This is a genomic window from Janthinobacterium svalbardense, assembly GCF_002327145.1.
Lineage (GTDB): Bacteria > Pseudomonadota > Gammaproteobacteria > Burkholderiales > Burkholderiaceae_D > Janthinobacterium > Janthinobacterium tructae.
Map to the genome: position 1 here is coordinate 4009975 of NZ_CP023422.1, position 57671 is coordinate 4067645.

43 protein-coding genes and 1 riboswitch (2 of these 44 only partly in view) are annotated in these 57671 nt (G+C 63.8%); of the genes, 19 read left to right on the top strand and 24 right to left on the bottom strand.

The window, feature by feature from the left end; translation table 11 throughout:
* A protein-coding gene (locus tag CNX70_RS17770) for an SdrD B-like domain-containing protein (protein ID WP_096235800.1) crosses the window boundary here: on the bottom strand, positions 1-696 show its 5' portion. 2817 nt of this gene lie to the left of the window's left edge; 696 of the gene's 3513 nt are visible here — the first part of the coding sequence; its start codon is at positions 694-696; its stop codon lies beyond the left edge, outside the window.
* A 386-nt stretch (positions 697-1082) separates the two neighbouring features.
* On the opposite strand from CNX70_RS17770, the gene CNX70_RS17775 reads away from it, so the two are divergent.
* The 7 genes from CNX70_RS17775 to CNX70_RS17805 all read left to right on the top strand — a co-directional run bounded on the left by CNX70_RS17775 (position 1083) and on the right by CNX70_RS17805 (position 9186).
* Entirely contained in the window at positions 1083-2135 is a 1053-nt protein-coding gene (locus tag CNX70_RS17775; protein ID WP_244198844.1) for a hypothetical protein, read from the top strand.
* A complete protein-coding gene (gene recJ, locus CNX70_RS17780; protein ID WP_096235802.1) occupies positions 2132-3832 on the top strand; it encodes a single-stranded-DNA-specific exonuclease RecJ in 1701 nt (566 codons plus the stop codon). Before CNX70_RS17775 ends, recJ begins: the two co-directional genes overlap by 4 nt.
* A 229-nt stretch (positions 3833-4061) precedes the next feature.
* Complete coding sequence (gene fos / locus CNX70_RS17785; protein ID WP_096235803.1) at positions 4062-4481, top strand: fosfomycin resistance glutathione transferase; 420 nt, start codon at positions 4062-4064, stop codon at positions 4479-4481.
* 267 nt (positions 4482-4748) lie between these two features.
* Positions 4749-4835, top strand: a riboswitch (cyclic di-GMP riboswitch).
* Positions 4836-4918: 83 nt separating this feature from the next.
* The gene (locus CNX70_RS17790) at positions 4919-7540 is read left to right on the top strand and encodes a S53 family peptidase (protein ID WP_096235804.1); all 2622 of its coding nucleotides are present in this window, start codon (positions 4919-4921) and stop codon (positions 7538-7540) included.
* 135 nt (positions 7541-7675) lie between these two features.
* Positions 7676-8113 (top strand): MbcA/ParS/Xre antitoxin family protein, encoded by a 438-nt coding sequence (locus CNX70_RS17795; RefSeq protein WP_071076812.1) that lies wholly within the window; start codon positions 7676-7678, stop codon positions 8111-8113.
* 67 nt (positions 8114-8180) lie between these two features.
* Positions 8181-8813 (top strand): RES family NAD+ phosphorylase, encoded by a 633-nt coding sequence (locus CNX70_RS17800; protein WP_244198845.1) that lies wholly within the window; start codon positions 8181-8183, stop codon positions 8811-8813.
* Positions 8814-8865: 52 nt separating this feature from the next.
* Positions 8866-9186 (top strand): DUF2288 domain-containing protein, encoded by a 321-nt coding sequence (locus CNX70_RS17805; protein WP_096235806.1) that lies wholly within the window; start codon positions 8866-8868, stop codon positions 9184-9186.
* On the opposite strand, the gene CNX70_RS17810 is transcribed toward CNX70_RS17805, so the two are convergent.
* From CNX70_RS17810 to CNX70_RS17845, 8 genes are all read right to left on the bottom strand, one after another.
* On the bottom strand, positions 9183-10451 hold the full coding sequence (locus CNX70_RS17810; RefSeq protein ID WP_096235807.1) for a TonB-dependent receptor domain-containing protein: 1269 nt from the start codon (positions 10449-10451) through the stop codon (positions 9183-9185). The two genes, CNX70_RS17805 and CNX70_RS17810, sit on opposite strands and share 4 nt — an antisense overlap.
* Positions 10418-11311: a TonB-dependent receptor plug domain-containing protein gene (locus tag CNX70_RS17815; RefSeq protein ID WP_096235808.1), complete on the bottom strand. Its 894-nt coding sequence runs from the start codon at positions 11309-11311 to the stop codon at positions 10418-10420. Before CNX70_RS17815 ends, CNX70_RS17810 begins: the two co-directional genes overlap by 34 nt.
* Positions 11312-11507: 196 nt before the next feature.
* Positions 11508-21725, bottom strand: a complete 10218-nt coding sequence (locus CNX70_RS17820) for a YDG domain-containing protein (protein ID WP_096235809.1) — start codon at positions 21723-21725, stop codon at positions 11508-11510.
* A 33-nt stretch (positions 21726-21758) separates the two neighbouring features.
* Positions 21759-23306, bottom strand: a complete 1548-nt coding sequence (locus CNX70_RS17825) for a ShlB/FhaC/HecB family hemolysin secretion/activation protein (RefSeq protein ID WP_244198846.1) — start codon at positions 23304-23306, stop codon at positions 21759-21761.
* A 476-nt stretch (positions 23307-23782) separates the two neighbouring features.
* On the bottom strand, positions 23783-24505 hold the full coding sequence (locus CNX70_RS17830; protein ID WP_096235810.1) for an ABC transporter ATP-binding protein: 723 nt from the start codon (positions 24503-24505) through the stop codon (positions 23783-23785).
* Between the two features lie 10 nt (positions 24506-24515).
* Positions 24516-26459 carry a branched-chain amino acid ABC transporter ATP-binding protein/permease gene (locus tag CNX70_RS17835; protein WP_096235811.1) on the bottom strand — a complete coding sequence of 648 codons (1944 nt, stop codon included), beginning with the start codon at positions 26457-26459 and terminating at the stop codon, positions 24516-24518.
* A gap of 7 nt (positions 26460-26466) precedes the next feature.
* Positions 26467-27357 carry a branched-chain amino acid ABC transporter permease gene (locus CNX70_RS17840; protein WP_096235812.1) on the bottom strand — a complete coding sequence of 297 codons (891 nt, stop codon included), beginning with the start codon at positions 27355-27357 and terminating at the stop codon, positions 26467-26469.
* An 85-nt stretch (positions 27358-27442) separates the two neighbouring features.
* Positions 27443-28600, bottom strand: a complete 1158-nt coding sequence (locus tag CNX70_RS17845) for an ABC transporter substrate-binding protein (protein WP_096235813.1) — start codon at positions 28598-28600, stop codon at positions 27443-27445.
* 367 nt (positions 28601-28967) lie between these two features.
* Here CNX70_RS17845 and CNX70_RS17850 point away from each other — a divergent pair, with 367 nt between their 5' ends.
* Both CNX70_RS17850 and CNX70_RS17855 read left to right on the top strand, forming a co-directional pair.
* A complete protein-coding gene (locus CNX70_RS17850) occupies positions 28968-29876 on the top strand; it encodes a hypothetical protein (RefSeq protein ID WP_096235814.1) in 909 nt (302 codons plus the stop codon).
* A gap of 24 nt (positions 29877-29900) precedes the next feature.
* Positions 29901-30314, top strand: a complete 414-nt coding sequence (locus CNX70_RS17855; protein ID WP_096235815.1) for a hypothetical protein — start codon at positions 29901-29903, stop codon at positions 30312-30314.
* A 1-nt stretch (position 30315) separates the two neighbouring features.
* Here the strand turns inward: CNX70_RS17855 and CNX70_RS17860 are convergent, their stop codons facing one another.
* A complete protein-coding gene (locus tag CNX70_RS17860) occupies positions 30316-30804 on the bottom strand; it encodes a tetratricopeptide repeat protein (RefSeq protein ID WP_096235816.1) in 489 nt (162 codons plus the stop codon).
* The gene (locus tag CNX70_RS17865; protein WP_425269191.1) at positions 30801-32843 is read right to left on the bottom strand and encodes a bifunctional 2',3'-cyclic-nucleotide 2'-phosphodiesterase/3'-nucleotidase; all 2043 of its coding nucleotides are present in this window, start codon (positions 32841-32843) and stop codon (positions 30801-30803) included. Before CNX70_RS17865 ends, CNX70_RS17860 begins: the two co-directional genes overlap by 4 nt.
* A gap of 90 nt (positions 32844-32933) precedes the next feature.
* On the opposite strand from CNX70_RS17865, the gene CNX70_RS28580 reads away from it, so the two are divergent.
* The 3 genes from CNX70_RS28580 (at position 32934) to lysS (ending at position 35815) form a co-directional block, all read left to right on the top strand.
* Positions 32934-33128 (top strand): peptide chain release factor 2, encoded by a 195-nt coding sequence (locus CNX70_RS28580; RefSeq protein ID WP_167389586.1) that lies wholly within the window; start codon positions 32934-32936, stop codon positions 33126-33128.
* Positions 33045-34149 (top strand): peptide chain release factor 2 gene (prfB, locus tag CNX70_RS17870; RefSeq protein ID WP_096235817.1). Its coding sequence is split into 2 segments (ribosomal slippage): positions 33045-33125 and positions 33127-34149, totalling 1104 coding nucleotides; the frame shifts between segments, so codons are not numbered across the junction. Before CNX70_RS28580 ends, prfB begins: the two co-directional genes overlap by 84 nt.
* 136 nt (positions 34150-34285) lie before the next feature.
* Positions 34286-35815 carry a lysine--tRNA ligase gene (gene lysS, locus CNX70_RS17875; RefSeq protein ID WP_096235818.1) on the top strand — a complete coding sequence of 510 codons (1530 nt, stop codon included), beginning with the start codon at positions 34286-34288 and terminating at the stop codon, positions 35813-35815.
* A 190-nt stretch (positions 35816-36005) separates the two neighbouring features.
* Here the strand turns inward: lysS and CNX70_RS17880 are convergent, their stop codons facing one another.
* The 11 genes from CNX70_RS17880 to ppnN all read right to left on the bottom strand — a co-directional run bounded on the left by CNX70_RS17880 (position 36006) and on the right by ppnN (position 46578).
* A complete protein-coding gene (locus tag CNX70_RS17880) occupies positions 36006-37007 on the bottom strand; it encodes a Gfo/Idh/MocA family protein (RefSeq protein ID WP_096235819.1) in 1002 nt (333 codons plus the stop codon).
* Positions 37008-37020: 13 nt separating this feature from the next.
* Positions 37021-38043 carry a porin gene (locus tag CNX70_RS17885; RefSeq protein WP_096235820.1) on the bottom strand — a complete coding sequence of 341 codons (1023 nt, stop codon included), beginning with the start codon at positions 38041-38043 and terminating at the stop codon, positions 37021-37023.
* A gap of 27 nt (positions 38044-38070) precedes the next feature.
* Positions 38071-39030 (bottom strand): 2-hydroxyacid dehydrogenase, encoded by a 960-nt coding sequence (locus tag CNX70_RS17890; protein ID WP_096235821.1) that lies wholly within the window; start codon positions 39028-39030, stop codon positions 38071-38073.
* Positions 39031-39050: 20 nt separating this feature from the next.
* Entirely contained in the window at positions 39051-40037 is a 987-nt protein-coding gene (locus tag CNX70_RS17895) for a sugar kinase (RefSeq protein WP_279629318.1), read from the bottom strand.
* Entirely contained in the window at positions 40034-40780 is a 747-nt protein-coding gene (locus tag CNX70_RS17900; protein WP_096235822.1) for a sugar phosphate isomerase/epimerase family protein, read from the bottom strand. Before CNX70_RS17900 ends, CNX70_RS17895 begins: the two co-directional genes overlap by 4 nt.
* The gene (locus CNX70_RS17905) at positions 40777-41511 is read right to left on the bottom strand and encodes an amino acid ABC transporter ATP-binding protein (RefSeq protein ID WP_096235823.1); all 735 of its coding nucleotides are present in this window, start codon (positions 41509-41511) and stop codon (positions 40777-40779) included. The genes CNX70_RS17900 and CNX70_RS17905 overlap by 4 nt, the downstream gene beginning before the upstream one ends.
* On the bottom strand, positions 41498-42148 hold the full coding sequence (locus CNX70_RS17910) for an amino acid ABC transporter permease (protein WP_096235824.1): 651 nt from the start codon (positions 42146-42148) through the stop codon (positions 41498-41500). Before CNX70_RS17910 ends, CNX70_RS17905 begins: the two co-directional genes overlap by 14 nt.
* Before the next feature lies 1 nt (position 42149).
* A complete protein-coding gene (locus CNX70_RS17915) occupies positions 42150-42842 on the bottom strand; it encodes an amino acid ABC transporter permease (protein ID WP_071076791.1) in 693 nt (230 codons plus the stop codon).
* A 91-nt stretch (positions 42843-42933) separates the two neighbouring features.
* The gene (locus CNX70_RS17920) at positions 42934-43740 is read right to left on the bottom strand and encodes a transporter substrate-binding domain-containing protein (protein ID WP_096235825.1); all 807 of its coding nucleotides are present in this window, start codon (positions 43738-43740) and stop codon (positions 42934-42936) included.
* 213 nt (positions 43741-43953) lie between these two features.
* On the bottom strand, positions 43954-45021 hold the full coding sequence (locus CNX70_RS17925; RefSeq protein ID WP_096235826.1) for a LacI family DNA-binding transcriptional regulator: 1068 nt from the start codon (positions 45019-45021) through the stop codon (positions 43954-43956).
* 186 nt (positions 45022-45207) lie between these two features.
* Positions 45208-46578 carry a nucleotide 5'-monophosphate nucleosidase PpnN gene (ppnN, locus tag CNX70_RS17930; RefSeq protein WP_096235827.1) on the bottom strand — a complete coding sequence of 457 codons (1371 nt, stop codon included), beginning with the start codon at positions 46576-46578 and terminating at the stop codon, positions 45208-45210.
* A gap of 368 nt (positions 46579-46946) precedes the next feature.
* Here ppnN and CNX70_RS17935 point away from each other — a divergent pair, with 368 nt between their 5' ends.
* The 4 genes from CNX70_RS17935 to CNX70_RS17950 all read left to right on the top strand — a co-directional run bounded on the left by CNX70_RS17935 (position 46947) and on the right by CNX70_RS17950 (position 51523).
* The gene (locus CNX70_RS17935; RefSeq protein WP_441326567.1) at positions 46947-48395 is read left to right on the top strand and encodes a peptide MFS transporter; all 1449 of its coding nucleotides are present in this window, start codon (positions 46947-46949) and stop codon (positions 48393-48395) included.
* A 130-nt stretch (positions 48396-48525) separates the two neighbouring features.
* Complete coding sequence (locus CNX70_RS17940) at positions 48526-49206, top strand: UPF0149 family protein (protein ID WP_096235829.1); 681 nt, start codon at positions 48526-48528, stop codon at positions 49204-49206.
* 131 nt (positions 49207-49337) lie between these two features.
* Complete coding sequence (locus CNX70_RS17945; protein WP_096235830.1) at positions 49338-49700, top strand: DUF6232 family protein; 363 nt, start codon at positions 49338-49340, stop codon at positions 49698-49700.
* Between the two features lie 122 nt (positions 49701-49822).
* A complete protein-coding gene (locus tag CNX70_RS17950) occupies positions 49823-51523 on the top strand; it encodes a coiled-coil domain-containing protein (RefSeq protein WP_096235831.1) in 1701 nt (566 codons plus the stop codon).
* 64 nt (positions 51524-51587) lie between these two features.
* Here the strand turns inward: CNX70_RS17950 and CNX70_RS17955 are convergent, their stop codons facing one another.
* Complete coding sequence (locus tag CNX70_RS17955) at positions 51588-51815, bottom strand: hypothetical protein (protein WP_096235832.1); 228 nt, start codon at positions 51813-51815, stop codon at positions 51588-51590.
* 144 nt (positions 51816-51959) lie between these two features.
* On the opposite strand from CNX70_RS17955, the gene CNX70_RS17960 reads away from it, so the two are divergent.
* Entirely contained in the window at positions 51960-53153 is a 1194-nt protein-coding gene (locus tag CNX70_RS17960) for a prenyltransferase/squalene oxidase repeat-containing protein (protein WP_096235833.1), read from the top strand.
* Positions 53146-54075, top strand: coding sequence for an AAC(3) family N-acetyltransferase (locus CNX70_RS17965; protein WP_157751098.1), 930 nt, complete (start codon positions 53146-53148; stop codon positions 54073-54075). The genes CNX70_RS17960 and CNX70_RS17965 overlap by 8 nt, the downstream gene beginning before the upstream one ends.
* A gap of 56 nt (positions 54076-54131) precedes the next feature.
* Here the strand turns inward: CNX70_RS17965 and CNX70_RS17970 are convergent, their stop codons facing one another.
* Complete coding sequence (locus tag CNX70_RS17970; RefSeq protein WP_096235835.1) at positions 54132-56399, bottom strand: OPT family oligopeptide transporter; 2268 nt, start codon at positions 56397-56399, stop codon at positions 54132-54134.
* Between the two features lie 199 nt (positions 56400-56598).
* Between CNX70_RS17970 and CNX70_RS17975 the strand changes: the two genes are divergently transcribed.
* Positions 56599-57671 carry the 5' end (the start) of a penicillin-binding protein 1A gene (locus CNX70_RS17975; RefSeq protein WP_096235836.1) on the top strand. 1252 nt of this gene lie beyond the right edge of the window, so only the first 1073 of its 2325 coding nucleotides appear in the window; its start codon is at positions 56599-56601; its stop codon lies off the right edge, out of view.

Sequence of the window (57671 nt, forward strand, 5' to 3'; positions counted from 1 at the left end):
GTCGCCCAAATGGGCCATCGGTACGTTGAAGGTCAGGTGATGCGGCACCAGGCTCAGGTCTTGCGCGTTGCAACCGGCAGTGCCGCCGTCATCGCGCACCTTGAAGCCCAGGTCGAAATTGCCGGCCACGGTTTGGCTCGGCACGAAGACCAGGTGGCCGGCGCGGATATCATCGATGGAGACTTCCGTGCCGACCGCGACGGCCACGCCATTGAGCAAGACTTGCCCTGCCGTGGTCGTGTTGGTGATGACGATGGACTTGAAGCCGTCGTGCTCAACGTCGTCGTGGAAGCCGAAATCGCTTTCGCTGAGCACGACGCTGGCGCCATCGACCAGGTTGAAGGTCTTGTCTGCCGCGTCGGGCGCGTCGTTGACGGGATCGATGATCACTTGCAGTTCCAGCTGGACGATATCGCCATTGCCCTTGTCGATCGTCACCTGGATGGTCGAGAAATTGCCGTTGTAGTTGGCTGCCCAGTCGCCGGGACGCACATACACGGTGTCCGCGTCGAGCATGCCGAACAGGGGCGTGTTGCTGGTCGATTCCGTATCATCCGGTAACAGGACGGTAAAGTTCTTGATGTTCAGCTCACCTTGCACCGTGTAGCCGGCCTGTATCAGCAAGTCGCGGATATCGAAGTTCTTGTTGATGTCTTCGCACACGTGAACCGTGGTCGACAGATTGTAGGTAGTCATGCGGCCTCCTGGCGATGCGCAGCGCTGGCGGCAGGAGTGGAAACGTGAGAGGCCAGGGCGCGATCAGCCTGGCTGCGCAAAGCGGCGAATGTATACATAGGTGGGCTTCCAAGAAAGAAACTTGTTTAAAAAATGAAGCCGGCAGCATCTTGTATACGGTTTCGAGGGATACAGGAGCCAAACGACGCAACCACACATCAGGGGTGCGGTTATCTTTCTGATATTTAAGTTGACGCAATTATATCGTCGATATTTTCAAAAGCAAATTGTTTTCCCTAAATAAAAATTAAATTTATACAACCTTGATGTTTTTTTGATACTTCCCTACCCCAAGGGAGATTATCTGCCCCTACTCTGGCATGGCCACAATCGCCTACAATCTCGGGATGAATCAACTTACCCTCGTCCTGCCCTTCGCCTTGCCCAATGCCGAACTGGCTGCCGACCTGCTCAAGGTCTTGCAGGCGCCCGCGCTGGCGGCTCTGCTGTCGCGCACCTCCGCTTTCAATTTTGAAGCTTTTGACAACGCCAAGCGCCTGCTGCCGCACGAAGCGTGGCTGGCGCATGCGCTGGGCCTGGCGCCCGCGCCCAACGGCGAGGCGGCGCAGGCGGCCTTCGCCGCCCAGGCCATGCGCGGCTACGGCCTCGTGCCGGAACCGGATGCCCGTTACTTCCTGCTGCACCCGGCCCACCTGGCCATCGCCCGCAGCCATATCAGCCTGGAAGACTTGCGCCAGCTCAAGCTGAGCGAGGATGACGGGCGCGCCCTGTTCGACATTGCGGCCCCGTATTTCGACGAAATCGGCCAGCCCCTGGCGTATGGCGATGCGCTCACCTGGTTCATGCGCGCCGATGCCTGGAGCGACTTGCAATGCGCCTCGCCGGACGCCGCCACTACGCAGGACCTGTCCGTCTGGATGCCGGAAGGCGAGCACGCGCGCGCCGCCCGCCGCCTGCAGAACGAAGTGCAGATGCTGTGGCATGAACACCCTGTCAATGCGGCGCGCGAGGAACGGGGCTTGAAAGCCGTCAATTCCTTCTGGATCTGGGGCGCCAGCCTGGCCAACGCTGAAGCTGCGCGCTGCGCCGCCAGCCTGCATACCAGGGACGCACCGGGCTGGCTGGCCGCGCTGGCGGAACCATCACGGCGCGATGCCAGTCCAAACAGTGTGCTGGCAAACCAACAGGATGCGATCGTCGTGCTGGGCGGCCTGATCGAAGCGGCGCAGGCCCAGGAATGGGGCATGTGGCTGCAGCAGTTGCAAGCGCTGGAAGCGGACTGGTTCGCCCCCCTGCTGGCGGCCCTCAAAGATGGCCGCCTGGGCCAGCTGCGCCTGGTGCTGAGCCACCGCGACGCCTGGCTAAGCTGTACCACCAGCAAGCTTGCGCAGCGCAAATTCTGGCGCACGATTACCCTGAACAAGTTGAAAGCATCATGACCCGTACCCGCATCGCCACCCGTCCCTGCCCCTACCGCGAATCCGAATTGCTGCGCCAAGGCGGCATCCACCCCGTGCTGGCCCGCCTGTACGCTTCGCGCGGCCTGACGGACGCGGCAGAACTGTCGAGCGAACTGGCGGCCCTGATGCCGCCGTCCGGCTTGCTGCACATCGGCGCGGCCGGCGCCTTCCTGGCCGACGCGATTGCTGCCAAGAAACGCATGGTCATCGTGGCCGACTACGATTGCGACGGCGCCACCGCCTGCGCCGTGGCCATTCGCGGCTTGCGCGCCATGGGCGCCGACGTCGATTTCATCGTGCCCAACCGTTTTGAATACGGCTACGGCCTGACGCCGGAAATCGTCGAACTGACGGCCCGCGAAAAGTCGCCCGACATCATCATCACCGTCGACAACGGCATCGCCAGCATCGACGGCGTGGCCGAGGCGAACCGGCGCGGCATCCAGGTGGTCGTCACCGACCACCATTTGCCGGCCGACACCCTGCCCGACGCGGCCGTCATCGTCAACCCGAACCAGCCCGCCTGCGGCTTTCCCAGCAAGAACCTGGCCGGCGTGGGCGTGGTGTTCTACGTGCTGCTGGCCCTGCGGGCCGAACTGCGCCGGCGCGGTGTGTTCGATGCGCAGACGCAGCCCAAGCTCGACAACCTGCTCGATCTGGTGGCGCTGGGCACGGTGGCCGACGTGGTGCGCCTCGATAGCAACAACCGCATCCTCGTCGCGCAAGGTCTCAAACGCATGCGCAAAGGCAATATGCACGCTGGTGTGGCGGCCCTGTTCCGCGTGGCGGGCCGCGAAGCGCGCAGCGCCACGCCGTTCGACCTGGGCTTTGCCCTGGGCCCGCGCCTGAATGCGGCCGGGCGCCTGCAAGACATGTCCTTGGGCATCGAATGCCTGGTCACGGACGACGAAGGCCGCGCCTGGGCGCTGGCACAGCAACTCAACGACATCAACCTGAAGCGCCGCGAAATCGAGGCGGAAATGCAGGATACGGCCCTGCTGCACCTCGATGATTTCGAACCGGCCAACAGCAGCACCATCAGCGTCTTCGATGCATCCTGGCACCAGGGCGTGATCGGCATCGTCGCCTCGCGCCTGAAGGAAAAGTTTTATCGCCCGACCATCACGTTTGCGCCCGGCGCCGACGGCTGGATCAAGGGCTCGGGCCGCTCGATTCCCGGCTTTCACTTGCGCGACGCGCTCGACCTGGTGTCGAAACGGGCACCCAGCCTGATCGACAAGTTCGGCGGCCACGCCATGGCGGCGGGGCTGACCATCCGCGCCGACGCCTTCGAGGCGTTTTCCCAGGCCTTCGAAGCCGTGGGCCAGGCCTGGCTCAGCCAGCAGCAGCTGGAACGGGTCGTGGAAACGGACGGCCCGCTGGAAGACGCGTATTACACGACGGCCTTCATCGAGCTGATGGATGGGCAAGTGTGGGGCCAGGGCTTCGCCCCGCCCGTCTTTTGCGATGAATTCCGCGTCGTCAGCCAGCGCATCTTAAAAGAGCGCCATTTGAAACTGCTGCTGGAAAAGAACGGCGTGCGCTTCGACGCCATCTGGTTCGGCCACACCGAGGCGCTGGGCGAACGCACGCGGGTCGCCTTCCGGCTCGATGCGAATGAATACAATGGCACGACCAAAGTTCAACTCATGGTAGAGCACGCCGAACCTGTGTAGTGACACCTGACAGTACCTACTGCGCGTCGGTATAGGCCGCCTGCGATGCTCACCGTACTAGAAGTACGGTTGCGCTTCTCGACCGCCTCTCCCTTCCGCTCGCTACGGTACTGTCAGGTGTTGCGACGTTTGTGGTCTTATTGCTGTATCTCATGCTTACCTGGAACAATGTCGCATCAAACCACTGCGGAAGCTGGAACCAGCCTCCACACCACATGAGAGCAGCACCATGTTGACCGGCCTGAACCACCTTACCCTATCCGTGCGCGACCTGGCACGCAGCGTCGTCTTTTACCGCGACACTTTGGGTCTGCGCCTGCATGCGCGCTGGGACAGGGGCGCGTATCTGTCGGCCGGGGATTTGTGGCTGTGCCTGTCGCTGGATGGACAGGACTCAGCCGCGCTGGCCAGCCCCGGCTACACGCACTATGCCTTTTCCATCTCGCAGCAAGACTTCGCCGCCTTTGCCGCCCGCCTGCGCACGGCCGGGGTAGTGGAATGGCAGCAAAATCGCAGCGCCGGCGATTCCCTGTATTTTCTCGATCCGGACGGTCACCAGCTGGAAGCTCATGCGGGCAGCCTGGCGCAGCGGCTGGCGGCCTGCCGGGCGGCGCCGTATCCAGGCATGGTGTTCGAGGCTGATGCTTGAAACGGCATATTCGGTAAATTCATTTAATTCATTAACCCATCAGAAAGAACAAGCGCCGTTGCTTTGAAAAAACACTGTCACACATCGATACTCCTCTGATAACCTTGCCTATAAGGCTTAATCAGGCTGGCAAGATTGTCTCCGGTAATAGGTAAATTCGCCACACTTCATTGCAATAATACAAATGTTCATTGAAAATAGTTAACACTTATTTGGCAAATTCGCTAGAATTGATAACGCATCAGGAAGTTTGTCGCGATGCATGATCAATTCTGAGGGCAAACCCGTCGAAAGGCGGGGACGCAAAGCCACCGGCCTACCGCGCGCAAGCGCCACGGCAGCGGGGCTGCCAATGCAGGGCCGGGACCGCCAGCGCGCGGCACCATGCCAGGATGCATTGTCGAGATGTGGCCCTCGCCAACTCGGAGAGTTTCGCCATGAAAAAATTCATCCCCCCGCATCCCCGTCAAGGACGTTTGCTGCTGGGCGCCACTGCCGCCATCCTGCTGGGCGCTTGCGGTCCGGGCCAGGAGACATCGCCGCCGCCCGCCGCCATTGCCACGGCGGCAACCCAATTCACTGTCGAAGTGCCCGTCATCCCCGCCGCCGTCGGTGCGCTGGTGGCACAGCCGATGTTCCATGCCGCCCCTGCCCTGCTCGATGCGCCTGACGGGCGCGACAGCGCCAACAGCAGCGGCTCGGCCCACTGGCGTCCGCACTTGCAGCACGTGCCCGGCGCCATGACGGAAATGCGCACGCGGCGCCTGACGGCGCAAAAGATCGCCGCCGCGCAACAGACGGCGCAAAACATCGCACCGCTGCTGGACGGCGGCGCGGCGGACATTGCCGCGCCGATGGCCGGCAGCAGCGTGGTGGCCACCTACTCGCCCGCGCAAATCCGCGCCGCCTACGACCTGCCCCCGCTGCCGGCAGCGGGCACGGCGCTGACGCCGGCCCAGGCGGCGCAACTGGGCGCAGGGCAAACGATCTATATCGTCGACGCCATGCACAACCCGAACGCGGCGGCCGAACTGGCCGTCTTCAACCAGAAATTCGGCTTGCCAGCCTGCACCACCAAGGCCATCGCCACGAATGCCACCCTGCCCTTGCCACCCGCGCCGGCCAGCGGCTGTGAATTTTCTGTTGTCTACAACACGCCATCGAGCACCATGACGGCCATCGCGCCCGCCTATAACTCAGGCTGGGCCATGGAAATCGCGCTCGACGTACAGTGGGCGCATGCCACGGCGCCACTGGCGCGCATCGTGCTGATCGAGGCGCCCGACGCTTCCATCAACAGCTTGCTGGGCGCCGTGCGCCTGGCCAACCTGATGGGGCCTGGCATCGTGTCGATGAGCTTTGGCGCCGTAGAAGGCAACTGGACGGCGTCTGTCGACAGCGCCTTCACGGGCAAGAACATGACGTATCTGGCCGCCACGGGCGACTCGGGCAGCAGCGTGTCCTGGCCGTCCGTGTCACCGAACGTGCTGGCCGTGGGCGGCACCACGCTCAGCTACAGCGGCACGGGCACGCGCAGCGAAGCAGCCTGGTCGGGCACGGGCGGCGGCATCAGCGCCTATACGGCATTGCCCTCCTACCAGAGCGCCAGCACCGTGCCGGGCATGACGGGCTTGCTGCGCCGCAATGTGGCCGACGTGGCCTTCAATGCCGATCCCGCCACGGGCCAGTACACGGCCGTGATGACGCCCGGCAGCAGCACCGCCAGTTGGCTCAGCATCGGCGGCACCAGCCTGTCCACGCCGCAATGGGCGGGCCTGATCGCCATCGCCAACGCCAGCCGCGCACTGCAAGCCAAGGCAGCGCTGGGTCTGGCCCACGGCATGCTGTACGGCCAGATCGCCGCCATCCCCGGCACCTATGCCAGCACGTTTGCCGACATCACGCGCGGCTCGAACGGCAGTTGCGGCGTGTGCACCGCCAGGACGGGCTATGACCCGCTGGCCGGCCTGGGCACGCCCAACGTGAAAAGCCTGCTCGCCAGCCTGTCGGGCATGCCCGCCGCCCCGGTCGCGCCCGTGGTGACGGGGGCCAGCATCAGCGGCATGGTCGGCACGCCGCTCTCGTTTACGGTATCGGCCAGCGCGGCCAATACCCTCAGCTTTTCCATGCTGGGTGCGCCGGCCGGCATGAGCATCGCCGCCACGGGCGTCGTCAGCTGGACCGCGCCCGTGGCCGGCAGCTATGCCGTGACCATGGTGGCGCGCAATACCGTCAGCGGCCTGACCGGCCAGGCCGTGTACAACATCGTCATCGCGCCGCAACCGGCGCCTGTCGTCGCCGCCGGCGCCATCGCGGGCAAGGTCGGCACGGCGCTGGCTTTCACTGTCAGCGTCGCCGCGCCGAACCCCGTCAGCTATACGCTCGCCGGTGCGCCGGCCGGCATGAGCATCAGCAGCGCGGGCCTGGTGAGCTGGGCGGTGCCGCTGGCGGGCAGCTATGCCGTCACCGTCACGGCCAAGGACAGCAAGACCGGCTTGAGCGGCAAAGGCATCTACACGGTGGCCATCGCCGCCCCGCTGCCGCCCGTGGTCACGGCGGCCAGCGTGACTGGCAAGCCTGGCGTGGCGCTGTCGTTCGCCAGCACGGTGGTGGCGCCCAACCCCGTCACCTACAGCCTGTCGGGCGCGCCAGGCGGCATGAGCATCAGTGCGGCCGGCGTCGTCAGCTGGGCCAGCCCCGTGCTGGGCACGTATAGCGTGACCATCATCGCCAAAGACAGCAAGACGGGCTTGAGCGGTCAGGCCGTGGCCACGGTGAAAATCGCCGCCGCCGGTCCAACGATCAGCGCCGCTGCCATGACGGGCGTGGCGGGCAAGGCCATGAGCGGCAGCATCGTGCTGACGGCGCCAGGTGCGACCTGGCTGCGGATCTCGATCGACGGCGCGCCGCTGGGCATGCAGTTTTCCATGAGCGGCCTGACCATCACGGCCTACTGGCCGCAAGCGGTGGCCGGCAACTATACGCTGAAGGTGGTGGCACTGGACAATAACGGCTTGACGGCGCAACTGAACGTGCCTGTCACCGTCACGGCAAGATAAGCCAACACGGCCTGCCAAAGGGGCGCAGCGGGACACCTGTCCTGCTGCGCCCCTTTTTCATGCGCACGCACCTTGCAATGAATCCTTAAAAGGAGTATAAATAGTCCATAAACAGAGTTTTAACGAAGGACTGCCATGAATCTCGCCTACGCCTACCCCAAGAGCCGCTTCGAGCCAGCCGTGCTCGTCGATCTGAATGCCAAAGCCGAGCGCGAGCGATTGTCGCAGGCCGCATTGAAAGGTTTTTTCAAGCTGGCCGCCGCCTGGAAGCTGCGCGACGACGATGCGCGCGAACTGCTGGGCGGGCTATCCAGCAGCGCCTGGTACGAGTGGAAAAAACACCCGGATCGCGTGCTGGAAGTGGACCGCATCACACGCATTTCGTATTTGCTGGGCATCTACAAGGCCTTGCACATCCTGTACGGCGACAAGCTGGCCGACGAATGGGTGAGTTTGCCCAACAAAAACCCGATCTTCGGTGGCCGCACGCCTCTATCGCAGATGCTGGCCGGCGGCTTGCTGGCCATGCAGACGGTGCGCAAGCTGCTCGACGCGCGCCGCGGAGGCCTGTAATCGTGCCCGCCAACTCCCATGACCCCTGCCGCCGCTGGCCGCCCTGCGCCAGATCGACACCTGCCGTTTGATCCCCTCGCGCTTCGCCGACATGGAAGACTCCGTGCTGGCGCCCCTGGCCGAAGACGACGATCACCTGCGCGAGCTGTTCGAGCTCGATAACGCGACTAACGCGCGCCTGGTGGCCGAGTATGGCGGCGCGCCAGGAATTGGCGTGGACGAGCTGGTTTTTGGCGTGCCCAACTTTCGCATCATCAACGCCGCCTACACCTACGCCCGCCCGGAAGGGGCGCGTTTCAACGATGGCGAGCGGGGTGCCTGGTATTGCGCCTTCGACATGAAAACGGCGCTGGCCGAGATCATTTTCCATAAAACCGTGGAATACCAGGAAATCGACTATTTCGACGACAGCGTCAGCTACCAGTCGCTGCTGGCCGATTTCTCCGCCAGTTTCCACGACCTGCGCGGCCAGCAGCGCTACCAGGCTTGCCTCGACCCGGCCAGCTACATCGCCTCGCAAGACCTGGCCGCCATCCTGCTCGAAGCAGGCTCCATGGGCGTGATCTTCCCCAGCGTGCGGCACGCCAGCGGTACCAACCTGGCCTGCTTCCGCCCTGCCCTGGTAGGCAATGTTCGCAAAGGCGCCGCCTATCGGTTAACATGGCGGGGTACGCCGACGCCGCGCGTGGAAGCCCTGTAAGGCAAGCCAGCCGCGCGCAACGGCACCCGACTCACCGAACACTGATACTCGCATGCAAACCAATCCTGAAAAAGACACCGAACTGCGCCTCAAAGTGAACAGCGAAACGGCCCGCCTGGCCTGGAGCGAACTGGAAAAGCACTTCGCCCAGGGCAACGTCGTCTGGGTCGCCAATGAGCTGGACCTGGTCGAAGTGGCCGTGCGCATCTCGCACGACGACAAATCCACCATCACGCAATGGATGGTCGATGGCAAAGTGGCCAAGGTGTCGGACCAGCAGGCGCTGGACTGGCAAGCGGCCGATGCGGCCCTGTGGGCCGTCGTCGTCAGCCCGTTTATATTAGTGCAGCAGGAAAAGCCGACGCAACACTAAAGACTGCGTTCGAACAGCAGGCGCAGCGAGGCGCTGCCGTCCAGGCGCGTCACGCTGTCGCTGCGGCCCGCATCATCGACATACGATTGCCCTTGCAACTGTAGCTGGTGCAGCAAATTGGCCGCCGACAGGCGCACCCGCGTTTTGACGTCCGGCTGCCATAGCGCATACGCGTCCAGGGTGCGCCGCACGCCCGCCTGGCTGCTGGCGTGCGCATCGAGCCGCGCCAGGCCGCCCGTCTGCACGTTCAAATTGCCACCCATGCTCATCCTCGGCGAGAGCCGATAATCGAGTCCCAAGTTGAGCGTGGCCGGTACCTGGCTGGCCAGGCGGTTGCCGGGACCCGGCACGGCGGCGACGCTGGACCAGTTGCGCCCCGCATTGGCACGTACGTCGATATCTGGCGCCTGCACCCACCAGGTCCGCAAGGGGAACTTCACATCCATCTCGACGCCGCGCACCGTGGCCGTGCCGTTATTGAACGGGCTGGCGGTCCAGATGCCATCGTGCTGGAACAGGCGCTGCACGGTGACGTCGCTGATGCGCCGCGTGTATGCCGACACGCTGGCCACGCCGCTCTTGCCGAAATAGCTCTCCCAGGCCGCATCGAGCCCCCACGCCAGTTCCGGCCGCAGCTCGGGATTGCCCTGAAAATCGGGATTGTTGGCGCTGTTGCCATTGTTGATGGTGTAGCGGCGCGGCACCAGGTTGCGCGTGCTGGGCGCCTTGTAGGTGCGCGCCAGCGCCAGCCGCAGCTGGTCGCGTTCCTGCTGCGGCGGTTTCCACAGCAGTTGCGCCACGGGACTCCAGACGCTGGCCCGCGTGCGCACTTCGCTCAAGGTGCGGCCCTCGGTGGCCGTCTGCAAGCCTTCCCAGCGCACGCCCGCATACATTTGCAGACGCGGCGTCACGTCCCATTCATCCTGCGCATACAAGGCCAGGCGCCGCACGTCGGCCGTGTAGTCTTCATCGAGCGCATACGGCGCGCCACCGGCAAGATACGTGTCGCGCTGGCGGCGCGATTCCCTGCGGCGTATCAGGCTGCCATCCCAGCCCGCGCTCAGCGCATGCCCGCCGCCCAGTCGGCCCAGGTATTTGCCGCTGCTGGTGACGCTGTCGTCGATGGCGTCGGACACCACGCCGCGCAGCAGCAAAGGAGCGCCACCGGCCGCCGCGCCATGAAACGCGTAATCCGTATCGCGCCGGTTGTGGTTGACGCCCAGTTTGGCCGTCAGCTTGCCCGCCGCCCCAGCGGGTGCGCCCAATTCACGTCGTTGCGCGCCGAAAACACGCTGGCCTGCGAAGTGGCGCCATTGCGCGGATACGCCGTGGGCATGCCCAGCAAGGCCGTTTCGCTGGCCACGCCGTCAAATCCCGTGCGATACCAGTCCAGCAGGCTTTGCCAGATGATGGTATCGCCATTGTCGAAGGTCCATTGCAGGCGCGGCGTCAGGCTGGCCTTGTTGACGGAGGAGGCGTTGCGCGTGCGCGTTTCGCGCCGCGCCAGCAGCGTGCCGGCCGGATCGGAGATTGTCTCAGTCGTCCTTCCCGCCACGTCATCGGCCGTGCGCTCCAGCGCGCCCGTCAGCGCATAGGCGAAACCGGGCAGCTTGTCCGCCACGCGCAAGGACGCGGCAGGCTGCCAGCGGCCATCCTGTCTACCGGCGCCCAGCTTCCATTCGCGCTCGGCGCCGCTGGCACCCTTGCGCAAGACGACGTTGATGCTGCCGGCGACGGCTTGCATGCTGTATTCGGCCGTCGCGCCGCGTAAAATCTCGATGCGCTCGATCATCTCGGGCGCGATCGATTCGATGGAAAATCCGGGTGGCGCGGGGTCGCCGTTGATCAGCATTTGCGTGTAGCCGGCGCCCAGACCGCGCATGCGCACCTCGCCGCCGACGACGGAGACGCCGGGTTGGCGTTTCAGCGCCGCCGCCAGGCTGCTGTCGCCATATTGGGCCAGGTCGTCGCGGCTGACGATGATCTTCGCGGCCGTGTCGTCTCGCCGCTGCTGCACACCGCTGGCGGCCGAAATTTCAACTTTCTGCAGCGGCGCATCCTCGGCGCAGGCAGCGGTGGGCAAGAGCAGAAAAAAGAGCGGAAAAGTCGGGATGGCGCTGCGCATGATGCCTTTTCTACACTGCGAAAATGAAGAGCGCAGTGTAGATGATTTGATAATACGCAGCAAGCGGCTTTCAGTACCCTTCTGCAAGGCAGGCCGCAATCACCTTCGGATCGCAGATGGCAGGGCAGCAAAAAAAATGCCGCTTCGCATGGTGCACGAAGCGGCACTTCCACTGGCAAACCCGGTTAATGTACGCTTACTGGCTTTCGATACTGGTGTTGCCAGCCGCCACAGGCAGTCGCAGGCCCGTGTCGACCACACTCAGGCGCAAGCCCGGCAAGACATTGCTGTTCACCGATGCCGTCGTCAGCACCACCGGCGTGCTGCCCTGCTGCGGCTGACGGCCCTCCAGCGCCACCTGCACCGCGTCTTCCTTGCTGGTCACAGTTTCGCCTTTCGCCACCACGTCGGCCTGCACCATATTGCCCTGCGATGGCGCCACATTGACCGCCGCGATCACGCTGGCCACCGCGCTTTGCAGCGCTTCGGTCGGCTTGACGGTCAGCACGCCCGGCGTGTATGTCAACGCATAGTTGGTCGACGTCTGGCCGGCAGCCGACACCAGATAGCTGCCCGATGGCGTAGCGATAGTGGCCGGCGTGCTGAACGCCAGATTGCCGCTGACCTCGTTTGCCAGCGTGTCATTGCCCAGCAAGCCCGTGTAGCTGGCCGTGAAGGCCGGATTGACAAAGCCCTGGTCTTTCTCGGCATTGCCCACCTTCACCTCCAGGGCCGCCTGCGTGATGCTGGCCGTGGTGGTCGCCGTGGCGTTGACCGTGTAATTGCCGGCGTCCGTACCGCTGAGCGCAATGCCGTTCACCGTCACCGTTTTGTTGGCGCCGGCGTTCTTGTCGGCAAAGCTGGCGCCGCTGTTGCTGATGCTCAGCACGTCGCCGGCGATACGGTTGTCCGCCAGGGTCACGCTGGTGTTGGTGCTGGTGTCATACACGCGCGGCGCGGCACCCGTGGCGCGCACCAGCAGGCTGGCCGGCGTGATGCTGGCTGTCAAACCGGTCGGATTGCTAACCGTATAATTGCTGGCCAGGCCGCTGGCCGTGTCGACCAGGCTCGTGCCCGTCACCGTCACCGCCTTGGCGTTGGCCGCGTTCTTGTCGGCAAAGCTTGCTGTCTGGCCAGCCAGGCCCAGGCTTTCGCCCGCCACCAAGCCCGCCAGCACGCCGCCGGACAATTGCGCCGCCGTATTGCCGTCATAGACTTTATTGCCCGCCAGTTGGCCCGTCACCGTCAAGGCCTTGGCCGTGATGCTGGCCGTCAAGCCGGTCGGGTTGCTGACCGTATAGTTGCTGGCCAGGCCGGTGATGGTGTCGACCAGGCTCGTGCCCGTCACCGTCACCGCCTTGGCGTTGGCCGCGTTCTTGTCGCTGAACACGGCAGTTTGGCCCGCAATGCCCAGGCTTTCGCCCGCCACCAAGCCCGCCAGCACGCCGCCGGACAATTGCGCCGCCGTATTGCCGTCATAGACTTTATTGCCCGCCAGTTGGCCCGTCACCGTCAAGGCCTTGGCCGTGATGCTGGCCGTCAAGCCGGTCGGGTTGCTGACCGTATAGTTGCTGGCAAGACCGCTGGCCGTGTCGAGCAGGGTTGTGCCCGTTACCGTCACGGCTTTGCCATTGGCCGCGTTCTTGTCGCTGAACACGGCAGTTTGACCCGCAATGCCCAATGCCTCACCCGCCACCAGGCCGCTCAAGGCGCCACCGGACAGGCTGGCGACTGTATTGCCGTCATAGACTTTATTGCCCGCCAGTTGGCCCGTCACCGTCAAGGCCTTGGCCGTGATGCTGGCCGTCAAGCCGGTCGGGTTGCTGACCGTATAGTTGCTGGCCAGGCCGGTGATGGTGTCGACCAGGCTCGTGCCCGTCACCGTCACCGCCTTGGCGTTGGCCGCGTTCTTGTCGCTGAACACGGCAGTTTGACCTGCAATGCCCAGGGTTTCGCCCGCCACCAAGCCCGCCAGCACGCCGCCGGACAATTGCGCCGCCGTATTGCCGTCGTAGACTTTATTGCCAGCCACTTGGCCCGTTACCGTCAAGGCCTTGGCGGTGATGCTGGCCGTCAAGCCGGTCGGATTGCTGACCGAGTAATTGCTGGCCAAGCCGCCGTTGGCGCCATTCGACAAGGTACCGCCGGTGACGCTGACGGCCTTGCCGCTGCCGGCATTCTTATCAAAAAACGCACCGGCCAGGTCCGCCAGGCCGAGCGTTTCCGAGCCCACCAGGCCGTTCAGGGTGCCGCCCGTGATGGTGGCATCGAGCGCACCGTCATAGGTTTTGTCGGCCGCCAGTGCGCCGGTGACAGTCAGCACTTTTTGCGTGATGGAACCCGTCACATTGCTCGGATTGCTGAGCGTGTAATTGCTGGCCAGGCCCGTGCCGTCGGCCAGGCTGAAGCCCGAAACCGTCACCGCCTTGCCATTGCCGGCGTTCTTGTCGCCAAACACGCCGCTGCCGCCCGAGACCACCAGCGTCTCGCCCGTAACCAGGCCCGTCAAACTGCCGCCGGCCAGGGTTGCGGCCGTGGTGCCGTCATAGGCGCGCGTGCCCGCCGTCATGCCCGATAGCGTCAAGGCTTTCGGCGTGATACTGGCGATCAGGCCGCTCGGGTTGCTGATCGTATAGTTGGCCGCCAGGCCGCCGTTGCCGCCGTTGACCAGGGTCGAACCGGTCGCCGTCACCGTCTTGCCGGTGCCGGCGTCCCTGGTATCAAAGGTAGCGCTCAAGCCCGTCACGCCCAGCGTTTCAGAGCCGACCAGGCCGCTGATCGAGCCGCCCGACAAGGTCGCCTTGGTGCTGCCGTCATAGACTTTATTCACGGCCGACATGCCGCTAATCGTCAGCGCCTTCGGCGTGATGGTGCCGCTGCCGGTCGCGGTGGTGCTGGCCAGCGTGTAGTTGGCCGCGTCAAGGCCGCCCAGGGTCAGGAAGGAAATCGTCACGGCCTTGCCGGTGCCGGCGTTCTTGTCGCTGAACGCGGCCTTGGTGGCGCCGATGGCCAGGCTGTCGCCGCTCACCATGCCATTGAAAGTGGCCGTGGCCGTTGCGAAGGTGGCGGAAGTGCCACCGTCATAGACCTTGCTGTCGGCCACCACATTGGTCACCGAGCTGATGCTGGCCTGGCTGATATTGGCCGTCACGTCAGTCGGGTTGCTGACCGCGTAGTTGCTGGCCAGGCCGGTGCCATCGCTGATCTGCGCGCCGCTGACAATGACGGCTTTGCCGGTGCCGGCGTTCTTGTCGCCAAAGGCGCCCGACAGACCGGACAAGCCCAGGGTTTCGCCACCGACCAGGCCATTCAAGGCGCCACCGCTGACGGTTGCTTTGGTGCTGCCGTCATACACCTTATTGGCGGCCGCCACGCCCGTGACGCTCAACGCTTTTTGCGCGATGCTGGCCGCAAGACCGCTGACCGGGCCGACCGAGTAATTGCTGGCCAGGCCGCCGTTGCTGCCGTTGGACAAGGTACCGCCGGTGACGCTGACAGCCTTGCCAGCACCGGCATTCTTGTCGCCAAACGCACCGGCCAGGCTGCTCAGGCCGAGCGTTTCAGAACCGACAAAGCCGCTCAGGCTGCCGCCCGTGATGCTCGCATCGAGCGCGCCGTCATAGGTTTTGTCGGCCGCCAGTGCGCCTGTGACCATCAGCACTTTTTGCGTGATGTTGCCCGTCACGCTGGTCGGGTTGCTGACCGTGTAATTGCTGGCCAGGCCGCTGCCGTCGGCAATGCCCACGCCACTGACCGTCACCGCCTTGCCGTTGCCGGCGTTCTTGTCGGCAAACACGCCACTGCCGCCGCTGACCACCAGCGTTTCACCGCTGACCAGGCCGCTCAGGGCGCCGCCACTCAAGGTGGCCGCGGTGGTGCCGTCGTAGACGCGCGTGCCGGCCGTCATGCCCGTTACCGTCAGCGCTTTCGGCGTGATATTGGCTGTGAAACCGGTCGGGTTGGCCATCGTGTAGTTGCTGGCCAGGCCGCCGTTGCCGCCGTTGACCAGGGTGGTACCGGTGGCCGTGACAGCCTTGCCGGTGCCGGCGTTCTTGTCGTCGAAGGTGACCGTCAAACCCGTCACGCCCAGAGTTTCCGTGCCGACCAGGCCGCTGATCGACCCGCCCGTCACGCTGGCCTTGGTGTTGCCGTCATAGACTTTATTCACGGCCGACATGCCGGTAATCGTCAGCGCTTTCGGTGTGATGGCGCCGGTGCCGCTGCCGCTGGTGTTGGTCAGGTTGTAGTTGCCCGCATCCGTGCCGCCGAGTGCGATGCCGCTCACCGTCACCGTCTTGCTGCCGGCATTCTTGTCATTGAACAGTGCCGAGGTGGCGCTGAACAACAGGCTGTCGCCGCTGACCATGCCGTTGAAGGTGGCGCCGGTGGCGCTGACGGTGGCCTTGGTATTGCCGTCGTAGACCTTGTTGTCGGCGACGATATTGCTGACGGTGCTGATGGTGGCCTTGGTGATATTGGCCGTCAAACCGGTCGAATCGGTGACCGTGTAGTTGGACGCCAGGCCGCCATTCGCGCCGCCCGTCAAGGCCGCGCCACTGACGGTCACCGCTTTCGCGGTACCGACATTCTTGTCGGCAAACAGCCCCGTCATGCTGGTCAGCGTCAGGGTTTCCTTGCCGACCAGGCCGTCCAGGCTGCCGCCGCTGATGGTGGCCACCGTGCTGCCGTCATAGACCCGGTCAGCGGCTGTTGCACCGATCACCGTCAATGCCTTCCGGGCGATGCTGGCGGTGGCCGTGGCGCTGGCATTGGTGAGGTCATAGTTGGCCAGGTCGTTGCCCGTCAGCGTGATGCCGGAGATATTGACAGTCTTGCCGGTGCCCGCATTCTGGTCGCTGAAGGCGCCGCTGGCGCTGGAAAAGGCCAGATCGTCGCCAAGCACCATGCCGGTGATGACGGCCTTGCCGCCAATCACGGCGGCAGTGCTGCCATCGTAGGTCTTGTCGCTGGCGCTCAAGCCGCTGACGCTGGAAATGCTTGCCTTGGTGACGTTGCCGGTCACACTGGTCGGATTGCTGACCGTGTAATTGCTGGCCAAGCCGCCGGCATTGTCGGCCAGCGTGACGCCGGTGACGGTGACGGCCTTGCCGCTGCCGGCAGTCTTGGTGGCATAAGCGCCGCTCAAGCCGGACAGCGTCAATGTTTCGCCGCTGAGCAGACCATCGAGCACGCCGCCCGCCAGGGTCGCGGCCTTGGTGCCATCGTAGACGCGGGTTAGCGCGCTGGCACCGCTGACCGTCAGCGCCTTCGGGGTGATATTGCCGGTGACGCCGGTCGCGTTGCTGACCGTATAGTTGCTGGCCAAGCCGGTGCCGTCGGCCAGCGTGGCGCCGGTCACCGTCACGGCCTTGCCGTTGCCCGCGTCCTTGTCGTTGAATGCGCCGCTCTGGCCAGACAGGCTCAGGGTTTCGCCGATCACCAGGCCATTCAGGGTACCGCCCGAAATGCTGGCCTTGGTGTTGCCGTCATAGATCTTGCTGGCGACGCTCACGCCGCTGACCGTCAAGGCTTTTTGCGTGATATTGGCCGACAGGCCCGTCACGCCACCGAGCGTGTAGTTGCTGGCCAGGCCATTGCTGCCGTCTGACAAGGTGCCGCCGGTAACCGTCACGGCAATGCCGTTGCCGGCGTTCTGGTCGGCGAAGGTGCCCGACAGCGTGCCCAGGTTAACCGTTTCAGTGCCGATCATGCCGCCCAGGGTGCCACCCGTCATTGCGGCCGCCTTGGTGCCGTCGTAAGTCTTGTTGCCGGCTGCCACGCCGGTCAACGTCAAGGCTTTGGGCGTGATGCTGGCCAGCACGGTGGTATCGGCAAGCGTGTAGTTGGACGCCAGGCCGCCGCCGCTGCCATTGCCCAGGTTGGTGTGGACGGTGACCGTCTTGCCATTGCCGGCGTTCTGGTCGGCAAACGCGGCGGTAGGGCCTACTGCCAGCGTTTCGCCGCTAATCAGGCCGGTGATGCTGCCCTTGTTGATGGCGGCCGTCGCGTTGCCGTCGTACACTTTGTTACCCACCGCCAGGTTAATCCAGCTCAAGACCTTGGGCGTGATGGTGCCGGTGACGTTGGTCGGCGTGGCGATCGAATAATTGCTGGCCAGGCCAGTGCCATCGGACACCGTGCCCAGCGTCAGCGTCAGCGTCTTGTTGGTGCCAGCGTTGGCATCCAGGTAAGTGCCGCTCGACGCGCCGAGGTTCAGGGTTTCACCGGTCACCAGGCCATTCAAGGTACCGCCAGTCACGGTTGCCGACGCCAGTTTGTTGTATTGCCTGGTGGTCGCGGCCAGGCCGGTGACGCTCAATGCTTTCGGCGTAATGGTGCCGGTCAGGCCGGTGGCCGTGACGATATAGTTGCCACCGGCGCTGCCGGTGGTGATCGCCGTGACGGCCTTGCCAGTGCCGGCATCCTTGGTGTCGAAGGTGCCCGTGTTGACCACGACATTGCCGTTGTCCTGCGACAGCAGGCCGCTCACGGTGGCGCCGCTGATCGTGGCGGCGGTGGTGCCGTTATAGTCGCGGCTGCTCACCACCCCGCCGGTGACGGTGGCGGCCTTCCTGTCGATGGTCAGCGTCGCCGCGTTGGAATTGATGGCATAACCGCGCTGGCCAGAATACAGGCCGCCGGCCGTGATGGCGTAGGTGCCGGCGTTGACCGCGCTGCCCGCCGCGCCATAGTTCAGTGAACCGGACAGCGTGGCATTCGGGTTCGAGAAGGTGGCGCCCGGCGCCGTCCAGCTGCTGGTGCCGTCATAGGTCTTGCTGGCGTTCGAGGCAAACGTCACCTGCAGCGGCGTCATGAAGGCGCGCAGCAAGGGGTAGGTATTCGTGTCGTAGACGATCCACGCGCCGGCCAGGTCCCACGCTGCGCCGCTGTAGGTGGACAGCAATTTCATTTGCGCGGTGGTCAAGCCGGTGCCGGTGGCGCTGGTGGCCTGGCCCGTAGTGGTGGCATCCCAGAAGTTGCCGCTCGCGCTGCCACTATTGACGCCCACCAGGCCGCCCACGTTGAGGATGCCGGAGACGGCGCCGGTGGCGTAGTTATTGCTCAAGGTGCCGGAATTGAGGCCGACCAGGCCGCCCACATCGGTGCTGCCGCTCACCGTGCCGGAGGCATAGCTGTTGCTGACAGTACCACTGTTGCTGCCGACCAGGCCGCCGACGTCGGTCGAGCCGGTCACGCTCGCGGTGCTGTAATTGCCACTGACAAGGCCGGCATTGTTGCCGACCAGCGCGCCGGTGCTATCCCTGCCGGTGATGCTGCCGCCTTCCAGGCCGGCATTGCGCACGATCGCCGTGCTCGACGTGGCGCCGAACAGGCCGGCGTAATCCGTGCCTGGACGGTTGACGACCAGACCTGAAATGACATGACCGGCGCCGTCGAAGGTGCCGGTGAACCTGGCGCCGCTGCTGGCACCGACCGGCACAAAGGTGCCGCCGTTCCACACATCACTGCCGGTGCCGGTGCCGGCCGCGTTGACATCCATGCCCAGCGTATAATTGCCGGCCAGGTTCATCGCCATCAATTGCAATTGATGCGTATTGTAAATAGTGGTGCTGTATTCGGACGAGAGCATCGGCCCGGTGGCGCCTGTCGCGTTGCCCGCGCCGTTGAGCGTGCCGTCGGTATTGACCATCACCCAATTGTTGCCGGTTGCGCCAGGCGTGGTCGTGAAATTGAAGCCGCCGAAATTCGATCCGGTTCGCATTTCCGTCGCTGTCAGGCCCGTGACCGTCGTGACCGTCCCGCCGCCGGAATTGTTGCCAACCGCCACAATCGGGGCCGGATTCAAAGTTGTATTGTAATAACTGTTAGCGATCGAACCCGTGGCGGCGCTGATGATGCCGACCACGCCGCCCACCGTGCCGGTGGCGCTATTGATCAAGCCCACCGTGCCGGACGAATACACCCTGGCGACACTACCGGCGACACCGATCGTGCCAACCACGCCGCCTGTGCCGCTGGGGATGCCGACGTTAGACCCGCTAGCGCCATTGACTGCACCGGTCACGTAACTGTCGCTAAGCTGCCCCTTGTGCATGCCGACCAGGCCACCGGTGGCAGTGGTGCTGGAAGTGCTGGCGCCCAGGCCCTGCGCGGTGACTGTTCCGGTGGAATAACTGTTGCTGATCAGAGAAGCAGGTGTGGCGCCGCTAACGGTGTAAGTGACAGCCGCCAGGCCACCCACATAGGCACCTCCCGACACGGCGCCGGTGTTGTAGCTGTTGGTGATGACGCCGCCTGCGCGATTGTGGACGACCAGGCCACCGACATCGTTTTTGCCTGACACCACGCCGGAATTGAAACTGTTGGTGATGCTGCCCAGGTTGTTGGCGACCAGGCCCGCCGCCATGAACAGCCCGGTCACGCTACCGCTGTTATAGCTGTTGATAATCTTGCTGTTGGCAGTGGTATTGCCCACCAGGCCGCCCAACCAGCCATCTTGCTTTACCGTGGTCAGGATCACCGAGCCGTTGTTGTAGCTGTCGGTGATGGTGCCTTGATTGAGTGCCACCAGGCCGCCGGCATGCGTCCTGCTTGCGGCCGATACCGTGCCACTGCTGACAAAAGCATTGCTGATGATGCCATTGTTGATGCCGACCAGTGCCGCCGTCTGGCCATAAGTACCACTGGCGATATTGCCGGTGATGGCAACGTTCGACAAGCCGATGTTGCGCAAGCTTGCCGTCGTGCTGGTCGCGCCGAACAGCGCGGCAATACCGGCGGACGCGGTGTTGGTAATTGTCAAACCATTGATGACATGGCCCAGGCCATCGAACTGGCCGGTAAATGGCACGGCGCTGGTGCCGATCGGCGTGAAACCGTTGGCGCCCCAGACCGCCGTGTTCGCCGTGCCGGTGGCGTCGATATTGGCGCCCAGTACGAAGTTGCCGCTCAGCGCATTTTTCAAGCCTTGCAAATCGGTGCCGCTTACGCTGGTGGCCGCGCCCAGGGAGTTGATCACCGTATAGGCCGTCGCCGTGCCGTCACTGCCCAGCTTGGTGCTGAAGTTCAGCCCCGACGGCAGGTCGATCTCGGCCTTGACGTTGTACTTGCTCAAGTTGCCGGATGCCACGTTGGCCTGGCCATATTCCAGCGCCAGGCTGGCCGTGCCGGAGCCGCGCAATGGCTGGTTGATATTGATATTGTTTTGCGCCGTCATCTTCAGCTGGTTGGCCGACCACGAAATCGTGTCGTTGACGTTGATGTCGCCCAACACGCCGGTACCGCCCGAGATGCTCTGAATCTGGACACTGGTGCTCTTGAGCGCATTCGTATAAAACGCGCCGGTCTGGTCGCCGCCGGTCGCCGCGATGGTGTAGTCGGTCGGGTCGATCAGCCAGGTGCCGGTCAAGCCGTTGCTTGATGCCGTCGTCACCTTCAGCGCGTCGTCGATCTTCACATGCGCGGCCGAGGTATCGATGAAGCCGCCCTTGCCGCCTGTTGGCGCGCTGGCGTCCAGCGTGCCGCCCGCGTTCACCGTGCCGCTCTGCATATCGCCCAGCAACTTGATCGTGCCGCCACGCGTATCGATCGTCTGCGCCTCGATCACGCCCGTGTTGTTGACGACGGTTTTCAGCAAGTCGCCGGCCGCCTGCGCCGTCAGTACCACGCTGCCGCCGTCCGCCCGGATCATGCCGCCATTGTTGACCAAGGCGCCCACGGCGCCCGCGTTGACAGCGACATTGAGCAAGCCGTCGCCCGCCACATCGAGCGTGATGGCGCGCCCCGCCGCCAGGGCCACCGAACCCAGGCGTGCCTGGATCGTGCCCTCGTTCGACACGTTGGCGCCCAGCAAGGCCACATAGCCGCCCGGTGCGCTGATCGAACCCTGGTTCAGCACCTTGCCGGTACCGTTGCCGCTAAATTGGTACTTGCCGGCCATGAAGTCGGCATTGTTGATATCCAAGGTGGAGGCCACCAGGCCCGCCGTGTTCACGGACGCGCCCTGGCCGAACAGCACGCCGTTCGGGTTGACGATAAACACCTTGCCGTTGGCCGACAAGTTGCCGAGGATGGTCGTGCCATCGCTGCCCAGCACGCGGTTCAGGGCCACCGCATTGCTGTTCGGCTGCACGAATTGCACCGACTCGCCCTTGTTGATATTGAAGTTGGCCCAGTTGATGACGGCGTTCTGGCTGCCCTGCCTGATCACCGTGGCACCTGGCGCACCGGTGATGCTGGCCTGCCCCGCCACCACCGTGCCGCCTGTGGGCCCCGCCAGCGCAAGACTGCCGTAGCCCAGCATCAGCGCCGCCGCCATGCTGGTCAAGGCAAAATGCGCCCCGCCCCCGCTGCATCCTGGCATCGAGCGCTTGCCGGCGGATTTGACGTTTTCGGAAACGGCGGCATACGCGCCGGTAGCCTGGTTCCAGATGGAGCGGTAGATGCGGTTCATGGCGGTGTCCTGAGTGTTTTAACTTGTACTAATTTAGAAATACTTGACGGCTTGCAGCCAGAAGCGGCCTGCAGCATCCGGTGCGGAGGTCGCCTTGGCATTGCCCAGCTTGTGTGCGTAATACGCTTTCAGGACGAGCGCATTGGCGCCCGTCCACGTCACGCCCACGCCGGCGCCGCTCAAGGTGCGGCGGTTCTCGCCGGCGCTCCAGGCGTCGCGGTTCAGCTTGACGCTGCCCGTGTCGGCAAAGGCCAGCACCTGCAGCTGGCCGGGCAAGGAGGTAAAAGCCGTGAGATTCTGGCGCAGTTCCAGGTTCAGCACGTAACCCTGGTCGCCATACGCCTCGCCGCCCGGATAGGCGCGCACGCCGCCCACGCCGCCGATGCCCATCTTTTCCGACACGTCGAGATTTTTCGACGCGGCCTGGCCGCTGAGGGTGCCAAACAAGCTGGTCTCGCCGCCCAGGCTTTGCAGGCGCGCCGCGTTGAAAGCGAGCTTGTTGAAATGGCCGTTGCTCTTCACCGTCAACTGATCGATCCGGCGTGCCAGCGGCGTCTCGATATCGATCTTGCCCGTGGTGTAAGTGATGGAATACGTGCTCGCGCCACCGCCGCCCCAGCCATCCTTGGCGTCGCCGTTCAGGTTCAGCATCCACACCCTGGCCGTCTTGTCGTTGACGCTGCCCGTCGATTCCGTTCGATCCTGGAAGGTCTTGTCGTCATAGCTGACTTGCGCATACAGGTTGCTGCTGCGCGAGCGGATCAGCGGATAACTGCCATACGCGCTGGCGATCTTCGCCGTGCCCTTGGCGTCCAATACGGCAAATTCCTTGCCCAGCTTGTAATCCATATACGTGTAGGCGCCGCCCAGACGCAGCAAACCGGCCTGGCCCTGGTACGCGCCACGCACGTAATTGAGCCCGTCGGCCGAGGTGAAGGCACGTAGCGTGGCCACGTCGCCGATGCCGGCCAGTTCATTGATGTTCAAGGTGGCGCCGATGCGGTTGCGGCCCGTGTAGCGGTTGCCCTGGTTATCGACGTCGATGCTGCCGTTGAAGCGCGATCCCGGCTGCACGTCGACGATGAGGTCGGACGCGCCCAGGGACGCGCCCGGCGCCAGGGTCGAGCTGACCTGCACGCCCGGCAAGTCCGACAGCAGCAGCAAGCGCCGCTCCAGCGGCGGCGTGGAAATCACTTGCCCGTCCAGACCGGCCAATATCGTGCCGGCCAGGCCGTCCGACAAATTGCTCTGGTTGCGCAGCTGCACTTGCCCATACTGGCCCGGCAGCACGGTGATTTGCACCACGCCATCCTGGATGTCTTGCGCGGGCAGATACGCCTGCGCGAGGAAATAGCCACGGTTCTGGTAATAGCTGGCAATTTTTGACGCCATGGCGCGCAGTTCGCCCAGGGTCAGCTCGCTGCCCGGCACGAAACCCGTGGCGGCGACCAGTTCGCTCTCGGCAAAGACGGGCGGCGCCGTCACCTGCAGGCGCTGTACCGTGATGCGGGTGGTATCGCCCAGCGTGGTGGCCGGTACATTGCCCTGCTGCACGCGGATGGCTGGCGGCGCCTTCGGCAACTGGGGCGCGACGGGAATCTGCTGCAGCTGGCTGCCGGCGCTGGGGGATCGACGGCGTACGCGTTCTGGATCAGCAGTAGCAGGGTCAGGGGCAGGAGTTGGGTGCGCAAAAAATCCTCTCGATTACATCATCAGCGGTGGGCAGTGGGCGGTAAAGTTGCCAAATATTAATTTAATAGTTCCCACACTGTAACAGTTCCGCTCTAAAACTTGACGATCTTTATTTTTTATATTAGGAAAGCGCACATGAATTCGCCTTCCTGGCGAGTTTGGCGCGCAAAATGCTCAAACGGCGCGTCGATCAAGCAGTTTCTGCTCGATTTGACGGCAAGCGGTCTTGTATAGTTGCCAGCGTTGGCGGCAACGGCGGCAGCGGCCCGGCGCGAGCGTGCCGCTGCGGTGATCGAAGCAAATACGTCAAGCCATGATTTGACACTGCCCATGCAGGAGCTGGAGCAGGCGCGTCAAACGTCCTCTCAATGCCCTCCCCCCAGATACGCGGCGATCACCTTCGGATCGGTCTTCAGACTTTCGGCCGGGCCGTGCACGGAGATGCTGCCGTTTTCCAGCACGTAGCCGTAATCGGCCACGTTCAGGGCGGCGGCGGCGAATTGCTCCACCAGCAGCATGGTCACGCCTTCGCCTTTCAGGCGCGTGATGATGCGAAACACTTCCTCCACCAGGATGGGCGCCAGGCCCATCGACGGCTCGTCGAGCAGAATTACTTCCGGGTTCAGCATGACGGCGCGCGCCATGGCCAGCATCTGCTGCTCGCCGCCCGACAAGGTGCCGGCCAGCTGGTCGCGCCGCTCCTTCAGACGGGGGAACAGGTCCAGGGCCTTGTCCAGGTCGCCCTTGATGTCACCTTTCGGGCGCGAACGCGTAAAGCGGGGAAAGGCGCCCAGCAGCAGGTTGTCCGTCACCGACATGGAGGCGAACACGCGCCGCCCTTCCGGCGAATGGGCCAGGCCGGCGCGCGCGATGCGGTGCGAGTCGAGCCCCGTGACGTCCTTGCCACCCAGGGTGACGGTACCCGATTTGGGTTTCAGCATGCCAGAAATGGCGCGCATGGTGGTGGTCTTGCCGGCGCCGTTCGAGCCGATCAGGGTCACCAGCTTGCCCTTCGGGACTTCCAGCGAAATGCCGTGCAAGACTTCGACTTTGCCGTAGGCGGCGTGCAGATTATGAATGGTCAGCATGGTCTTCCTCTCAGTGCGCCGCGGGGCTCAGGGTGTCGGCGCTGCCGCCCAGGTAGGCTTCGATCACTTTCGGATCGCTCTGGACAAGCGCGGGTGCGCCTTCGGCGATCTTCTGGCCGAAGTCCAGCACCGTCACCACGTCCGACAGGGCCATCACCACGTCCATGTGGTGCTCGATCAGGATGATGGTAATGCCGTGGTCGCGGATCTTGCGGATGATGGCCATCAGCTCCTTGATGTCGGGCGCCGTCAGGCCCGCCGCCGGCTCGTCGAGCAGCAGCAGGCGCGGGTTGAGGCCCAGCGCGCGGCCGATTTCCAGCAGCCGCTGTTTGCCATACGGCAGATTGCGCGCCTCTTCATTGGCCAGGTCGGCCAGGCCGACGAATTCGAGGATGCTGGCGGCCCGCTCGCGCGCCAGGCGCTCTTCGCGCTTGTAGAGGGGCGTGTGCAGCATCACGTCCAGCACGTTCGATTTGAAGGTGTTGTGCAAGCCCACCAGCACGTTTTCGGTGGCCGTCATCTCGCCGAACAGCTGCACGTTCTGGAAGGTGCGCGCCACGCCGCCCAGGGCGATTTCGGACGGCGTGCGGCCGGAAATGACGGCGCCGGCAAATTCCACCTTGCCCGCCGTCGGCTTGTAGATGCCCGTCAGCACATTCATCATCGTGCTCTTGCCCGAGCCGTTCGGCCCGATCAAGCCGTGCACCGAGCCTTGCGTGACGTTCAAGTCCACCTGGTTCAGCGCTTTCAGGCCGCCGAACTGCATCAGCGCCTGGTCCACGCGCAGCAGCGTTTCGCCGCGCTGGCCACCCTGGGCGTGGTCAAAAGGCGCCACGCCGTGCGAGGCAACCGCCTGCACATGGCGCCGGCCCTTGCCCACAAAACTCATCAGGAAGCCGACGATGCCGTCCTGCAGGTAGTAGACGACAAATAAGGTCATCAGGCCGAAGATGGTCAGGCGCCAGTCGATCATATTGTCCAGTTTATAGGAATACGCGGCCAGGCCGATGGTGGCGACCAGCGGCACGAGCACGCCGCGCAGCGTGCTGCGCTTCTTGGCCAGCATGAAGGCGGAACCGATCACGCCCAGCACAGCGGCGGCCACGGCGATCTTGCGGAACAACTCGATGTCCGCCAGCAAACTGGGCAGCATGACGACGATCAGCGCGCCGATCAAGGCGCCCGAACGCGTCTTGCGCCCGCCCATGATGACGGCCAGCAGGAACAGAATGGTCAGCTCGAAGTTGTAGGTATTGGGCGAGATATATTCTTCCGAATACGCATACAGGCTGCCGGCCAGGCCCGCGAAGCCGGCGCTGATGACAAACGCATACACTTTATAGCGATACACGGACACGCCCATGCAGTCCGAGGCGATGGGGCTGTCGCGCAGCGCCTCAAAGGCACGTCCCAGGTTCGACTTCAGGATGCGGTGCACGACCACCAGCGAGATCACCATCAGCGCGGCGACCATGTAGTAGTACTCCACCTCGTTCAATCTGTGGCCGAACACGACGGGCTTGTGGATCTTGATGCCCATCGGGCCTTCCGTCAGGAAGCTCATTTCATTGATCAGGATTTGTATGATGGTGCCGAAGGCGAGCGTCACCATGGCCAGGTATGGCCCCGTCACGCGCAGGGCCGGCAAGGCCAGGAGGGCGCCGAAGACGGCCGCGCCCACGATGCTGGCGGGGATGGCCAGCCAGAACGACAGGCCCAGCTTGAACACCAGCACGCCCGTGGCATACGAGCCGATGCCGAACAGGCCAGCGTGGCCCAGCGACACCTGCCCCGTGTAGCCGACGACGATGTCGAGGCCGAACAGCAGGATGGCATAGATCAGGATGGTCTCGGCCAGGTGGATGTAATACGGATTCGGGATGACAATCGGGAACAGCACGAGCGCGGCCAGGCCCGCCGCGCAGAGCGCCAGCATGGTGAATTTCTTGTTCATGTGATCCTCAGACTTTCTTGATCGCGGCTTTGCCGAACAGGCCGGACGGCTTGACGGCCAGCACCAGCAGCAACAACAGCAGGCCTGGCACTTCCTTGTAGCCGGTGGAAATGTAATAGCCGGTGGTCGTTTCCGCGATACCCAGGATCAGGCCGCCGACGATGGCGCCCATGCCCGAGGTCAACCCGCCGATGATGGCCACGGCGAACGCTTTCAGGCCCAGCGAGGCGCCCATGGTGGCGCCGGTCAGGGTCAACGGTGCCACCAGCACGCCCGCGAAGGCGGCCGTGGCCGACGAGAGCGCATACGAAAAGGTGATCACCATGCCCGTGTTGATGCCCATCAGGCCGGCCGCGTCGCGGTCATTTGCCGTCGCTACCACGGCCTTGCCGTAGATCGACTTGCGGTTGAACAGCTCGACGGCCAGCATGATGGCCAGCGCGCCGACGATGACGGCCACCTGCATCGGCTGCACGTTCGCGCCCAGCACCTTGAACGGCGCGGCGCTGAGCGGCGACGGGAAAGTCAGGTCGTCCTTGCCCCAGATGTTTTCCGCCACGTTTTTAAAGATGATGGCCAGCGCGATGGTCGACATGATCCAGCCGAATTCGGACTTGATCTTGATGGCCGGCCGCACGCCTATCCATTCGACGAACACGCCCTGCAAGGCGCCGAAGGCGATGACGATGGGGACCATCAGCAAATAGCTCATGTAAGGGCCGCCGTGGATGGTGCCCACCAGGGACAGGCCCACCAGCGCGCCCAGCATCAGGGATTCGCCCTGGCCGAAATTGAGGGTGCCGGAAGTGGCGAAGGTCAGCTGGTAGCCGAAGGCGATGACGGCATAGATCATGCCCAGCGCGACGCCGCTGAAGACAAGCTGCAGGAAGATTTCCATGGTATTCCCCGGAAGACGAAAGATGAAAAAATGGCCAGTCCTGATTCCTCAAGGCTGGCCATTGCGCGGCGAATGTCCGCAGGGATTACTTGGCGAGGACGACCTTGCCGTCCTTGACTTCCCCAAACACGGTCAGCTCGGCCGTGATCGCTTCATGGTTGGTCTTGCTGAACGGTTTGTTGTAGGTCGTCACGGCGCCTTCCACCTTGTCCGTCAGGTTTTCCAGCGCGGCGCGCACTTTCGGGCCATCGGTGCCGCCGGCCTGCTTGAAGGCCGCAGCCAGCAGGTAGATGGAATCGTAGCCTTGCGCAGCCGAGACGGCCGATGGCATGCGTCCGCCCGATGGCTTGTAGGCCGCCACATAGGCGTCGATGAAGGCCTTGCGCTTCGGCGTGCTGGCATCCTGGATGAAGGTTTGCGGCATGCGCGTGCCATTGCCGTTCTTGCCCGCGTTGTCGATGAAGTTACCCATGGCCAGGGTCCAGCTGCCGATCAGCGGCACTTTCCAGCCCAGTTTTTCCATGCCGTTGGCGATCTGTGCCAGTTCCGGACCGATGCCATAGGTCAGTACCACTTCCGCCCCGGCCTGCTTGGCTTTCAGCAGCTGGGCCGTCATGTCGACATCCTTGATGTTGTATTTTTCAATGGCGACGGGCTTGACGCCTTTCTTTTCCAGCGCCTTTTCCAAGTCTTCGCGGCCCAGCTGGCCATAGTTGGTCGAGTCGGCGAGGATCGCCACTTTCTTGAACTTGCGGTTCTCGATCGCCTCATGCACGATCATGCCGGACTGGATGGTGTCATTGGCCGCATTACGGAAGATATAGTTTTCCGGCTGGTCGGCGAACTGCTTGGTGACGATGGAGCCCGTCGCCACATTGTTCATGACGGGAATCTTGGCTTCCTGATAGAAGCGCTGCGAAGCCAGCGCCACGCCCGTGTTGATATAGCCGACGGTGGCAGCGACCTTTTCCTTGTTGATCAGTTCCTGGGCGATTTGCACGCCGCGCTCGTTCTTGGCTTCGTCGTCGCGCTCGATCAGCAGCAGCGAACGGCCCAGCACGCCGCCTTTGGCATTGATTTCAGCGACGGCCAGCTTGACGCCGTCGCGCATCGACACGCCCATCGGCGCGGAGCCGCCCGTGAACGGACCGGACACGCCGATCTTGATGGGGTCGGCTGCGACTGCCGCCTGCGAGAAACCCAAAACCAAACTTGCCACGAGCAATTTCTGTTTCAAATTCATTGTCATCTCCTCTGTTACAACGTTTTTAATGCCACTTATTTTTATTGTCGTACGCTGGATAACCGCCCCATCGATAAATCATTGTAGGTGAGTAAACATGCACCAGCAACAACTACATATGACGCATCGCAACATGCAGAAAAAGCCGAATTGCTGGCCCGATGTCAGTCTTTTGTAAGGAAAATATGACGCAAATTGGAGCGCCGTGCAGCATTTGGCAACAGTCCTGCCACCGGTGCGGGGCTGACGGACGACGTCGACGGCCTGTTGATCTGGCGCAATACTGCTACTCCTCAGCATGCTAAGGTCGGCCATGCCAGCGCATGCGCGCCGGTCCCATCAGCCGCTCCTACCGCATGGAGGCCATATGCAGCGCCCGCCGAATCCGTCCGTTACCACTCTGCTTCTTTACGCCACCGCCAGCTTGCTGCTGGGCGGCTGCGCCACCGACCTGGCGCCCGTGCGCACCTTTGCCGAGCAGACGCAAAAGATGTCGCAGCACTTCGAACCCATGCTGGCGGGCGGCGTCCACAGCTGCATGGACAAGGCCATGCGCAAGCGTTTGATTCTGGCCGAGCGTTTCGATGCGCAAGCCAGTGAACAGGCGGCGCGCGCCGATTGCGCCGCCATCGCGCAAGCCAGCGCGTCGGTCGCCAGCCTGAACGATATCCTGCTGCGCTACGCGCACACCATGGCGGCGCTGGCCGATGACAAGCTGCCCGTCTACAAGGAAGAATTTGGCGGACTCGGCGATGCGCTGGGCGGCCTGGCACAGCCGGGCGCCGGCGCCCCCCTGCTCGATGCGGGCAAGCTGTCCAAGGTCGTCAAATTGAGCGAACACCTGAGCCGCCTGGCCACCCAGCGCGTACAGAAATCGGCCTTGCGCGAATTGCTCGACGAGCAGGAAGCCGTCGATATCGTCAGCAATGCGCTCAAGGAGTATGCCCAGCGCAGCTACCGCGCCAGCTTGCAGGATGAATTGCGCGACCTGGACTTGCTGCGCGGCGCCGTCGACAAGGCCGCGCCGCGTGAACCGCTGGCCGCCAACTACATCCGCACGCGTCTGCACCTGGAAGGGCGGCAATTGCAGGAAAGGGAAAAGATCGTCGCAGCGTATGTCGCCGCCGTCGACGCGCTGCAAGCCAGCGTGGCCGCGCTGCGGATCAATCTCGATCGCCTGCAGGCGCCCGAACTGGAGCGGCAACTGGCGCAGTTTTCACGCCAGGTCGACACGCTGCAAAAACAGGCTGTTTTCTATGGCCCCGCCCGCTGGTAAGCGGCGCGCACACAGGAGTATCCCATGGCCACACTGACCGAACTGACGAAAGACCAAAGCTACGCCATCGCCGACAGCCTGGCGCAAGCGTCAAGCCTGGTGCTGGAATTGCGCATCCGCGAACGCGAGGCGCTGGCGCCGGACGAGCGCGCACTGCTGGAACAATATGAAAACCACCTGGACCAGATGGTGGCCCTGTTCCGCGCGTATGGCATTTACCTGACGGCCGAAGGCGCCGAGCAGGCACGTGGCGATATCGAGGGCGCCATCGCGAAGGGCAAGCTGCAGCTCAAGCGCATCGCCGACGTCAAGGCGGCCATCGCGGCGGCGGCCAGGCTGGTCGACCTGGGCGCGGCCATCCTGTCGCGCGACCCGTTCGCCATCGGCGAAGCGGCGGCCAGCCTGCGGACCAGGCCGAAGAAGGAAGCCGCAGCCTAATTCAGGGTTCAGGCGGGCGATGGCCCATGGCGTGCGTGGCCATCATCAGATACAGGTGGCCCTGCTCCTCGTTGTGCGCGTAGCCCATCTGCCCTTCGGCCAGGGCGACGGATTTCTGCTGCAGCGCTTCAGGGTAGCCAAGGTCGCAGGCCGCATCGAGCCAGTAGCGCGCCTTTTCCTCGTCACTGTCCTGCAGCAGGTTCGCCACGATGAACATGGCCGGCGCCACGCCCCGCTGCGCGGCCAGCTCCAGCGACCGCAGCGCGGCGGCGCTGTCCTGCGGCCCACCCATGCCGTTTTTCAGCATCAGGCCCAGGTAATAGGCGGCAGGACCGCTGCCCTGCCCCGCCGCCTGTGCGAACAGCGCGCGCGCCTGCGGCTGCGACGCTGCTCCCGCGCGCATCAAGGCCTTGGCCTGGGGCGTGACATCCGGCCCTGCCGATGCCAGCGGCGATACGCCCAAGGCGATGGCAAACAACAATGCCTTCATTTCGACAGGTCCACTTGGTACAGCGCAAAACCCTTGCCCGCGCCATCATCAGGCTTGATCTGCGTCACATTGCCGATACCGGCCGCTTGCGCCAGCTCGATCATGTGCGGCGCCGAGTGGAACACCACCGGGCCTTTCGTGGCAGCCTTGGCGAAGCGCCAGCTGCGCGCCGATCCGTTTTTCGCCCGCGTCAGGTTTTTCTCTTGCGTGACGTAGGCAATCAAGAGTTCGCGGTTATTGTCGGGCGAGGCCACCACCGTCTTGCTGCCGTCGAGGCCAGGAAAATTGCCGCCGCCGCTGGCGCGATAGTTATTCGTCGCTATCAAAAATTCCTGGCTGGCGTCCATCGGCTTGCCCTTGTACGTCAAACCCTTGATGCGCTGGCCCGGCGGCTGCGTGACGTCGATCTGGTAGCGCACATCGGCGCTGGTGATGGCGTCGAAGTTGTAGCTCGGGTGCGCCGTGTTGACCAGTTCCTGCGCTTCCAGCTTGTTCGGGTCGATGGTATTGAAGCGCCGCGCCGACTGTTCCAGCCAGGCTTTCAGTTCCGCGCCATTCATCTTCACGCCATACAGCGCGTTCGGATACAAATACAGGTCGGCCGCGTTGTTCAGCGCCACATTGCCCGCCTTGACGTCCGTGTAGTCGGACACGCCGGCCGAGCCGCTCTTGAACGGCGACGACATCGACAGCACGGGCAAGTGCGCGTACTGCGGCAGGTTCGCCTTGACATACGCGGCCAGGTAGCCCGCTTGCGCCTGGTTCACCACCTCGATGGCGCTGACGTCGCCCACATCGGCGAAATACGTCGACATGCGGAAGTCCGTGGCGCCGACGGGCGTCTGCACGTAGGCAATCGTCGCCGCATGTTCCTCGGCCACCAGCCTGGCGATGGCCGCATCAGGCGCCACATAGCTTTTATCCGCGTTCTGGATGCCGCGCGCTTCCACCGTGGTGGCGCGCTTGTCGATGGTCCACTGCTTGCCGTCGTGGCGCAGGGAGAGGCCAATCACACCCAGGTGCTTGCCCCACAAATTGGCCATCACGGTAGGCACGCCGTTGACCAAGCCACGGGCCTTGTCGACGCCTGGCAAATTAAACTGCGGCACCGTGCTGGCGGCGTTCGGGAACAGCTGGTGCGAGTGGCCGATCAGCATGGCGTCCACGCCCGGCACTTGCGACAGGTAGTAATTGCCGTTTTCCATGGTGGGCGAATATGGGCTGTCATCGAGGCCACCGTGCGAAATGGCCACCACCAGCTCGGCGCCCCTGGCGCGCATCTCGGGGATGAATTTTTCCGCCGTCTCGCGCACGCCCTGTGTGTAGACGCGGCCTTCCAGCCAGCGCTTGTCCCAGGCCATGATGGTGGGTGGCGCAAAGCTGATGATGCCCACCTTCACGCTGCTGGTCACCGGTTTGCCATCGGGGCCGGCCGCCGTGATCTGCTTGTCGATGATGTGGTAGGGCGCAAACAAGGGCTTGCCCGTCCTGACGCTGTAGACGTTGGCCAGCACTTGCGGGAACGCGGGGCCGGCGCAGCGCGGTTTGCCGGCATCGACGCTGTCGACATCAAACTGGTTGCCCGTCACCTGGCTCAAGAAGGCCAGGCCGTAGTTGAATTCATGGTTGCCGATGCCGCCGCCATCGACCTTCAGCAGATTCATGGCCTTGTAAATGGCCAGGGTCTGGTCGCAGGCCAGCGGTTTTACCAATGCCTGGTAGTCGGCCAGCGCCGTGCCCTGGATGGTGTCGCCATTGTCGAGCAACAGGTTGTTCGGAAATTGCGCGCGCGCCTGGGCGATCAGCGCCGCCGTGCGTTCCAGGCCGATAGACGGCTCCGCCTGCAGCTTGTAGTAATCATAACTGAGCACATTCGCGTGCAAGTCCGTCGTCTCCAGCAGGGCCAGCGTGGCGCTGCTGCCCGCTGGCGCGGCCATCGCCCGGACCGGTTCGTGGGCGGCGGGTGGCAAGGCGCCGCAGCCGGCCAGCAGCAGCGGTAACAGGGCAAGACGGGGAAGTTGGCGCAGGGGGTGGCACATGAGAATTCCTGTGGAAAGACAATATCGCCAGCATCATACGCAGCACGCCAGCCATCTTCAAGGCAAAAATATTGTCGCAAATACAGCAAAATGACGATTTTATTGTCTCGTGCAACAGCAATTGCGCCGCAGCGGCAGCGGAAACCGGCCGCGCTCGCGTATAATTCAAGGTTTGATTTCACCATAGAAGACCAGAACATTATGGAAGCCGAACGCATCAATATCATCTCCGCCCTGCTGAACGACCTGACGGTCCGCGAAGCCGAACTTCGGAGGTATCTTTGACTTCGCTGTCAAGTCGGAGAAACTAGAGCAAGTCAACGAAGAGCTGGAAGATCCGACCGTCTGGAATGATCCGAAGCGCGCCCAGGACCTCGGTAAAGAGAAGAAGGCGCTGGAAGCGATCGTCTTCACGCTGACCAAGGCAGATGCCGACCTGCGCGATACCCGCGACCTGTTCGACATGGCGCGCGAAGAAGGCGATGACGAGACGCTGGAAGCGATCGAGCAGGACGTGCAGGAAATCCGCAAGGTCATCGAAAGCATGGAATTTCGCCGGATGTTCAACAATCCGATGGACCCGAACAACTGCTTCATCGACATCCAGGCCGGCGCCGGCGGTACGGAAGCCCAGGACTGGGCCTCGATGCTGCTGCGCCAGTACCTGCGCTATTGCGAACGCAAGGGTTTTAAAGTTGAAATCCTCGAGCAGTCCGACGGCGAGGTAGCCGGCATCAAGACGGCCACCCTGAAGGTCGAGGGCGATCACGCCTACGGCTTCCTGCGCACGGAAACGGGCGTGCACCGCCTGGTGCGCAAGTCGCCGTTCGACTCGGCCAACGGCCGCCACACCTCGTTTACGTCGCTGTTCGTGTATCCCGAAGTCGACGATTCGATCGAGATCGACGTCAACCCGGCCGATATCCGCGTCGATACCTACCGCGCGTCGGGCGCCGGCGGTCAGCACATCAACAAGACCGACTCCGCCGTCCGCATGACCCATGCGCCGACCGGCATCGTGGTGCAGTGCCAGAACGACCGTTCGCAGCACCGCAACCGCGCCGAAGCGATGGAAATGCTGAAAGCCAAACTGTACGAGCATGAACTGCGCAAGCGCATGAGCGAACAGCAAAAGCTGGAAGACTCGAAGACGGACGTGGGCTGGGGTCACCAGATCCGCTCCTATGTGCTGGACCAGTCCCGCATCAAGGACTTGCGCACCGGCTTCGAGACGGGCAATACCAAGGGCGTGCTCGATGGCGACATCGACGAGTTCATTTCCGCCTCGCTGAAACAAGGCGTATAAGGATAAAAGGAAGTCGTCTACCGCGAACTGTATGGCCCGCACCTGGCCGCGGTAGCCGGTTTCGACTCGCTGATCGCCAGCCAGCGTGGCGCCAGCGCTGGCTCCACATCATCAATCATCACCAACGAAGAACACCATGACTACGGAACTCCAAGAACAAGCCGCCGCCCCCGATGAAAACAAGATCATCGCCGAGCGCCGCGTCAAGCTGGCAGCACTGCGCGAACAAGGCATCGCCTTCCCGAACGATTTCCGCCCCGAGCACAAGGCGGCCGATCTGCACGCGCAATACGGCAGCAAGACGCGCGAAGAGCTGGAAGCCGAACCTGTCACCGTGGTGCTGGCCGGCCGCATGATGCTCAAGCGCGAAGCGGGCAAGAAAGCCGCCTTCGCCACCCTGCAAGACGCTTCCGGCCCGAAGGCCGACGGCCGCATCCAGATCTACGCCACCCTGGATCTCACCGGCGAAGCGGCCATGGCCGCCCTGCACCACTATGACCTGGGTGACATCCTGGGCGTGACGGGCACGCTGTTCAAGACCAAGACGGACGAACTGACCATCAAGGTCACGCAACTGCGTTTGATCACCAAGTCGCTGCGCCCGCTGCCGGACAAATTCCACGGCCTGGCCGATCAGGAAACCAAGTACCGCCAGCGCTACGTCGACCTGATCATGAACGAAGAGACGCGCCGCACCTTCAAGGCGCGTACCGCCGCCATCTCGTCGATCCGCCGCTTCATGGAAAAGAACGAGTTCATGGAAGTGGAAACGCCGATGCTGCACACGATCCCGGGCGGCGCGGCGGCCAAGCCATTCATCACGCACCACAATGCGCTGGACATGCAAATGTTCCTGCGCATCGCGCCCGAGCTGTACCTGAAGCGCCTGGTGGTGGGCGGCTTCGACCGCGTGTTCGAAATCAACCGCAACTTCCGCAACGAAGGCGTGTCGATCCGTCACAACCCGGAATTTACGATGATGGAATTCTACGCGGCCTACACCGACTACAAATGGCTGATGGATTTTACCGAAGCCGTTATCCGCCAGGCCGCCATCGACGCGCACGGCACCGCCACCCTGACCTACGGCGGCCGCGAACTCGATCTGGCAAAACCGTTCCACCGCCTGACCATCGTCGAAGCGATCAACAAGTACGCGCCGGGCTACACGCCGGAGCAGTTGAACGATGCCGAATTCATCAAGGAAGAGCTGAAGAAATTCGGCGTCAAGCCGTTCGCCACGGCCGGCCTGGGCGCGCTGCAACTGGCGCTGTTCGAAGAGACGGCAGAAGCGCAGCTGTGGGAACCGACCTACATCATCGACTACCCTGTTGAAGTGTCGCCACTGGCGCGCGCTTCCGACACGGTGGCCGGCATCACCGAACGTTTTGAACTGTTCATGGTGGGCCGCGAGATCGCCAACGGCTTCTCCGAGTTGAACGACGCGGAAGACCAGTCGGCCCGCTTCCTGGCGCAAGTCGCTGCCAAGGACGCCGGCGATGAAGAGGCGATGTTCTACGACGCCGACTACATCCGCGCGCTGGAATACGGCATGCCGCCAGCCGGCGGCTGCGGCATCGGCATCGACCGCCTGATGATGATCATCACGGATTCGCCGAACATCCGCGACGTGCTGCTGTTCCCTCACCTCCGCCGCGAAGAGTGATGAACACCTGAAAAATCTACTGCGCGTCGCGATTTGCGGCCTGCGATGCTCACTGTGCTATAGCACAGTTGCGCTTCTTAGCCGCAACTCCCATCCGCTCGCTACGATTTTTCAGGCGTTCGATGCTTCAAGGCAAAAAAAGCCGCCTGATTTTGCGATCAGGCGGCTTTTTTACTTGTGCGGCCGGCTATCAGCCGGCCAGGGTCACGCGCTGGTGGCTGCGGCTGGCCTGCTGCGCCGCCAGCGCCGTGGCCAGCGCGCGCATGCCGTCGTCGCCAGTGGCGGCCGGCTGCCCTTCGCCGCGCATGGCGCGCTGGAAGGCGCGCACCGAGCGCACGTACAGGTTTTCATGCTCGACGGGGATGTCGATGCTGCCGCCGTCGCGCGTCAGGCTGATGCTGCCGACGGGGCGCTGCGTCATCACGCCGGTGGCGAAGATGGTGCCCTTGCTGCCGATGATTTCCACGCCGGACAGCGAATGCGGCGCGTTGTATGCGTCGTGCACCTGCACCAGGGTGCCGTTGTCGAACTCGATGACGGCCATCAGGCCCTCTTCCAGCCCGGCCACCGTCATGCCGCCGCTGGTGGCGCAGGCGGTGACGTGGCGCGGTTCCGAGTCGAGCAGGAAGCGCAAGGTGTCGACGTCGTGCACGAACATGTCGAGCGTGACGCCGCCCGACTCCGGCGCGTCCAGGCGCCAGCCGCGCAGGTGCTGCGGCAGGTTGTTCGCGTGCAGCACGCGGCAATACAGGGGCTGGCCGATCTCGCCCGCGCGTATCAGCTCGCGCACCTTGCCGTGCGTGGCGGCGTTGCGCAGGTGGTGGTTAATCCCCAGCACCACGCCCGCTTCGGCGCAGCCGTCGACCATGCGGCGGGCGTCCTCCAGGTTCAGCGCCAGCGGCTTTTCGCACAGCACGTGCTTGCCCGCGCGCGCCGCCTGCAAAGTCTGCGACATATGCCATTCGTTGGTGGTGCTGATGTACACGGCGTCCGCGCCCGGATGGGCCAGCGCCGCATCGAGGTCGGTATAACTGGCGGCTATGCCGAACTGCGCGGCAAAGGCGGCGCCGCGCGCGGCGTCGCGACTGACCACGGCCAGCACTTCCGCGTCGCCCTGCTGGCCGATCGCGTCGACCATCCATTCGCGCGCCACGGTGCTGGCACCGACCAAAATCCAACCGATCTTCTTCATTTCGATTCTCCAATTAAAAAGTGTGGCGCAGGCCCAGGTTCCAGGCCTGGTTGCCGCTGCCGTTGTCGGTGGCGTTGCCCACCAGGTAGGCGGCGCCGTTGCGATTGTCGATATGCGCATAGGCTGCGTACAAGGTGCTGCGCTTCGACAGCGCATACGTGTAGCCGATGCCGAGCTGGGTAGCGTCGCCGTTGGCGGCGCGCCGGTCGTCGCGGCGCACGTACGAGAACAGGATGCGGTGCGGGCCCACCGGCACGGTGGCGCCCAGCATCAGGTCCGCGCTGTCGACCGTGGTGGCGGCGCCCGCCGTGCTCTTGCTGACGGCCACGGCGCCATGCGCCTTGACCACGCCGAAGTCCCAGGTGGCGCCCAGCACCGTGTTGCGCGCCGTCCCCGCCACCAGCGCGCTTGACAGGGTGTTGGCGTTCTGGTGCGCCATGCGCAGGTACAGCGGCCCGCTGGCATAGGTGGCCGCCGCGCCCATGTAGCGCTTGGCCGCCGCGTCGCCGGGTACTTCGCCGAAGCCGTATGCCAGTTCGCCGGAAAGTCCGCCGCGCACGGGCGAGCTGTAGGTAATGCTGTTGTCGACCCGGCTGATGTAGCCGGCCGTGAAGACGTTGCTCATCCTGCCAGCAAAACCCAGGTAAAACGGGTCCAGCGCACCGAGGCTGCTATCGATGAAGGTGTACTGGCGGCCCAGGCGCAGCGTGCCCGCCGCGCCGGCGAGGCCGACGAAGGCCTGGCGCCCGAACAGCAGGCCGCCCTGGGCCGAAGCGCCCGTGTCGGCCAGGATGCCCGCATCCATCGTAAAGATCGCCGTCATGCCGCCGCCCAGGTCTTCGCTACCCTTGAAACCGAGCCGCGAGCCGTTGGCGATGCCGCTGGTCAGCTTGAGCACCCTGCCGCCGGCGCCGCCGCTCTCGGACACCACGCCCAGGTCCGCGATGCCGTACATGGCCACGTTCGACTGCGCGCTACACAGGCCGCCGCAGGCGCCGGCGCCGATGATGATTGCTCTTGCTACCTTGTTTTTCATCTCTTTTCCTGTCTGTCGATACTGTTCTTAGCTGACCAGATGGCGCGGACGCTCGCCGCGCAGGCCGGCCAGCAGGTTGTCCACCGCCTGCTGCGCCATGGCGTAGCGCGTTTCGTGCGTGGCCGAGCCGATGTGCGGCAGCGCCACTACATTGGCCATGCGCGGCAGCGGATTGTCCGGCGCCAGCGGTTCACGCTCGAACACGTCGAGACCGGCGCCATGGATGGTGCCCTGTTGCAGCGCCTCGATCAGCGCCGCCTCGTCGACGATGCGCCCGCGCGAACCGTTGATGAAGATGGCGCCCGGGCGCATCAGCGCGAACTCGCGCCGGCCCATCATGCGCTCCGTATGCACCGTCAGCGGCAGCACCACGCAGACGAAATCCGACTTGGCCAGCAAGTGATCGAGCGCCACCTGGCGCGCACCCAGCGCCGCGTCCACCTCGGGCACCGCCTCGCCATTTAAATACAGCACCTGCATGCCGAAACCGAGTGCAGCGCGGCGGGCGACGGCGCGGCCGATGCGGCCCATGCCCAGCATGCCGATGGTCTTGCCATGCACGTTGACACCATACTGGCTTTCGCCCACGCTGCGCGTCCAGCGTCCCGCCTTGACGAATTCGGCCAGTTCGACGACGCGCCGCGCGCTGGCCAGGATCAGTGCGAAGATCGTGTCGGCCGTCGTTTCCGTCAGCACGTCCGGCGTATTGGCCAGCCAGATGCCCCGTTCGCGCAAATAATCGACATCGAACTGGTCGACGCCCACCGATATGGTGGAAATGATGCGCAGGTCAACGGCCGGCTCCAGCAGTTCACGGTCCAGGCGCACGCTGGCGCCCAGCAAGCCGTGCGCGCCGCGGATGGCGTCGGCGAACGCGGCGCGGTTGCCCGCATCGATCGCCTCGAAGTACGTCACCTCGCATTCGGCGCGCAGGCGCGCCAACAGTGGTTCCGCCAGTTTTTTATACACAACCACATGTTTTTTCATGAGTGTTTCCCCTGTTCGGTTCAAGATTGGGCTAGCGCGTCAAGCTGGGCGCGCGTTGGCAAGCCTTCCATGTCGCCGGCCACCTGGATGGCGAAGGCGCCGACCCGGTTGGCGCGGCGTACGGCCTGCGCCAGCGGCAAGCCTTCCAGCAAGGCGCTGACCAGGCCGGCCGCGAAGCCGTCGCCGGCGCCCACCGTGTCGACCACATTGGCCACGCGTTCGCCCGGCACCATGCCGCTGTCGCCCTCGGCCGTGCGGTAATAGGCACCGTCGGCGCCCAGCTTGATGACCACCAGCCGCACGCCCCGCTGCAGGTAAAAGCTGGCGATGTCGTGCGGCAGCTCGTGGCCGGTGAGAATTTTTCCTTCCCCAAGGCCGGGCAGCACCCAGTCCGCCTTGCAGGCGAGGCGGTTGATCTGCTCGACCATGACGGCTTGCGAGGGCCACAGCGTGGGCCGCAGGTTCGGATCGAACGACACCGTGCGGCCATGCTCGCGCATGAAGTCGATGGCCTGGCCGGCGAACGCCAGGCTGGTCTCGGACAGCGCCGCCGCCACTCCCGTGGCGTGCAGGTGGCGCGCGGACAGAAAATAGGCGGCGTCGAAGTGCTCCGGCGCCAGGCGGCTGGCGGCGGAACCCTTGCGGAAGTATTCGACCAGCGGGTCGGCGCCGTTCTCGGCCCGGGCCTTGAGCTGGAAGGCGCTGGTCTGGCCGGCGACGGTGACGACCCGGCTGCAATCGACACCCTCGGCCTGCACGCTGGCGCGGATGAAGCGGCCGAACGAGTCGTCGCCCACCCGGCTCAGCCAGCCGACACGCAAGCCCAGGCGCGCCAGGCCGATGGCGACATTCGTCTCGGCGCCGGCCAGGCGGCGCGTAAAATGCGCCACGGCCGCCAGGTCCCCCGTTTCCTCGGCAACGAACATCGCCATCGCTTCGCCGTAGGTGACGACGTCGAGCGCGTGCACCCCTTGAATTTCCTTTTGGCGCAGTTCTTGTTCCATCATGCAGCCTCCAGCATCTGGATGTAGCGTCCCGTTTCGGCCACCAGGTCGGTGCCTTCGAGCGGAAATTCGATGGCCCGCTGCACGCCCGGCGCAAAGTGCGCGAAGACAGCGCGCCAGGCCGGATCGGCTTCGGAGACGGCGCAGGCGGACAGCCGGCCCGCATCCTCCAGGACGGCCTTGCAATGCACATAGCGCACGTACGGCGCCAGCAGGCGCGCCGCCTGCTGCGCATCCTCGCCCACCCAGCGCCAGTTGCCGATGTCGAACGTCAATCCCACCGGCAGCCCGGCTTCGCGCGCCGCCGCCAGAAAGCGCGCCATCGCCGCCAGCGCGCCGCCATGGACCGTCTGGTCGTTTTCCACCAGCAGCGCCACGGGTGCCGCCGCCAGCCGGGCCTTCAAGGCCGGCAAGTCCGGCGCGGCCGGGTAATGGCCCAGCGACACCTTCAGGTAACGCGCCCCCAGGCGCGCCGCCTCGTCCAGCATCTGTTGCAGCAGCGCGTGCTGCAGCAAGCCGTCCGCGTCCCACAATTCGATGGGCGTGGAATACACCGAGTACAGGCCGCGCGCGGCCACCGCCGCGCCCATGCGCGCCAGGTCCGGCAAGTCGGACGTAAACAGTTCGCGGCGGATCTCGATGCCGGCGCCGCCCGCATCGGCCACCACGTCGATGAAATGGCTTTGCCCCAACTGCCTGACCCTGCTTGCGCCGTAGGCCGACGCCGCCACCAGGACGGGGCTCATTTGATCGCTCCCGCGCCGACGAACTGGCGCGCTTCGGGCGTTTGCGGGTTGCTGAAAAACGCTTCCGACGGTCCGCTCTCCCACACCAATCCCTGGTGCATGAAGACGGTGACGTCGGCCATGCGCCGCGCAAACTCCATCTCGTGCGTCACCAGCAGCATCGTCATGCCGGCCTGCGCCAGCTCTTCCATCACCTTCAGCACTTCCTGCGTCAGTTCCGGGTCGAGCGCCGACGTCACTTCGTCGAACAGCATCACTTGCGGTTCCATCGCCAGCGAACGGGCGATCGCCACGCGCTGCTGCTGGCCGCCCGACAGCTGCTCGGGATAGGCCTCGCGCTTGTGGTCCAGGCCCACCTGCTTGAGCACGCGCAGCGCCGTGGCGCGGCCCTGCACGTCGGGCACCTTCTTGACGATGCGCGGCGCCAGCATGACGTTTTCTTCCACCGTCAGGTGGGGGAACAGGTTGTAGCTCTGGAAGACCATGCCGACATCCTTGCGCAAGTCGAGCAGGTGCTCCTGACGCGCCGTCAGCGTATGGCCGGCCACGACGATGCTGCCGCTGTCGATGGTTTCCAGGCCGTTTATACAGCGCAGCATGGTGCTCTTGCCGGAACCGCTGCGGCCGATCACGGCGATGACCTGGCCCCGCTCGACGGCGAACGACACGCCCTTGAGCACGTGATTGCTGCCGAAGCTCTTGCTGATATTGTCAATTTCAACGATGGGCATGGAATTTCCTTTCCAGTGAATGGCTGTAGCGCGACAGCGGATAGCACATCGCGAAGTAGATCAGGGCGACGACGGGGAAGACGATGAAAGGCAGGAAGGTCGCGTTGCTGACCAGTTGCCCTGCCCGCGTCAGTTCCACCACGCCGATGATCGAGGTGATCGAAGTGTTCTTGATGATCTGCACCATGAAGCCCACCGTCGGCGGCAGCGAATGGCGCAGCGCCTGCGGCAGGATGACGTAGCGCAGCTGCTGGTAGCGGTTCAGCGCCAGCGCGGCCGATGCTTCCCATTGCTGCCGCTGCACGCCTTCGATGCAGCCGCGCCAGATCTCGCCCAGGTAGGCGCTGGCAAAGATCGTCATCACCGCGCCGGCCGCGATGATCGGCGACAGCTTGTAGCCGAACAGGGCCAGGCCGTAATAGGTGAGGAACAGCACGATCAGCACCGGCGTGCCCTGCACCAGCTGGATGTACAGGGCGCTGATGCAGCGCAGGAACGGGCTGCGCGCCGTGCGCAGCAGCGCCACCGCGAAGCCGGCGATGCCGCCCGTGATGAAGACGATCAGCGACAGGCCGATGGTCCAGCGCGTGGCCTCGAGCAGGAATTGCAGGTTATCCCAGGAAAAGTCACTGATCATGTCATGCTCCCATGCGTACCGCGCCCAGACGGCGGCGGCGTTTGAAGACGATCTGGCCCAGCACCCAGAAGCTGAAGCGAAACAGCAGGGCCAGCAGGATGTACAGCACCATCACGACGATGTAGATCTCGAAGCTGCGGAAGGTTTCCGAGTCGAGCAGGTGGGCGGCGGCGGTCAGCTCTTCGGCGGAAATGGCCGACACCACGCTCGAGGCGAGCATCATCAAGGTGAACTGGCTGGCCAGCGCCGGATACACTTTTTCCAGCGCCGGCAGCAGCACCACATGGCGCATCACCTGCCAGCGCGTCATGCCCAAGGCTTGGGCCGCCTCCAGCTGCGAGGGGTGCACGGCGCCGATGCCGGCGCGCACGATTTCCGCCGCATAGGCGCCCAGGTTGACCGTCATGGCGACGAGCGCGGCGCCGTTGGCGTCGAGCTGCAAGCCCAGCGACGGCAAGCCAAAGTAGATGATGAACAGCTGTACCAGGAACGGCGTGCTGCGGATCACCTCGACATATGCGCGCACCAAAGCGCGGGCATAGGCGGGACCATTCTTCAGGATGACGGCGGCGCACACGCCCACCGCCAGTCCCAGCACCATCGCCAGGGCGCTCAGGCGTATCGTCAGTGCCGCGCCCCACAACAGGCGGTCCAGCGATTGCATGACGAGTTCGAAATGAAATTCATACGGCATACTCAACTCCTTATCTACGTGCGCATCCCCGGCGGCGCCACCACGGTGGCGCGCCGTACGGAGCAACACTTTCCCTATGCGGCTTGTGGTATCAGAAGGTCGGCAATGGCGGCAGCGGCGCACCGCTCCACTTGCGCGCGATGGCGTCGAGTTCGCCGTTCAGCTTGACGTAGTAGATGAAATTGTTGAGCCACTGGTGCAGCTCGAAGTCGCCGCGGCGCACCGCCATCGAATTCGGCTGCACGGAATACGTGAACCTGACCTCGATCTTGCCCGCGCCGCGCGTCTTGATGATGTCGAGCGCCATCGTGCTGGGGATAGAGACGGCATCGACCTGCTTGCTGAGCAAGGCCTGGGTGACGGTGGCGTCATCCTCGAAACGCACGATGGCCGTGCCCGCCGGCGCCATGCGGCTCAGCGCCGTGTCATTCGTGGTGCCACGCGTCACGCCCACCTTCTTGCCTTTCAAATCGGCCAGGGCCTTGAATTTGCCGCCGACCGGCGCGACGATGGCCAGTTCAAACGCGCTGTAGGGCATGGTGAACATCAGGGTCTTGGCCCGTTCCGGCGTGGGCGCCAGGGTCGCCACGAGGAAATCGACCTTGCCCGATTCCAGCGACGGCACGCGCGAGGGCGCCGTCAGGGGCACCACTTCCACGGGCAGGTTCATGTATTTGCCGATCAGGTTGGCGACATCGACGTCATAGCCGACAGGCGCACCCTTGGCATCGATGCTGCCAAACGGCGGCGTGCCGCTGACCACGCCGATGGTCAGCTTGCCTTTCTTGATCAGGTCGCCAAGCGTCTGGGCGCCGGCATCGGCCGCCGCACCGAGGGCGCACGTGGCGGCCAGCGCGCAAGCCACGATCTTCGCGTAAAACAGTGTCGTCATCTTCATGTTTCCGTCTCCTGTGATCCCGGTACTGGCCTCGTCGAGGCACTTCCGGGAATAGTGTCAAATGGACGATATATTTCGTCTCTTGCCGTATCACTCCAACTTCATGCCAACCATTGCCCTGCCTGACTATTCACGCCCCTTTCCAGTGTGATGAGATTCTATGAAACCGGTTCCAAAGCTTACCCAAAAAAAAGGGCAACGCCCTCTTCCCCGTCAATCGCCGTTCTTGCGTGCCGCGTTCCCCTGGGTGGAATGGCGCACAATCAGCTTGCCTGGCAACAGCACCTCGCGCGGCGGGCACTGCTCGCCCTGCAAACGCGACAGCATGCACGTCATCGCCGTAAAGCCGATTTCATAGGTCTGCTGCTCGATCGTGCTCAGGCCCGCCAGCGGCGACCACGGCAATTCGTCAAAGCCCAGCAAGCCCACGTCTTGCGGCATGCGCAATGCCAGGCGCTGCAGCATCAGCGCCAGTTCCAGCGCCACCATGCCGTTCGAAGCCAGCAGCGCCACGCGGCGGCCGCGCCACTGCACCAGGCATTGCCGCACCTGCGCGTCGATGGAGGGCCGGTCATCCAGGTCCACCGCCAGCACTGCGCCCACGCAGCCCGGATGCTCGGCCATCACTGACTGGAAACCGTCGGCACGCATCAGGCGCGAACTGACGCCCGTCAATGGCGGCGCGACGAAGGCGATGGCGTCGAAGCCCTGCTCGATCAAGTGTTGGGTTGCCAGGCGGCCCGCCTGCACATTGTCCAGGCCCACCAGGTCGAAATCGGCGCCCTCGATGCGGCGGTCGACCAGCACGATGGGCATGCCCGCCTGCTGCAAGTCGGACGACTGAATGTTGCGCCCCTGCGTGTTGACGATCAGCCCTTCCACGCTGTACGAGCGCAGCGCGGCCAGCGACTGGCGTTCGCGCTGTTCGTCATTGCCGGTATTACACAAGATCAAGGTGTAGCCATGCTGCTGGCAAGCCGCCTCCACGCCTTGCAGCACGGCCACCGTGTAAGGGTTCAGCATATCGGCCACCACCATGCCGATCAGGCGCGTGCGTCCGCGCTTGAGGCCGCGCGCCATCTGGTTCGGCTGGTAGCCGAGGCGCGCGATGGTGCTGGTGATCTGCTGGCGAATGTTCTCGGACAAAGCGTCCAGTTCACCGCCGAGAAAGCGCGACACGCTGGTCTTCGACACGCCCGCCTCGCGCGCCACCTGGGCGATGGTCACGGGCCGTGCCGGTTCGCCGGAGACTGTTTTTTTACTGCCGCGTACTGAATCCAAGCTTGTTCTCCACTACCTGTTGACTTGCATATTTTTATTTTGGAACCGGTTCCAAAGATAGCACCCACACATCGATGACGCAAGCGATTTGATTGCCTGTGGCGGCGAAGGAACACGATGGGGCATGAATGAAAAACGCCGCCCTCCCCCGGCAAACGCAGGGGGCGGGCGGCGCTGATTAAAAAATTACTGGACGACGGTATAGCAAGGCACGTATGCCGTGCCTGCCAGTTTCATGCGGTGCTGCGCCACGAACGAGGCCAGCAGCGCATCCATGGGGCCGGCGATGGATTTGTCGCCGTGGATTTCGAAGTTGCCGTGCTCTTCGATCGAGCGGATGCCGTCATCCTTGACGTTGCCCGCCACCACGCCGGAAAACGCGCGGCGCAGCTGGGCCGCCAGCAAGTGCGTGGGCTGGTTCTTGTGCAGGCTCAGGTTGCGCATGTTTTCATGCGTGGGCTGGAACGGCTTCTGGAACTCGTGGTCGATCTTCAGCAGCCAATTGAAGTAATACGCATCGCTGTGCGCCTTGCGGAATTCGCGCACCTGGCGTATGCCTTCGAGCATTTCGCGCGCCACCAGTTCCGGGTCGTCGATGATGATTTTATAGCGCTGCTGCGCTTCCGGCCCCAGCGTATCGCTGATGAACTGGTTGATCTGCACGAAATACTCGCGCGAGGTTTCCGGCCCCGTGAAAATCAACGGGAACGGGATGTCTGCATTGTCCGGGTGCAGCAGGATGCCCAGGATGTACAGGATCTCTTCGGCCGTGCCCGCGCCGCCGGGGAACACGACGATGCCGTGGCCGGCGCGCACGAACGCTTCCAGGCGTTTTTCGATGTCCGGCATGATGACCAGATCATTGACGATCGGGTTCGGCGATTCGGCCGCGATGATGCCCGGCTCGGTGATGCCCAGGTAGCGGCCATTGTGCAAACGCTGCTTGGCGTGGCCGATGGTGGCGCCCTTCATGGGGCCTTTCATGGCGCCGGGGCCGCAACCGGTGCAGATGTCGAGGCCGCGCAAGCCCAGCTGGTAGCCCACTTCCTTCGAATAATTGTATTCGGCGCGGTTGATCGAATGCCCGCCCCAGCAGACGACCAGGTTCGGGTTGAGCTGGGTTTGCAACACATTCGCATTGCGCAGGATGTGGAAGACGGCGTCCGTCACGCCTTCCGTGCTCTGCAAGTCGAATTTCGGGTTGCCCGTGACTTCATCGCTGACGAAGATGATGTCGCGCAGCACGGCAAACAGGTGCTCGTGGATGCCCTTGATCATCTTGCCATCGACAAAGGCGATGGCTGGCGCACCCTTGATGTCGAGCTTGATGCCGCGCTCGCGCTGGATGATGGAGATTTCAAACGATTGGTAGCGCTCCAGCAGGGCGCGGCCATCGTCGATGGTGCTGCCGCAATTCAAGACCGCCAGCGCGCAGCGGCGGAAAGTGTTGTACAGGCCGCCCTGGCTGGTGTCGAGCAGTTTGTTGACTTCAGTCTTGGAGAGCACGTCCAGGCGGCCTTCCGGTGAAACCAGAGTATCGATAACGTCGTGTTCCATAATGCGAAAAATTCCTTTAAAAATCGATGCTCGAAGGTCTTGCAACCTTAATATACGACAAGTCGGGCAAGTTGTGCTGTGCCGCCGCAAAATCGCCCGGGCCGCCCTTGCCTGCAAACCGGTTTGATTAATATGAAACAGTCATTCTTGCTAATGCGAATGGAAACCTTCGCTCAGCGCAATTTGTAGATTAGAATGCCTGCCTATTGGAATTCCCGTGCGTGAGGTTCTTCATGAGAGTCCCCGCCGCCCGCAGGCTTCCATAAGTTTGTTGTATCGATTGACTATAATAATTTTTCAGGAGGAACCGCATGAGCGGTGCGACTACGCCCAACAAGGAAGCCGTTATTCCCGAGTTCAAGCAGATTATGGGCCATCCAAGCCCATTGTGGATGTTGTTCATGACTGAATTCTGGGAACGCTTCGCGTTCTACGGAGTTCGCTGGGCGCTGGTCCTGTACATCGTGGCCCAGTTTCATGCTGGCGACGGTTCGGGACAGGCAGCGGCCAACCTGACCTACGGTTCCTTCCTCGCGCTGGTGTACGCCGGCGCCCTGTTCGGCGGTTACATCGCCGACCGGGTCATCGGTTACCAGCGCTCGATCCTGCTGGGTGCCGTCTTCATGGCAGCCGGCCTGTTCTGCATCTCGGTACCGAACCAGGACATCTTCAACCTGGGCCTGGCCACGATGATCGTCGGTAACGGCATGTTCAAGCCGAACATCTCGACCATGGTCGGCAAGCTGTACACGACAGCCGATCCGCGCCGCGACAGCGGTTTCACGATCTTCTACATGGGTATCAACATGGGCGCCATGGTCGCGCCCGTCTTCACCCAGTGGCTGGCCGAGTCGATCTTCGGCACCAGCGCCATGCCTTCGTACAAGATGGTCTTCATGGCGTCCGGTTTCGGCATGCTGATCAGCCTGGTATGGTTCTTCATCGGCCGCCGCGCCCTGAAGGGCATCGGCGCACCGGAAGCCGGTTCCGGCAACCCGATGCGCGTCGTCTGGGTCGCCCTGGGCTGCCTGTGCGTGATCCCGCTGATGTACTTCCTGCTGACGGTCGGCGCTGAAAAGCTGCAAATCGTCCTGACGGTGCTGTTCATCGGCCTGGCCTTCATGCTGATGATCGAAGGTATCCGCAACGGCAAAGTGGCGCGCGACCGCGTCATCGCCATGCTGCTGATCTTCGTCTTCAACATCCTGTTCTGGATGTTCTTCGAACAGGCTGGCAGCTCGTTTACTTTCCTGGCTGACAAGATCGTCAACCGCGACCTGGGCTTCTGGATCTTCCCGACCGCCTACTTCCAGACCGTCAACTCGGTTGCCATCATCGTCTTCGCGCCTCTCATCGCCGCCGTCTGGGTCTACCTGGCACGCCACAATGTCAATCCATCGATCCCGCGCAAATTCGGCCTGGGCTTGCTGGGCAACGCACTGGCCTTCGGTTTGCTGATCTTCGCTCTGTCGAGCCTGGTTGGCGCCGATAACAAGATCCCGTTCTGGACCCTGACTACCGTGTACGTGCTGCAATCGATCGGCGAGCTGTGCCTGTCGCCTATCGGCCTGTCGATGGTCACCAAGCTGGCGCCAGTGCGCCTGGTTGGCCTGGGCATGGGCGGCTGGTTCCTGTCGACCGGTATCGGCAACAACCTGTCGGGCATCTTCGCCAGCCACGTCAGCGGCACGAGCGGCATGTCGGTGCAGTCGGCCCTGTCCGGCTACACCTTTGGCTTCTGGTCCCTGCTGGGCGCCGGCGTGATCCTGTTCCTGATCGCACCGCTGATCAACAAACTGATGCACGGCGTGAAGTAAGCGTTCTGCCTTGGATAAAGACGGCGGCCTGCGGGTCGCCGTTTTTCATTCCAGCGCCGGCTTTCCCCTTGCCGGGCGGTACAATACGGACAGGGCCAGCGGCCATCGACCAACTTACACAAAGAATCCCATGTCCAGCATCTCCACCACCTCGCCCCTCTCCGACGACGAATACGCCGAACTCGACACCCTGCTGGCCGCGCCCGCCCTGGCCGGCGCCGCCATGGACGTGTCGATGCTGGAAGGTTTCCTCACGGCCGTCGCCCTGAGCCCGAAGCAGATCACGCCGGAACAATGGCTGCCATGGGTCTGGGACAAGGCGGCCGGCAGCCCCGCGCCGGCACAGGACGCGGACAACGAACGTGCAGCAGCCCTGGCGCAGCGCCACCACGCCTACATGGTCGAATGGCTGGCGAAGGACCCGGACAGCTTCGAGCCCATCTACGTCTGCGGCCCCGAATGGAGCGTGACCGCCTGGTGCGCCGGTTTTGTCCTGGGCACGAGTCTGGACAAGCCCCAGTGGGCGGCCCTGGCCGTCAGCCACCCGCACTACCTGGCGCCGTTCCAGCACCTGGCCACGGCCAGCGAACTCGATGACGATGCGGCCGAAACGGCCATGGATGGCGTGATTCCGTCCGTCATCGCCATCAACGCCGCCTGGGCGCGCCAGCGCCACCTGAAAAGCCAGGCGCAAAGCCAGCCCGGCGCCACCGTCTTGCGCGAGATACCCAAAACGGGCCGCAACGACCCGTGCCACTGTGGCAGCGGCAAGAAGTACAAGAAATGCTGTGCCGATAGCGATGGCGCGTAAAAGTATTCTGCGCCGATGTTCCATATGGACGAATTGTGACAATGTGTGAGTATTGGCGATGAACAACTGTGTATAGTGAAAAGATTGTTGAAATGCAACAATATTAATCATTTTTACCATACAGGAATCCCATGGAAGAGCGCACTTTTTTTGAGCAAGGCGATGTCAAGGTCACCAATGCCCGTTTTGTCAGCGGTGGCCAGACCTATGCCATGAGCAATGTGACATCGGTCAAGCCGTTTGAGAAAAAACCGCCGCGCGCGCTTGGCATCATCCTTGCACTGGTTGGCCTCGGTGTCATGGTTGGCTCCAGCTTCATGTTTGGCCTGATACTGCTGGGCCTCGGTCTCGCCATCCTGTTCCTGATCAAGCCCGTCTACCATGTGCTGCTGGCAACTTCTGCCGGTGAAACACGCGCCCTCATGACCAAGAACCGCGAATACCTGAACCAGGTCGTCCAGGCCGTGAATGAAGCGATGATCCACCGCGGCTGATCGAACTGCACTGCCATGACGGCGGTGCGGTAAAATCAGGCGGCGCGTATCGGACGGCCCTGCTGGCCGATACGCATCGAGGGCCATTGCGGCCGCCACCGCCAGTCTTATTTAGCCGACCATTGCGCCTCCTTCTCGCTTCCCTGCTGCGCTTCATCAGCCGCCATGTACTGCAATTCCTGCTATTCGTTGCCATCCTTGCGGCCGGTCATGCGCTGCTGGAGCAGGCACGGCAATTTCAGGATGGAGTGGCCAGGCTTGGCATGTTGCGCGATGCGGCAAGCCTGGCCGGCGCCCGCCAGGCAACACTGAGCGGAGAAACGCAGGCCCGCGTCGACGCGCTGCGCCAGGCGTCCGACCAGGCCATCGCCGCGCGCATCGCGCATATCGACGCGGCGCTGCTTGCGCTGCGGCAAACGGCAACGGCGTGGTCCTTCACCTTGGCATTGCCCACCAGCAAGGATCTCGGCAACGCCGTCGCCAGGCAGGCCGAGCAGCACATCCGCATCGAACTGCTGCTGCAGGAACGCGCCTATCTGCAGTCGCTGCGTATCGCCATCGGCAATGAAAGCGCCCGCCAGGCGCTGCTGCGCCTGCACGACGAACACCGGCAAGCCTACAAGGCGCTCTCCGGCAACCTGGCCAAGCAACAGGAATTGACACAAGCACACCCGCTGCAAGCACGCCTCCCCGGCACGGCGCCGCACGCGGCAATGGCCGCGCTGCAGGCCGAGGAAACGCACCTGCGCGAGGCCAACGCGCTGGCCTACCAGCGCTACATGGCGCAGCGCCAGCGCCTGGCCGCTGCCGGCGCCGGCAGCGTGGCGCCCTTCCAGGTCGACCAGGCACGCGTCGAGGCGCGCCTGCAGGACCTGGGCCATGCCATGGCGTCGATGGAAGGACAGCTGCGCGACAACTGGTGGCGCGCGTTATGCGAACTGTTCGCCCGCTACGGTCCCACGGCCGCCCTGCTGGTGCTGTCTGCCATCCTTCTGCCCGTCGCCATCAAGGCCTTCTTTTACTTCGTGCTGGCGCCCCTGGCCGCGCGTTTGCCGCCGCTGTCCATCGCGCGCGAGCTGCAATCCGGCGATGCCAGCCTGCCCCTGCCGCCGCAGGGCGCATCGCGCATCTCCGCCGTCTCGCAGGCATTACAGCTAAACCCTGGGCAGCAGATGCTGATCCATCCCGCATACCTGCAGTCGTCGCCCGTCAGCAGCACCAAGCGCACGCAGTGGCTGCTGGACTGGCGCTTCCCGTTCACCAGCCTGGCGGCCGGCATGGTGGCGCTGACGCGGCTGCACAGCGACGTGACTGCATCCGTGACGATTTCCGCCAGCGACGACCCGCTGCTGGAAATCGCCGTGGTACACCTGCCAGCCGGCAGCGCATTGATATTCCAGCCACGCGGGCTGGTGGGATTGATCTGCGACGCGAACCAGCCGCTGGCGATAGCTAGCCACTGGCGCCTGGGCAGCCTGCATGCCTGGCTCACCCTGCAACTGCGCTTCATCGTCTTTCGCGGCCCCGTCACGCTGATCGTGCGCGGCTGTCGCGGCGTGCGCCTGGAGCGGGCCGGCCAGGGCCGCTCCATCAGCCAGGCCGCCACCCTGGGGTTTAGCACCGACGTGCTGTACTCGACGATACGCAGCGAAACCTTCCTCCCCTACCTGCGCGGCCAGCAGGCGCTGCTCAACGACCGCTTCGACGGCGACAACGGCGTCTACCTGTACGAGGAAACGCCACGCCACGGCAAGCAGCCGGGCAAGGTGGGCAGCTGGTTCGAAGGTTTCACGGACGCCATTTTGAAAGTGTTCGGCATCTAGCCGAGGAAACCATGATGTCCCTGGCGGGCCGGAAAAGTTAAAAAAGAAACAAGTAGTGGGGCCGCTACGCCGCAATCGAATGCGACACCGTCAGCCACTCGCCCGGCTGCAGCTTCGCCGCCGCCTCGCGGGTGGCCAGCACGCTGTCCGGGTCCAGATCGGACCGGTTCAGCTTGTAGGAATAGGCAAAATCATCGGCATCGAATGCCTGCCCCGCCTTGACGTAATACTTGAAGCCGACAAAGGAGTCGGGATTGGTGACGACTGTGTATTCAAGCGTGACGCTGTTCATGGCGGGCCTCGTCGACGTTGCTAGAGTATCCATTATGCGTCAATTCCGGCGACAGCGATGCGAGCGCTGATCCTTGCGGCAAGTCAATAGCCCGGCCCGCTGCCGGCGCTACAGTAGCCTGAGCCAACCACCAACTGGACTGCCATGCGCGCCTTGCTCGCGAAGATCAGAAACACGCTGGCGCCGCCAGCAAGCCTGCCGGCGGCGGCGCGCATGGAGCGGCTGTCAGACCGGCGCGGCCTGCCCGCCGTCGACCCCGGCCCGCAAGCCGTCGTCAAGGCTTGCACCGCCTGGCTATGCGCGGCGCAGGACCATTCCAGCTCACACGACGGCGGCGTCGCACGCGACTACAATTTGCTGACAGGCTGGTCGAGCTCCTATCCGGAGACCACCGGCTACATCATCCCCAGCATGATCACCGTGGCGCAGCGCACGGGCGACGCTGCCCTGCATGGGCGCGCGCGCCGCATGCTCGATTGGTGCGTGGCCATCCAGTTCCCGCAAGGCGGTTTTCAGGGCGGGAAGATCGATTCGCTGCCGCGCGTGCCCGTCACCTTCAACACGGGCCAGATCCTGCTTGGTCTGGCGGCCGGCGTGGCAGCGTACGGCGCGCCCTACCAGGACGCCATGCAGCGCGCGGCACGGTGGCTGCGCGACAGCCAGGATGCCGACGGCTGCTGGCGCCGGCATCCGACGCCGTTCGCCAGGCCCGGCGACAAGGCCTACGAAACGCATGTGGCCTGGGGCCTGTTCGAAGCGGACCGCATCGCGCCGGGCCACGGCTATGGCGCGGCCGGCTTGCGCCAGGTCGACTGGGCGCTGAGCAAGCAGCGTCCCAACGGCTGGTTCGCTTCCAACTGCCTCGACAACCCGCTCCTGCCTTTGACCCACACCATCGGCTACGCCTTGCGCGGCCTGCTTGAAGCGCACCGCTTTGCGGGGCGCGCCGACCTGCTGGACGCTGCCGTGCGCACCGCCACGGGCATCGCCAACGCCGTGGCGGCCGATGGCTACCTGGCGGGCCGCCTCGGCCCGGACTTCCAGCCTGGCGCCGATTACGCCTGCCTCACGGGTTCCGTACAAAATGCGCATTGTTTGTTCATGTTGTATCGGCTCACCGGCGAGCGGCGCTACCTCGACGCGGGGCGCCGCCTGAACCGTTACGTGCGGCACTCGATCTGCATCGACGGTCCCGCGCACGCACGCGGCGGCGTCAAGGGCTCGTTTCCCGTCGATGGCGATTACGGCGCCTGGGCTTACCTGAACTGGGCCGCCAAGTTCTGCATCGATGCGAACCTGCTGGAACTGGAACTGGCACGGGAAGCCGGCGATGCTTGAGCGGGCCAAAGACGCCGCCATGGCTGCACTGGAAGCGTGGCGCCGCGCCGGCAGCGCCCGGCACATGCGCCACAGCGCCCCCCACGTGACGCGCGCCGGATTGGCCGCCGGCCTGGCGCGGCTGGGCATCGCGCAGGGAGACACGCTGTTCATCCATTCTTCGCTGAAAAGCCTGGGCTACGTGGAAGGCGGCGCGCAAGCGGTGATCGGCGCCCTGCAGGACGCCGTCGGCCCGCAAGGCACCCTGCTGCTGCCCACCTACTATCTGCCCGGCGGCACCGTGCGCGCCACCTGTGAAATGAAAGACTATGTGTTCGACCCGCGCCGCCACGGCACGCACATGGGGCGCCTGCCGGAAGCCTTCCTCGCCAGCGCAGGTGTCCGGCGCAGCATCCACCCGACGCACTCCGTCTCCGCGTGGGGCCGCCATGCCGCCGATCTCACCGAGGCGCACCACCGCGCGCCCTCGATCTTCGGCATGGGCTCACCCTGGCAAAGGCTTATCGGCTGCGAGCAGGCGAAGGTGCTGGGTCTGGGCATTTCCATGGGGCCGGTAACGTTCTATCACGCGCTGGAAGACGCGATGGGCGACGCCTTTCCCGTGCCCGTGTGGGAAAACGCTACAAAGCTGCTGGCTTGCCTGGATCACGCAGGCAGGCACTGGGAGGTACCCGTGCGCCCTTTCGATCCGGCAGTCGCGCAGCGCCGCATCGACCATCCGGGTCGCGGCGACCTGCGCGATTATTTTGCGCGCGAATTCGATGCCGCCGGCCTGCGCGTGAACGGCCAGGTGGGCGATGCGGCGTCGTGGGCCATTCCGGCGCAGGCCTTCTTCGAGCACCTGCGCCGGCTGGCGTCCGAGCACGTGACGATCTACGCCAGCGCGGCGCAGCTGGCGGCGCGGCCCATCGGGCGCACATAAAAAAACCGCCCGGATCGTCATGACGCCGGGCGGTTTTCCGTGGATTGCCTAAAGCATCAAGCCTGCGGGCGGTCCGCCTTTTTCTCTCTTGCGACGATGTAGAGCAGCACGATGATGAGCGCATACGGCAGCAGCGACAGCGCATCCGAATGCAAGCCCGCGTAGAACGGGTTGCCGTGCTCGGCCCAGTCGGCCATCATCTGGTCGAAGTGCGTCAGCACGCCGGCCGTAATGGCGATGATGATGCCGGCCAGCGCGCCGCCGGCGATGTAACCTGACGCCAGCAGCACGCCCGAACTGCGGTCGCCCGCCAGTTGGCGCTCTTCCTCGTTCAATGTGGCGTTGTGTTCCAGCTTGTTGTTGCGGCGGTCCGCCAGCCAGCGTACAAGGCCGCCGACGAAGATCGGCAAGGTCGACGACAGCGGCAGGTACACGCCGACCGAAAACGCCAGCGACGGGATGCCGGCCATTTCCAGCACCACGGCGATCATCACGCCGAACAGCACCAGGGTCCACGGCAGCTGCTGGTCGAGGATGCCCTTGATGATGTAGGACATCAGCACGGCCTTCGGCGCATCGTATTTCTTCACTTCCGAACCATCGGGACGCTTGCTGTAATGGCCATTGATGCCCGGATCGACCAGGTAAGCCAGTTGGCCATCATCCTTGACAAAATATTTGCCGGCCGGACCGCCCACGGTATCGGTCTTTTGCCAGACTTTATACGTGTTGTGGTCGGTGTCGGCTTGCGGGCCATGCAGCTCGCCCGTCACCGTCAGCTTCGACGCGTCGACCGTCAGGCCCGGCGCCACTTGCGCGGCCGGCACGTAGACGGTGCTCGCCTCATTCAGTTTCAGCAAAATCGGTCCGAGGATCAGGGCCGACGACAGCGCGCCGGCCAGGATCGCGTATTGCTGCAGGCGTGGCGTGGCGCCCACCAGATAGCCGGTTTTCAAGTCTTGCGACGTGGTGCCGGCATTGCTGGCGGCGATGCAGACGATGGCGCCCACCGACAAGGCGGTCACATAGTAACGCCCGCCCGTCCAGCCCATGATCAGGAAGATCAGGCAAGTAAACAGCAAGGTGGCCACGGCCATGCCGGAGATGGGGTTCGACGAGGAGCCGATTTCGCCCGTCAGGCGCGACGACACGGTGGCGAACAGGAAGCCGAAGACGAGGATCAGCAGCGCGCCGAGGAAATTCATGTGCAGCGGCGTGGCGAAGGTGATCACGGCGATGATGGCCAGGCAGCCGATGATGACCCATTTCAGGGGGATATCCTGGTCGGTGCGCAAGGTGGAATTACTCTTGACGCCCTTGCCGATGCCTTTCAGGCCAGCCGACAGGCTGCGCCAGATCATGGGCATGGCGCGCACCAGCGAAATCAGGCCGCCGGCGGCTACGGCGCCCGCGCCGATGTACAGCACATAGGCGCTGCGCACGTCATCGGCGCCCATTTCGCTGATCAACTTGGTGCCCGGCGAGAGCACGGTGGTCAGGCTGTCGCCGAAGAACTTGATCATCGGGATCAACAGCAAATACGACAGCACGCCGCCGGCCGCCATGGTGGCGGCGATGCGCGGACCGATGATATAGCCCACGCCCAGCAATTCAGGCGAAATCTCGGCGCCGATGGAGCCGCCCTTCAGTGGCGCGGCAAATTCCACGCCCGGCGTGTCCTTCCAGCCCTTGAACGAGATATTGAATACCTTGTACAGCAAGCCGACGGCGAAACCGCCGAAGATGATCTTGGCGCGGCGCTTGGCGTCCAGCGCGGCGGCCGAATCCTTCTCGATGCTTTCGCCGGCGGCGATGCGCGATTCTTCCGTGGCGGCCGCCTTCAGCACTTCCGCGCAGGCCGTGCCTTCGGGGAATTTGAGCTCCTTGTGCTGGTCGACGATCATGGTGCGGCGCATGGGGATCATCATCAGGATGCCCAGCAGGCCACCGAGGATACCGACCAGCATGACGCGCGAGATTTCCAGGTCGAAGCCCAGGATCAAAATGGCGGGCATGGTCACGCCCAGGCCGAAGGCCAGCGACTCGCCGGCCGAGCCGGCCGTTTGCGTGATGCTGTTTTCCAGGATCGACGAATCCTTGCCGCCCACCTTCTTGGCCAGGCCGAACAGGGTGATGGCGATCACGGCGACGGGAATCGAGGCGCTGACGGTCAGGCCCACTTTCAGCACCAGGTACAGCGAGGAGGCGCCAAAGACCATCCCCAGGATGACGCCCATGAACAGCGCGCGGAAGGTCATCTCGGGCAGTTTCGCATCGGCCGGGATATAGGGCTTCACGACGCTCGGTGTTGCATCTTTTGCCATGGATATTTCCTTAATTTTTAAAAATAAACAGCCCGGATTGACGCCCGGGCTATTTGCTTGAAGCCGAGACTATCGCACAGCCGCGTTTCGATGAAAAGGTTTTTTGCTTCCGGTTCCGGCGCCCCGCCCGCACGGGAAGCGCCGCAGCATTGGTCTATAATCGCTGCCACCGTGCCTTGCACGCTTACGTGAGACTGCCTTGACTGCCAAACGATCCGGATTCCCCTGGCCTTCCCGCCGCGCCATCGGGCGCAGCTTCATCCTCGCCGGCTGCGCCGCGCTGGCCGCTGCCGTGCTGCTGGCCGCCTACCTGTTCCTGTACGTGCGCCCGCGCCTGCCCGAGCTCGACGTCATCACCGACTACCAGCCAAAGATACCGCTGCGCGTGTACACGGCCGACAATGTGCTGATCGGCGAATTCGGCGAAGAACACCGCGACTTCGTACCGATTGCGCAAGTGCCGGAAATGATGAAAAAGGCCCTGCTGGCCATCGAGGATGGCCGCTTCTACGAACACCACGGCATCGACTTCGTACGCGCCGGCGGCGCCGTGCTGTCGAACCTGCGCCACGGCTTCGGCCACGGCGGCGGTTCCACCATCACCATGCAGGTGGCACGCAATTTCTTCCTGACGCGCGAAAAAGTCGCCTCGCGCAAGCTCAATGAAATCATGCTGGCCCTGAAGATCGAAGCGGCCCTGTCGAAAGAGCAGATTCTCGAGCTGTACATGAACCAGATGTACCTGGGCCAGCGCTCGTTCGGCTTCGCCAGCGCGGCGCAGACGTATTTCGGCAAGCCTTTGTCGGAACTGTCGATCGCGGAGATGGCCATGCTGGCCGGTTTGCCACAAAACCCTTCGCGCCACAACCCGATCAGCAATCCGAAAAAGGCGCACGCGCGCCAGCAGCTGGTCTTGAAACGCATGCGCGAACTCGATTACATCAGCGAAGGCCAGTACCAGCAAGCGCTGGCGCAACCGCTGCATATCAATACCCGCGGCAAGCAGGGTTTTGATACGCACGCCGAATACGTGGCCGAACTGGCGCGCCAGGCCGTCTACGCGCAGTTCAAGGAAGACAGCTACACCAAGGGCATCAGCGTCTATACGACGATCCTGAAAGCCGACCAGGACGCAGCCTACGCCTCGACCCGCCGCAACGTCATCGCCTACGACCAGCGCCACGGCTACCGTGGCCCGGAAACCTTCATCGACATGCCGCTTGAGCCCGAACAGCGCGACGACGCCATCGATGCTGCACTGCAAAAGCGTCC

Bases quoted from the DNA above. Each gene is read 5' to 3' on its own strand.
- CNX70_RS17855 (WP_096235815.1), top strand. From the start codon at position 29,901: ATGGCCACACTGACCGAACTGACGAAAGACCAAAGCTACGCCATCGCC.
- CNX70_RS17915 (WP_071076791.1), bottom strand. From the start codon at position 42,842: ATGCCGTATGAATTTCATTTCGAACTCGTCATGCAATCGCTGGACCGC.
- CNX70_RS17820 (WP_096235809.1), bottom strand. From the start codon at position 21,725: ATGAACCGCATCTACCGCTCCATCTGGAACCAGGCTACCGGCGCGTAT.
- CNX70_RS17945 (WP_096235830.1), top strand. From the start codon at position 49,338: ATGGAAGAGCGCACTTTTTTTGAGCAAGGCGATGTCAAGGTCACCAAT.
- CNX70_RS17910 (WP_096235824.1), bottom strand. From the start codon at position 42,148: ATGATCAGTGACTTTTCCTGGGATAACCTGCAATTCCTGCTCGAGGCC.
- CNX70_RS17815 (WP_096235808.1), bottom strand. From the start codon at position 11,311: ATGCGCAGCGCCATCCCGACTTTTCCGCTCTTTTTTCTGCTCTTGCCC.
- CNX70_RS17865 (WP_425269191.1), bottom strand. From the start codon at position 32,843: ATGTGCCACCCCCTGCGCCAACTTCCCCGTCTTGCCCTGTTACCGCTG.
- CNX70_RS17845 (WP_096235813.1), bottom strand. From the start codon at position 28,600: ATGAATTTGAAACAGAAATTGCTCGTGGCAAGTTTGGTTTTGGGTTTC.
- CNX70_RS28580 (WP_167389586.1), top strand. From the start codon at position 32,934: ATGACGATTTTATTGTCTCGTGCAACAGCAATTGCGCCGCAGCGGCAG.
- CNX70_RS17955 (WP_096235832.1), bottom strand. From the start codon at position 51,815: ATGAACAGCGTCACGCTTGAATACACAGTCGTCACCAATCCCGACTCC.
- CNX70_RS17885 (WP_096235820.1), bottom strand. From the start codon at position 38,043: ATGAAAAACAAGGTAGCAAGAGCAATCATCATCGGCGCCGGCGCCTGC.
- lysS (WP_096235818.1), top strand. From the start codon at position 34,286: ATGACTACGGAACTCCAAGAACAAGCCGCCGCCCCCGATGAAAACAAG.
- CNX70_RS17805 (WP_096235806.1), top strand. From the start codon at position 8,866: ATGCAAACCAATCCTGAAAAAGACACCGAACTGCGCCTCAAAGTGAAC.
- CNX70_RS17790 (WP_096235804.1), top strand. From the start codon at position 4,919: ATGAAAAAATTCATCCCCCCGCATCCCCGTCAAGGACGTTTGCTGCTG.
- CNX70_RS17835 (WP_096235811.1), bottom strand. From the start codon at position 26,459: ATGAACAAGAAATTCACCATGCTGGCGCTCTGCGCGGCGGGCCTGGCC.
- CNX70_RS17860 (WP_096235816.1), bottom strand. From the start codon at position 30,804: ATGAAGGCATTGTTGTTTGCCATCGCCTTGGGCGTATCGCCGCTGGCA.
- CNX70_RS17895 (WP_279629318.1), bottom strand. From the start codon at position 40,037: ATGATGGAACAAGAACTGCGCCAAAAGGAAATTCAAGGGGTGCACGCG.
- CNX70_RS17905 (WP_096235823.1), bottom strand. From the start codon at position 41,511: ATGCCCATCGTTGAAATTGACAATATCAGCAAGAGCTTCGGCAGCAAT.
- CNX70_RS17795 (WP_071076812.1), top strand. From the start codon at position 7,676: ATGAATCTCGCCTACGCCTACCCCAAGAGCCGCTTCGAGCCAGCCGTG.
- CNX70_RS17965 (WP_157751098.1), top strand. From the start codon at position 53,146: ATGCTTGAGCGGGCCAAAGACGCCGCCATGGCTGCACTGGAAGCGTGG.
- fos (WP_096235803.1), top strand. From the start codon at position 4,062: ATGTTGACCGGCCTGAACCACCTTACCCTATCCGTGCGCGACCTGGCA.
- CNX70_RS17775 (WP_244198844.1), top strand. From the start codon at position 1,083: ATGAATCAACTTACCCTCGTCCTGCCCTTCGCCTTGCCCAATGCCGAA.
- recJ (WP_096235802.1), top strand. From the start codon at position 2,132: ATGACCCGTACCCGCATCGCCACCCGTCCCTGCCCCTACCGCGAATCC.
- CNX70_RS17890 (WP_096235821.1), bottom strand. From the start codon at position 39,030: ATGAAAAAACATGTGGTTGTGTATAAAAAACTGGCGGAACCACTGTTG.
- CNX70_RS17880 (WP_096235819.1), bottom strand. From the start codon at position 37,007: ATGAAGAAGATCGGTTGGATTTTGGTCGGTGCCAGCACCGTGGCGCGC.
- CNX70_RS17935 (WP_441326567.1), top strand. From the start codon at position 46,947: ATGGGCCATCCAAGCCCATTGTGGATGTTGTTCATGACTGAATTCTGG.
- CNX70_RS17940 (WP_096235829.1), top strand. From the start codon at position 48,526: ATGTCCAGCATCTCCACCACCTCGCCCCTCTCCGACGACGAATACGCC.
- CNX70_RS17830 (WP_096235810.1), bottom strand. From the start codon at position 24,505: ATGCTGACCATTCATAATCTGCACGCCGCCTACGGCAAAGTCGAAGTC.
- CNX70_RS17840 (WP_096235812.1), bottom strand. From the start codon at position 27,357: ATGGAAATCTTCCTGCAGCTTGTCTTCAGCGGCGTCGCGCTGGGCATG.
- CNX70_RS17920 (WP_096235825.1), bottom strand. From the start codon at position 43,740: ATGAAGATGACGACACTGTTTTACGCGAAGATCGTGGCTTGCGCGCTG.
- CNX70_RS17900 (WP_096235822.1), bottom strand. From the start codon at position 40,780: ATGAGCCCCGTCCTGGTGGCGGCGTCGGCCTACGGCGCAAGCAGGGTC.
- CNX70_RS17960 (WP_096235833.1), top strand. From the start codon at position 51,960: ATGCGCGCCTTGCTCGCGAAGATCAGAAACACGCTGGCGCCGCCAGCA.
- ppnN (WP_096235827.1), bottom strand. From the start codon at position 46,578: ATGGAACACGACGTTATCGATACTCTGGTTTCACCGGAAGGCCGCCTG.
- CNX70_RS17970 (WP_096235835.1), bottom strand. From the start codon at position 56,399: ATGGCAAAAGATGCAACACCGAGCGTCGTGAAGCCCTATATCCCGGCC.
- CNX70_RS17850 (WP_096235814.1), top strand. From the start codon at position 28,968: ATGCAGCGCCCGCCGAATCCGTCCGTTACCACTCTGCTTCTTTACGCC.